At 67.7% G+C, this 49,018-nt stretch carries 55 protein-coding genes and 1 tRNA gene; 30 read left to right on the top strand and 26 right to left on the bottom strand.

Features of this window, described 5'->3' with window-relative positions; translation table 11 throughout:
* Window positions 1-83: 83 nt before the first annotated feature.
* The gene (locus FFS08_RS20805; RefSeq protein ID WP_137864443.1) at window positions 84-1,247 is read right to left on the bottom strand and encodes an HlyD family secretion protein; all 1,164 of its coding nucleotides are present in this window, start codon (window positions 1,245-1,247) and stop codon (window positions 84-86) included.
* Window positions 1,240-2,925, bottom strand: coding sequence for an MFS transporter (locus tag FFS08_RS20810; protein ID WP_137864444.1), 1,686 nt, complete (start codon window positions 2,923-2,925; stop codon window positions 1,240-1,242). Before FFS08_RS20810 ends, FFS08_RS20805 begins: the two co-directional genes overlap by 8 nt.
* Before the next feature lie 565 nt (window positions 2,926-3,490).
* On the opposite strand from FFS08_RS20810, the gene FFS08_RS20815 reads away from it, so the two are divergent.
* A complete protein-coding gene (locus FFS08_RS20815) occupies window positions 3,491-5,422 on the top strand; it encodes a ribonucleoside-diphosphate reductase subunit alpha (RefSeq protein WP_137864445.1) in 1,932 nt (643 codons plus the stop codon).
* A 74-nt stretch (window positions 5,423-5,496) separates the two neighbouring features.
* Window positions 5,497-5,919 carry an SPFH domain-containing protein gene (locus tag FFS08_RS20820; RefSeq protein WP_249341335.1) on the top strand — a complete coding sequence of 141 codons (423 nt, stop codon included), beginning with the start codon at window positions 5,497-5,499 and terminating at the stop codon, window positions 5,917-5,919.
* Between the two features lie 89 nt (window positions 5,920-6,008).
* Here FFS08_RS20820 and FFS08_RS20825 read toward each other — a convergent pair whose 3' ends face one another.
* On the bottom strand, window positions 6,009-6,272 hold the full coding sequence (locus tag FFS08_RS20825; RefSeq protein WP_137864447.1) for a DUF2171 domain-containing protein: 264 nt from the start codon (window positions 6,270-6,272) through the stop codon (window positions 6,009-6,011).
* 101 nt (window positions 6,273-6,373) lie between these two features.
* On the opposite strand from FFS08_RS20825, the gene FFS08_RS20830 reads away from it, so the two are divergent.
* From FFS08_RS20830 to FFS08_RS20845, 4 genes are read left to right on the top strand one after another with little or no spacing between them, the layout of a single operon-like run.
* A complete protein-coding gene (locus FFS08_RS20830) occupies window positions 6,374-6,718 on the top strand; it encodes a hypothetical protein (RefSeq protein ID WP_137864448.1) in 345 nt (114 codons plus the stop codon).
* Window positions 6,715-6,936, top strand: coding sequence for a hypothetical protein (locus FFS08_RS20835; protein WP_137864449.1), 222 nt, complete (start codon window positions 6,715-6,717; stop codon window positions 6,934-6,936). Before FFS08_RS20830 ends, FFS08_RS20835 begins: the two co-directional genes overlap by 4 nt.
* The gene (locus tag FFS08_RS20840) at window positions 6,933-7,145 is read left to right on the top strand and encodes a hypothetical protein (protein WP_137864450.1); all 213 of its coding nucleotides are present in this window, start codon (window positions 6,933-6,935) and stop codon (window positions 7,143-7,145) included. The genes FFS08_RS20835 and FFS08_RS20840 overlap by 4 nt, the downstream gene beginning before the upstream one ends.
* 5 nt (window positions 7,146-7,150) lie before the next feature.
* On the top strand, window positions 7,151-8,209 hold the full coding sequence (locus tag FFS08_RS20845; protein ID WP_137864451.1) for a ribonucleotide-diphosphate reductase subunit beta: 1,059 nt from the start codon (window positions 7,151-7,153) through the stop codon (window positions 8,207-8,209).
* 56 nt (window positions 8,210-8,265) lie between these two features.
* Here the strand turns inward: FFS08_RS20845 and FFS08_RS20850 are convergent, their stop codons facing one another.
* Window positions 8,266-8,937, bottom strand: a complete 672-nt coding sequence (locus FFS08_RS20850; protein WP_137864452.1) for a hypothetical protein — start codon at window positions 8,935-8,937, stop codon at window positions 8,266-8,268.
* Window positions 8,938-9,222: 285 nt separating this feature from the next.
* Here FFS08_RS20850 and FFS08_RS20855 point away from each other — a divergent pair, with 285 nt between their 5' ends.
* A complete protein-coding gene (locus tag FFS08_RS20855; protein WP_137864453.1) occupies window positions 9,223-9,840 on the top strand; it encodes an opacity protein in 618 nt (205 codons plus the stop codon).
* A gap of 178 nt (window positions 9,841-10,018) precedes the next feature.
* Here the strand turns inward: FFS08_RS20855 and FFS08_RS20860 are convergent, their stop codons facing one another.
* Window positions 10,019-10,978, bottom strand: a complete 960-nt coding sequence (locus tag FFS08_RS20860) for a lipase family protein (RefSeq protein WP_212742057.1) — start codon at window positions 10,976-10,978, stop codon at window positions 10,019-10,021.
* Between the two features lie 135 nt (window positions 10,979-11,113).
* Complete coding sequence (locus FFS08_RS20865; protein WP_171012749.1) at window positions 11,114-11,590, bottom strand: c-type cytochrome; 477 nt, start codon at window positions 11,588-11,590, stop codon at window positions 11,114-11,116.
* A 121-nt stretch (window positions 11,591-11,711) separates the two neighbouring features.
* Between FFS08_RS20865 and FFS08_RS20870 the strand changes: the two genes are divergently transcribed.
* Window positions 11,712-11,918 (top strand): hypothetical protein, encoded by a 207-nt coding sequence (locus FFS08_RS20870; RefSeq protein WP_171012748.1) that lies wholly within the window; start codon window positions 11,712-11,714, stop codon window positions 11,916-11,918.
* A 243-nt stretch (window positions 11,919-12,161) separates the two neighbouring features.
* Here the strand turns inward: FFS08_RS20870 and FFS08_RS20875 are convergent, their stop codons facing one another.
* Both FFS08_RS20875 and FFS08_RS20880 read right to left on the bottom strand, forming a co-directional pair.
* Window positions 12,162-14,225, bottom strand: coding sequence for a S9 family peptidase (locus FFS08_RS20875; protein ID WP_137864456.1), 2,064 nt, complete (start codon window positions 14,223-14,225; stop codon window positions 12,162-12,164).
* Window positions 14,226-14,514: 289 nt separating this feature from the next.
* On the bottom strand, window positions 14,515-15,678 hold the full coding sequence (locus FFS08_RS20880) for an MFS transporter (RefSeq protein WP_137864457.1): 1,164 nt from the start codon (window positions 15,676-15,678) through the stop codon (window positions 14,515-14,517).
* Between the two features lie 98 nt (window positions 15,679-15,776).
* Here FFS08_RS20880 and FFS08_RS20885 point away from each other — a divergent pair, with 98 nt between their 5' ends.
* Window positions 15,777-16,682, top strand: a complete 906-nt coding sequence (locus FFS08_RS20885) for a LysR family transcriptional regulator (protein ID WP_137864458.1) — start codon at window positions 15,777-15,779, stop codon at window positions 16,680-16,682.
* A gap of 24 nt (window positions 16,683-16,706) precedes the next feature.
* On the opposite strand, the gene FFS08_RS20890 is transcribed toward FFS08_RS20885, so the two are convergent.
* Window positions 16,707-17,459 carry an energy transducer TonB gene (locus FFS08_RS20890; protein ID WP_137864459.1) on the bottom strand — a complete coding sequence of 251 codons (753 nt, stop codon included), beginning with the start codon at window positions 17,457-17,459 and terminating at the stop codon, window positions 16,707-16,709.
* Between the two features lie 124 nt (window positions 17,460-17,583).
* On the opposite strand from FFS08_RS20890, the gene FFS08_RS20895 reads away from it, so the two are divergent.
* A complete protein-coding gene (locus tag FFS08_RS20895) occupies window positions 17,584-17,901 on the top strand; it encodes a hypothetical protein (RefSeq protein WP_137864460.1) in 318 nt (105 codons plus the stop codon).
* Between the two features lie 3 nt (window positions 17,902-17,904).
* Here FFS08_RS20895 and FFS08_RS20900 read toward each other — a convergent pair whose 3' ends face one another.
* The gene (locus FFS08_RS20900) at window positions 17,905-18,954 is read right to left on the bottom strand and encodes an alanine racemase (RefSeq protein WP_249341246.1); all 1,050 of its coding nucleotides are present in this window, start codon (window positions 18,952-18,954) and stop codon (window positions 17,905-17,907) included.
* Window positions 18,955-19,054: 100 nt separating this feature from the next.
* Between FFS08_RS20900 and FFS08_RS20905 the strand changes: the two genes are divergently transcribed.
* The 3 genes from FFS08_RS20905 (at window position 19,055) to FFS08_RS20910 (ending at window position 21,256) form a co-directional block, all read left to right on the top strand.
* Entirely contained in the window at window positions 19,055-20,851 is a 1,797-nt protein-coding gene (locus FFS08_RS20905; protein ID WP_137864461.1) for an aminopeptidase P family protein, read from the top strand.
* Window positions 20,818-20,967: a hypothetical protein gene (locus FFS08_RS23675; RefSeq protein WP_171012750.1), complete on the top strand. Its 150-nt coding sequence runs from the start codon at window positions 20,818-20,820 to the stop codon at window positions 20,965-20,967. Before FFS08_RS20905 ends, FFS08_RS23675 begins: the two co-directional genes overlap by 34 nt.
* A 214-nt stretch (window positions 20,968-21,181) precedes the next feature.
* Window positions 21,182-21,256 (top strand) — tRNA-Thr (locus tag FFS08_RS20910).
* A gap of 7 nt (window positions 21,257-21,263) precedes the next feature.
* Here the strand turns inward: FFS08_RS20910 and FFS08_RS20915 are convergent.
* The 4 genes from FFS08_RS20915 to FFS08_RS20930 form a co-directional block, all read right to left on the bottom strand.
* On the bottom strand, window positions 21,264-22,538 hold the full coding sequence (locus FFS08_RS20915; protein ID WP_137864462.1) for an adenosylmethionine--8-amino-7-oxononanoate transaminase: 1,275 nt from the start codon (window positions 22,536-22,538) through the stop codon (window positions 21,264-21,266).
* The gene (bioD, locus tag FFS08_RS20920; RefSeq protein WP_137864463.1) at window positions 22,535-23,146 is read right to left on the bottom strand and encodes a dethiobiotin synthase; all 612 of its coding nucleotides are present in this window, start codon (window positions 23,144-23,146) and stop codon (window positions 22,535-22,537) included. Before bioD ends, FFS08_RS20915 begins: the two co-directional genes overlap by 4 nt.
* Window positions 23,143-24,261 (bottom strand): 8-amino-7-oxononanoate synthase, encoded by a 1,119-nt coding sequence (locus FFS08_RS20925; RefSeq protein WP_137864464.1) that lies wholly within the window; start codon window positions 24,259-24,261, stop codon window positions 23,143-23,145. The genes bioD and FFS08_RS20925 overlap by 4 nt, the downstream gene beginning before the upstream one ends.
* Before the next feature lie 61 nt (window positions 24,262-24,322).
* Complete coding sequence (locus FFS08_RS20930; RefSeq protein WP_137864465.1) at window positions 24,323-24,751, bottom strand: hypothetical protein; 429 nt, start codon at window positions 24,749-24,751, stop codon at window positions 24,323-24,325.
* 163 nt (window positions 24,752-24,914) lie between these two features.
* On the opposite strand from FFS08_RS20930, the gene FFS08_RS20935 reads away from it, so the two are divergent.
* The 11 genes from FFS08_RS20935 to FFS08_RS20985 all read left to right on the top strand — a co-directional run bounded on the left by FFS08_RS20935 (window position 24,915) and on the right by FFS08_RS20985 (window position 32,655).
* Window positions 24,915-25,562, top strand: coding sequence for a hypothetical protein (locus FFS08_RS20935; protein ID WP_137864466.1), 648 nt, complete (start codon window positions 24,915-24,917; stop codon window positions 25,560-25,562).
* A 58-nt stretch (window positions 25,563-25,620) separates the two neighbouring features.
* The gene (locus tag FFS08_RS20940; protein WP_137864467.1) at window positions 25,621-26,733 is read left to right on the top strand and encodes an S-(hydroxymethyl)glutathione dehydrogenase/class III alcohol dehydrogenase; all 1,113 of its coding nucleotides are present in this window, start codon (window positions 25,621-25,623) and stop codon (window positions 26,731-26,733) included.
* 16 nt (window positions 26,734-26,749) lie between these two features.
* On the top strand, window positions 26,750-27,133 hold the full coding sequence (locus FFS08_RS20945; RefSeq protein ID WP_137864468.1) for a VOC family protein: 384 nt from the start codon (window positions 26,750-26,752) through the stop codon (window positions 27,131-27,133).
* Window positions 27,130-27,486 carry a cupin domain-containing protein gene (locus tag FFS08_RS20950; RefSeq protein ID WP_137864469.1) on the top strand — a complete coding sequence of 119 codons (357 nt, stop codon included), beginning with the start codon at window positions 27,130-27,132 and terminating at the stop codon, window positions 27,484-27,486. The genes FFS08_RS20945 and FFS08_RS20950 overlap by 4 nt, the downstream gene beginning before the upstream one ends.
* Window positions 27,487-27,511: 25 nt before the next feature.
* Complete coding sequence (gene purU / locus FFS08_RS20955; protein WP_171012751.1) at window positions 27,512-28,360, top strand: formyltetrahydrofolate deformylase; 849 nt, start codon at window positions 27,512-27,514, stop codon at window positions 28,358-28,360.
* 10 nt (window positions 28,361-28,370) lie between these two features.
* A complete protein-coding gene (fghA, locus tag FFS08_RS20960) occupies window positions 28,371-29,204 on the top strand; it encodes an S-formylglutathione hydrolase (protein ID WP_137864471.1) in 834 nt (277 codons plus the stop codon).
* Window positions 29,201-30,418 (top strand): NAD(P)/FAD-dependent oxidoreductase, encoded by a 1,218-nt coding sequence (locus FFS08_RS20965; protein ID WP_137864472.1) that lies wholly within the window; start codon window positions 29,201-29,203, stop codon window positions 30,416-30,418. Before fghA ends, FFS08_RS20965 begins: the two co-directional genes overlap by 4 nt.
* 103 nt (window positions 30,419-30,521) lie before the next feature.
* Window positions 30,522-30,734 carry a helix-turn-helix transcriptional regulator gene (locus tag FFS08_RS20970; protein ID WP_137864473.1) on the top strand — a complete coding sequence of 71 codons (213 nt, stop codon included), beginning with the start codon at window positions 30,522-30,524 and terminating at the stop codon, window positions 30,732-30,734.
* On the top strand, window positions 30,727-31,140 hold the full coding sequence (locus tag FFS08_RS20975) for a hypothetical protein (protein ID WP_137864474.1): 414 nt from the start codon (window positions 30,727-30,729) through the stop codon (window positions 31,138-31,140). Before FFS08_RS20970 ends, FFS08_RS20975 begins: the two co-directional genes overlap by 8 nt.
* Window positions 31,141-31,169: 29 nt before the next feature.
* Window positions 31,170-32,099, top strand: coding sequence for a TraB/GumN family protein (locus FFS08_RS20980; RefSeq protein ID WP_137864475.1), 930 nt, complete (start codon window positions 31,170-31,172; stop codon window positions 32,097-32,099).
* Between the two features lie 76 nt (window positions 32,100-32,175).
* Entirely contained in the window at window positions 32,176-32,655 is a 480-nt protein-coding gene (locus FFS08_RS20985) for a DUF1440 domain-containing protein (RefSeq protein ID WP_137864476.1), read from the top strand.
* Between the two features lies 1 nt (window position 32,656).
* Here FFS08_RS20985 and FFS08_RS20990 read toward each other — a convergent pair whose 3' ends face one another.
* From FFS08_RS20990 to FFS08_RS21010, 5 genes are all read right to left on the bottom strand, one after another.
* A complete protein-coding gene (locus tag FFS08_RS20990) occupies window positions 32,657-33,421 on the bottom strand; it encodes an exonuclease domain-containing protein (protein WP_137864477.1) in 765 nt (254 codons plus the stop codon).
* Window positions 33,422-33,477: 56 nt separating this feature from the next.
* Window positions 33,478-33,858 carry a DUF1801 domain-containing protein gene (locus FFS08_RS20995; protein ID WP_137864478.1) on the bottom strand — a complete coding sequence of 127 codons (381 nt, stop codon included), beginning with the start codon at window positions 33,856-33,858 and terminating at the stop codon, window positions 33,478-33,480.
* Window positions 33,858-35,246 (bottom strand): phosphoglucomutase/phosphomannomutase PgmG, encoded by a 1,389-nt coding sequence (gene pgmG / locus FFS08_RS21000; protein WP_137864479.1) that lies wholly within the window; start codon window positions 35,244-35,246, stop codon window positions 33,858-33,860. The genes FFS08_RS20995 and pgmG overlap by 1 nt, the downstream gene beginning before the upstream one ends.
* A gap of 84 nt (window positions 35,247-35,330) precedes the next feature.
* Window positions 35,331-35,588: a J domain-containing protein gene (locus FFS08_RS21005; protein ID WP_137864480.1), complete on the bottom strand. Its 258-nt coding sequence runs from the start codon at window positions 35,586-35,588 to the stop codon at window positions 35,331-35,333.
* On the bottom strand, window positions 35,588-36,382 hold the full coding sequence (locus FFS08_RS21010) for a division plane positioning ATPase MipZ (RefSeq protein ID WP_137864481.1): 795 nt from the start codon (window positions 36,380-36,382) through the stop codon (window positions 35,588-35,590). The genes FFS08_RS21005 and FFS08_RS21010 overlap by 1 nt, the downstream gene beginning before the upstream one ends.
* A gap of 79 nt (window positions 36,383-36,461) precedes the next feature.
* Between FFS08_RS21010 and panC the strand changes: the two genes are divergently transcribed.
* Both panC and FFS08_RS21020 read left to right on the top strand, forming a co-directional pair.
* Window positions 36,462-37,304: a pantoate--beta-alanine ligase gene (gene panC, locus FFS08_RS21015; RefSeq protein WP_137864482.1), complete on the top strand. Its 843-nt coding sequence runs from the start codon at window positions 36,462-36,464 to the stop codon at window positions 37,302-37,304.
* Window positions 37,305-37,393: 89 nt separating this feature from the next.
* Window positions 37,394-37,690 carry an SEL1-like repeat protein gene (locus FFS08_RS21020; protein ID WP_137864493.1) on the top strand — a complete coding sequence of 99 codons (297 nt, stop codon included), beginning with the start codon at window positions 37,394-37,396 and terminating at the stop codon, window positions 37,688-37,690.
* Here FFS08_RS21020 and FFS08_RS21025 read toward each other — a convergent pair whose 3' ends face one another.
* Window positions 37,691-38,140 carry a GNAT family N-acetyltransferase gene (locus FFS08_RS21025; RefSeq protein WP_171012752.1) on the bottom strand — a complete coding sequence of 150 codons (450 nt, stop codon included), beginning with the start codon at window positions 38,138-38,140 and terminating at the stop codon, window positions 37,691-37,693.
* Window positions 38,140-40,662: a type I DNA topoisomerase gene (topA, locus tag FFS08_RS21030; RefSeq protein WP_137864484.1), complete on the bottom strand. Its 2,523-nt coding sequence runs from the start codon at window positions 40,660-40,662 to the stop codon at window positions 38,140-38,142. Before topA ends, FFS08_RS21025 begins: the two co-directional genes overlap by 1 nt.
* A gap of 130 nt (window positions 40,663-40,792) precedes the next feature.
* On the opposite strand from topA, the gene FFS08_RS21035 reads away from it, so the two are divergent.
* Window positions 40,793-42,325: a DUF4403 family protein gene (locus tag FFS08_RS21035; protein ID WP_249341247.1), complete on the top strand. Its 1,533-nt coding sequence runs from the start codon at window positions 40,793-40,795 to the stop codon at window positions 42,323-42,325.
* A gap of 223 nt (window positions 42,326-42,548) precedes the next feature.
* On the opposite strand, the gene yghU is transcribed toward FFS08_RS21035, so the two are convergent.
* The 4 genes from yghU to plsY form a co-directional block, all read right to left on the bottom strand.
* Entirely contained in the window at window positions 42,549-43,442 is an 894-nt protein-coding gene (yghU, locus tag FFS08_RS21040) for a glutathione-dependent disulfide-bond oxidoreductase (protein WP_137864485.1), read from the bottom strand.
* Window positions 43,443-43,528: 86 nt separating this feature from the next.
* A complete protein-coding gene (locus tag FFS08_RS21045; protein WP_137864486.1) occupies window positions 43,529-44,182 on the bottom strand; it encodes a glycerophosphoryl diester phosphodiesterase membrane domain-containing protein in 654 nt (217 codons plus the stop codon).
* Window positions 44,183-44,191: 9 nt separating this feature from the next.
* A complete protein-coding gene (dprA, locus tag FFS08_RS21050) occupies window positions 44,192-45,274 on the bottom strand; it encodes a DNA-processing protein DprA (RefSeq protein ID WP_137864487.1) in 1,083 nt (360 codons plus the stop codon).
* Entirely contained in the window at window positions 45,267-45,869 is a 603-nt protein-coding gene (plsY, locus tag FFS08_RS21055; RefSeq protein ID WP_502702066.1) for a glycerol-3-phosphate 1-O-acyltransferase PlsY, read from the bottom strand. The genes dprA and plsY overlap by 8 nt, the downstream gene beginning before the upstream one ends.
* A 252-nt stretch (window positions 45,870-46,121) precedes the next feature.
* Between plsY and murI the strand changes: the two genes are divergently transcribed.
* On the top strand, window positions 46,122-46,919 hold the full coding sequence (gene murI, locus FFS08_RS21060) for a glutamate racemase (protein WP_137864488.1): 798 nt from the start codon (window positions 46,122-46,124) through the stop codon (window positions 46,917-46,919).
* A 3-nt stretch (window positions 46,920-46,922) separates the two neighbouring features.
* Here murI and FFS08_RS23680 read toward each other — a convergent pair whose 3' ends face one another.
* A complete protein-coding gene (locus tag FFS08_RS23680) occupies window positions 46,923-47,093 on the bottom strand; it encodes a hypothetical protein (protein ID WP_160289118.1) in 171 nt (56 codons plus the stop codon).
* A 237-nt stretch (window positions 47,094-47,330) separates the two neighbouring features.
* Between FFS08_RS23680 and hemA the strand changes: the two genes are divergently transcribed.
* A complete protein-coding gene (gene hemA, locus FFS08_RS21065; protein WP_137864489.1) occupies window positions 47,331-48,572 on the top strand; it encodes a 5-aminolevulinate synthase in 1,242 nt (413 codons plus the stop codon).
* Window position 48,573: 1 nt separating this feature from the next.
* Window positions 48,574-48,909, top strand: a complete 336-nt coding sequence (locus tag FFS08_RS21070; RefSeq protein WP_137864490.1) for a hypothetical protein — start codon at window positions 48,574-48,576, stop codon at window positions 48,907-48,909.
* The last annotated feature ends 109 nt before the right edge of the window (window positions 48,910-49,018 follow it).

Raw genomic sequence — 49,018 nt, forward strand, 5'->3', positions numbered from 1 at the left:
CGGTGTTGGGACTGGGTGGTGGGGCGGGAGGTGATGGCGGGGCCAGGGCGAGAGGGATGGGGTTCGCCGGATGCGCCTCGACCCTAGTTCCCCACCTCCACGCTCGCCTCCACCGACATGCCCGGCCGCAGCCGCGCCGCCGCGGCCTGGCCCGGATCGATCCGGATCCGCACCGCGATGCGCTGGGGGATCTTCACGAAGTTGCCGGTGGCATTGTCGCTGCGGATCACCGCGAACTCCGATCCCGCCGCCGGCGCCAGTTGCTCGACCACACCGGTGAGCTTCGCGCTGCCCAGCGCGTCCACCCGGAAACTCGCCTTTGCGCCCGGCCGGATCTTCGCCGTCTGCGCCTCCTTGAAATTGGCGGTTACCCAGAGCGTCGTCGGCACCAGCGCCATCAACTGGGTGCCGGCGGTGACATATTGCCCGCGCCGGCCGCCGATCTCGCCCAATTGCCCCGCCACCGGCGCACGGATCACCGTGTTCGCCAAGTCGATCTCGGCAAGGTGCAGCGCCGCCCTGGCGGCATCCACCGCGGCGACCAGCCCGTCCTTGCTCACCGTCACGCTGCGGATGTCCTCGCTCGCCACCGTCCGCGCCGCCTGGGCCTGCGCCACCGCCGACTGGGCGGTGCGCAGCGCGGCGAGCGCGGCGTCGCGATCGCGCCGGGTGATGAAGCCCTGCTTCGCCAGCGCATCGATCCGGTTGAAATCGGCCTGCGCCTTGGCGAGTTGCGCCTGGGCCGAAGCGACGGCCGCTTCCTGCGAGCCATAGGCCGCGGTCTTGGACGCCGCCTGTTGCGGGTTGTTGGCGAGCGCCGCCTGGGCGCTGGCGACGTTCGCCTTCGCCTGGTCGACGCGCTGGCGATAGATGCGGTCGTCGATCGTCGCGAGCATGTCGCCCGCCTTCACGGTCGCGAAGTCCTGCACCGGCACGTCGGTGAGATAGCCGCTCACCTGGGGGCTGATGATCGTCACCTGCCCGCGCACATAGGCGTTCTCGGTCGACTGGACGGTGCCGGCAAAGGGCCAGACCTGCCACGCCATCAGCACCGCGGCTATGCCCGCCGCGACCAGCAGCGCCGCGATCACGATGGCCGTCCAGGACAGCCTGGGCGGAATCCAGCGCCGCGCGGCGACTTCCGGCGTGGGCGGCGGGTCCGCGCCCTCGCTCGGCGCGGGGGCGGGGGCCGGGACCGGCCCGGGCTTCGCTTCCGCTTCGATCGCCGGGATGGTCGGCTCAGCCATTCTTCGCTCCTGCTTGCTGCTCGGCCGCGGCGCGCGCCAGGTTCTGGCGCCGGATCCGCAAGATGGGGATGAAGACCCAGACGATCGTTCCCGCCGCGATCGCCGCGATCAGCAGGAAAGTGTCGTTATAGGCCAGGATGTTCGCTTCGCGCGTCACGGTCTGCGAGAGGATCGTCGCGCCCTCGGCCTGGCGCAGATTGGGATCGATCAGCACGCGGCCATAGGCGGCTGCATTCTGCTGGAGCCGCTGCGCCACCAGCGGATCGCCGCTCGCCAGCTGCGCGACGATGGCATTGCTGTGCGCCCGCTCGCGGATCACCTGGAAGGTGCCGAGCATCGCCGATCCGAACAGGCCGCCCAGATTCTGGGTGATGCCGAACAGCGCCGAGAAGCTGACGAAATGAGTCGGGCCCTCGCGCAGCGCGCGCGTCAGCCCGATCAGCATCGCCGGGCCGATGAACAGCGCGCTGGCGAAGCCGAGCAGGGCCTGGCTGAAATACATGTCGTGCGGGCGGACGAGATTGGTCGAACCCGAATCGAGCCAGGCGCCCAGGCCGATCAACGCCAGCGCGATCAGGATCGGCTTGCCCAGGAACAGCGGATCGAGCGTCAATGCGCCGATCGCCACGCCGGCCAGCGTCGCGATCAGCACCACCAGATAGAGCATCCGCATCTGATCATTGCCCATGCCCAGCACGGTGAGCAGCCCGGAGGCGCCGATCGTCTGCTCCGAAAGCACCACGCGCACCAGGATCGAGACGAGGGCGAAGCGCACGATGTCGCGGCTCGCCAGCCAGCGCGTGTTGAGCAGGGGGCGTTCGCGGTGATGCTCGATCAGCCAGGCGATCGGCAGCAGCACGATCGCGCCGATCAGCGCCGGGGCGATCCACGGCGCCTCGAACCACCACAGCACCCGCCCCATGCCCAGCACTGCGCAGAGCAGGCCGATGCCCGCCGCGAAGATCGGGAAGGTCACGAAGTCGAGCGGCTCGAACACTTTCATCCGCTCGACCGGCGGCAGCACCAGCAAGCGCACCGCGGCCAGGCAGAACAGCGCCAGGCCCAGCTCGAAGAGATACATGGTCTGCCAGCGATCGGGCTCGAAGGCTTCGCTGGGGAAGAGGCGGGCGAGGGGGACGGCGATCTGCGGCAGGCTGATCGCGATCACGATGCCCTTCAGCCGGTGCTCGGGCGTCCAGGCCTGGACCATGTAGAGCAGGCCCACCGTGCTGCATGCGGCGGCCGCGATCCCGCTCAGCGCGCGCACCGCCACCGCCGTCGCGAAGCTGTGCGCGAGCAGGTGGCCCGCCGTGGTGAGCGCGAAGGCGCCGAGGAAGATCTGGGTGAACAGCCGGATGCCGAATTGCTGGCGGAACTTGATCAGCACCATGTTCGCGCAGACATTGGTCATCACATAGACGGTCGGCAGCCACTGGATCTCGGCCGAATAGAGCCCCAGCGACCCCTGCAACGTGGTAAGGTTGGCAGTGACGATCGCATTGCCCAGCGAGCCGGAGAGGATCACCAGCACCGCCACCGAGATATAGGCAGCGCGCCGGAAGGGTGGATGCCAGGGCGTGGGCGGCGATCCGGGGATGGGCGAGCGCTCGTGCGGGGCCGGTTGCCATACCGGCTGCTCCTCGGCCTTTGCCCCGTTCGTTGCCCCGTTCGTTGCCATTGCGACATAATCCCGCGCGCGGCGGAACGATCCGCCAAAGGGGTTGCCTCTAGACCCCGGCATCGTCGCATGAACATCGCGCAATCGGCAACGCCCGGTTGCGCAAACTGCAACTGGGGTGGCCGGCAGGGGGTACCCACAACCGCTTGTGGTCTACCTGAGTCCTCCACGCTAAAAAATTTACCGTTCCGCGTTCGTTCTCTTGCCTTTCGGAAACCCTAGGAAAGTCCGCGCGTCGCGGCATTGCAGCAGATATGCAGGTGCCACGAACCGAGTCATTTTAGCGACGAAACGTTGTGGAAATTAACCATTTCGGGTCTTGTGCGCGGACTCGGATTGGCACAATCTGTTGTGGTTGCACTGAGGGGCAAGCTCAAGCACTGGTGGACTCGCCGCCGCATACCCATATGCGGAGCGGGTCGATTCGTGCCTGGGACGAAGTGCGATGGACATGTTTTGTTCTTCGCACGCGGCCGTGTCGATGCTAGGATCGGCAGCCCCTTGAGTCGGGATTTGATGCCTTCCCCGCGGGAAGGCCGGTGAAGCTTTGTCAGGGGTGAGAGTCATGGAATTCAGGGACACGGAAAACAGCGTGAACGAGACCGTCGCCGAAGCCCCCGCCACTGCCGGCAAGCCGGCTGCGAGCGATGCCACCAAGACGGCGAAGGTGCGCAAGCGGAACGACAGCAAGGCCGTCGCGCCGCGTGCGTTCGACGTCGAGGTCGATCATTCGCGCGACGCGCTGCTCACCGAGTTCGGCAAGGAGACGCTGCGCGACCGCTATCTGCTGCCCGGCGAGAATTTCCAGGACCTGTTCGTGCGCGTCGCCTCGGCCTATGCCGATGACCAGCCGCACGCCCAGCGCATCTATGATTACATCTCGAAGCTGTGGTTCATGCCCGCCACTCCTGTTCTGTCGAACGGCGGCACCGGCCGCGGCCTGCCCATCTCCTGCTTCCTCAATTCGGTGCCGGACAGCCTGAACGGCATCGTCGACACCTGGAACGAGAATGTCTGGCTCGCTTCGCGCGGCGGCGGCATCGGCACCTATTGGGGCAATGTCCGCGGCATCGGCGAGCCGGTCGGTCTCAACGGCAAGACCTCGGGCATCATTCCGTTCGTCCGCGTGATGGATTCGCTGACCCTGGCGATCTCGCAGGGTTCGCTGCGCCGCGGCTCGGCGGCCTGCTATCTCGACATCTCGCACCCGGAGATCGAGGAGTTCCTCGAGATCCGCAAGCCCTCGGGCGACTTCAACCGCAAGGCGCTGAACCTGCACCACGGCGTGCTGATCCCCGACGCGTTCATGGAAGCGGTGCGCAGCGGCGGCGAATGGGAGCTCAAGAGCCCCAAGGACCAGTCGGTCCGCGGCAAGGTCGATGCGCGCGCGCTGTTCCAGAAGCTGGTCGAGACTCGCCTCGCCACCGGCGAGCCATACATCGTGTTCGCCGACCACGTGAACTCGAACATGCCCAAGCATCACCGCGACCTGGGCCTCAAGGTCTCGACGTCGAACCTCTGCTCGGAGATCACCCTGCCGACCGGCAAGGACCATCTCGGCAACGAGCGCACCGCGGTGTGCTGCCTCTCCTCGCTCAACCTCGAGACCTGGGACGAGTGGAAGGGCGAGGCCGGGATGATCGAGGACGTGATGCGTTTCCTCGACAATGTGCTGCAGGATTATATCGACCGTGCCGAGCCGGGCATGGAAAAGGCCGCTTATTCGGCCAGCCGCGAGCGCTCGGTCGGGCTGGGCGTGATGGGCTTCCACTCCTTTCTCCAGGCGCGGGGCATCCCGTTCGAAGGCGCGATGGCCAAGAGCTGGAACCTGCGCATGTTCAAGCATGTGAAGTCGCAGGTCGATCAGGCCTCGATGGCGCTGGCGGTGGAGCGCGGGCCGTGCCCGGATGCGGCCGACATGGGCGTGATGGAGCGCTTCAGCTGCAAGATGGCGATCGCGCCGACCGCGTCGATCTCGATCATCTGCGGCGGCACCAGCGCCTGTATCGAGCCGATCCCGGCGAACATCTACACGCACAAGACGCTGTCGGGCAGCTTCTCGGTCAAGAATCCCTATCTGGAGAAGCTGCTCAGCGAGAAGAGCAAGAACTCGGATGCGGTGTGGAACTCGATCCTCGAGCAGGGGGGCTCGGTCCAGCATCTCGACTTCCTCAGCCAGGAAGAGAAGGACGTCTACAAGACCTCGTTCGAGATCGACCAGCGCTGGATCCTCGAGCTGGCCGGCGATCGCTCGCCCTATATCGACCAGGCCCAGTCGCTGAACCTGTTCATCCCGGCGGACGTCGAGAAGTGGGACCTGCTGATGCTCCACTTCCGCGCCTGGGAGCTTGGCATCAAGTCGCTCTATTATCTCCGCTCCAAGTCGGTGCAGCGCGCCGGCTTCGCGGGCGGCGTGGAGGCCGACAACACGATCGAGAAGCCCCAGTTCAACCTGGGTGAGAGCACCGATTACGACGAGTGCCTGGCCTGCCAGTAATGGCGGGCGGTGGCTCCGGGCGCCGGCATACCGCAAGCGTCTGGCTCGATTCCGGGGCCGGTGAGGGTGGACCGATGAGATTGGATGCCATGAACCAGAATATGGGATGCACGCTGATGGCGGCCGGCGCTGCGGCCGTGCTGCTGCTCGTCCTGCTGATCGGCTGGCCGCAGTATCGCGTCTATTCGCAGCGGTTGGCCGGTGAGGCCGCGCTGGCCGAGGCTCAGTCCTCGCGCCAGGTCGCCATTCTCGAGGCGCGCGCCAAGAAGGAAAGCGCGACGCAGCTCGCCGAAGCCGAAGTGATCCGCGCCCGCGGTGCCGCACAGGCCAATGCCATCCTGCAGAATAGTCTGGGCGGGCCCGAGGGCTATCTTCGCTATCTGCAGATCCAGGCGCTCGAATCGAGCAAGGCCTCGCTAATCTACGTGCCGACCGAGGCGGGGCTGCCGATCACGGAATCGCGCCGGATCAAGCAGCCGGCAGAGGCGGGCGACTGATGCGCGCGCGCGGCCACCGCGTACGCGATCCGCGCCGCGCCGGCCGTGATGCGGCGGCGCGGGCCGGAGCCGCGCACCGCCTGCTGGCATCAGGCCTCTTCCTCGAAGATCTCGACGGCGTTGGCCGCGGTGGCCGACAGGCGCACCTTGTCCCCTTCCACGCCGGCGACCAGGCCGATCGAGACATAATGGTGATGCCCGGCATGGCTGCCGGTCGCGCCTGCGATTTCGGCGCCGGAATCCTTCCTGGTCAGCTTGATCCGGTTGCCCTCGACCTTGTCGACGGTGCCGACATGGACGCCGTCGGCGCCGATCACTTCCATATGTTCCTGGATTGCGCGCACATCGGTCATTCCGGGTCTCCTTGGGGGGATGGTTCACTCGCTCAACGCACGCGGCCGGGAAACGATGCGGCCGTCCGCGCCGCCTGTCGTCCATCCGAAAGGGAGATCGCATGAACCCTGTCCGCACATCCTGGCGCGCCTTGCCTCTCGCTGCTTTCCTGCTGCTCGCCGCGTGCGCCAAGCAGGTGCCGAGCGCCGTCCAGCCCGAGGCGCCGGGCTTTCTGCTCGGCCTGTGGCACGGCTTCATCTTCCCGGTCGCCTGGTTCCTTTCGCTGCTGATGCCCGAAGTCGCCGTCTATGCCGTGCCCAACAATGGCGGCTGGTATGATTTCGGCTATTTCCTCGGCATCTGCGTGTTCGGCGTCGGCGCCAATCGCGGGCACCGGGTGACGCGCATCGTCTATCGCGACCGCATCGTGCGCGAGCGCGGCGGCCGGGTGATCGACCACGAATGACGCGCAGCATCGCCTTGATGGCCGGGCTGGCCAGCGCCGCGGGCGCCGCGGGGCTGACGGTGCTCGTCCGCCCCGGCTGGGCGTGCCGCGCGCTCGGCCTGCCCGAGGCGGAGGCGACGGCCTATGCCCTGCGCATCGCCGGCATGATGCTCTTCGCGCTCGGCCTGTTCCTCGGCGGCTTCGCGGCGGTGTTCACGCTGGCGGGAGGGGTGGCATGAGCAACCCCCTGGTCGGCGCCTTCTCGTTCTTCGGGATTCTGGGCGGGGTCTTCACGCTGGCGCCACGTCTCGTCGCTGCCCGCCTGCTCGGTAATGACGATCCCGGCCCGGAAGGGCTGCGCGGCATCCGGACCGGGGGCGTGATCCTCCAGTTCGCTGCAGCGATCCTCGCTTCGATCTTCCTCTATTCTCAGTTCGTCACGGAGTAACCCCAATGCCGCTTCTCGAAGCCCGCAAGACCTATAAGCCCTTCGAATATCCCTGGGCGTTCGAGTTCTGGAAGCGCCAGCAGCAGATCCACTGGCTGCCGGAGGAAGTGCCGCTGGGCGAGGATTGCCGTGACTGGGCCCAGAAGCTCACCGATCACGAGCGCAACCTGCTCACTCAGATTTTCCGCTTCTTCACCCAGGCGGACGTGGAAGTGCAGGATTGCTACCACGAGAAATATGGCCGCGTGTTCAAGCCGACCGAGATCAAGATGATGCTGACGGCGTTCAGCAACATGGAGACGGTCCACATCGCCGCCTATTCGCACCTGCTCGACACGATCGGCATGCCCGAGACCGAATATGCCGCCTTCCTCCAGTATAAGGAGATGAAGGACAAGCACGACTATCTGAGCACCTTCGGCGTCGACACCGATGAGGATATCGCCAAGACGCTCGCCATGTTCGGCGGCTTTACCGAGGGGCTGCAGCTCTTCGCTTCGTTCGCGATGCTGATGAACTTCCCGCGCTTCAACAAGATGAAGGGCATGGGCCAGATCGTGTCCTGGTCGGTGCGCGACGAGAGCCTGCACTGCGAGGGTATCATCAAGCTGTTCCACGCCTTCTGCAAGGAGCGCAACTGCCTGACTCCGTCGGTGCGCGACGACATTCTCGACATGTGCCAGAAGACGGTGCGCATCGAGGATGCGTTCATCGACCTGGTGTTCGAGATGGGCCCGGTGAACGGGATGACGCCCAAGGAGATCAAGAAATATGTCCGCTACATCGCGGACTGGCGCCTGGGCCAGCTCGGCCTCAAGCCGATCTACATGGTCGAGGAGCACCCGCTCCCCTGGCTCGCCCCGCTGCTGAACGGCGTGGAGCACGCCAATTTCTTCGAGACCCGCGCGACGGAATATTCGAAGGCGGCGACCCGCGGTGCATGGAACGAGGTGTGGGATTCGTTCGACAAGCGCCAGAAGGCGAAGGTGACGCCGGTCGCCAACGAGGATGGCGGCGATGGCGGGCCGGACATGTTCTCCAAGGCGGGGATTGCGGCGGAGTAAAAGAGGTTGGGTGGGGTTTGGCCAAGGCCATTCCTCACCCATTACCCGATTAAAAGTTACAACCCATATTCGGGGCGAAGGTTATCCCATTCGTCCAGAATTTCTCTGTAGCGTTTAGAGAAAAGATACTCTTCGTCGCCCTTCAAAAACAAGCGGGCGCCAGAGAACGCCCGTCCTCGTAGGATATCTAATATTTCCATGTTGGAACGGCTGTGGTCGGGCAGTGCTTCAGACATTGCCCATAGGCCGACTCTCGCCCACTGTTCGTGTAGTATCGGCTTTTCCGTGAAATATGGGTATATTAACCGGTAACGGTCCGGGCCGATTTTCAAGGCAAGCATATTGTCCACCTTGAGAGTAAGGTCGAGCTCTGGGATCGAATGGTGATTATGGACGTTGCCTTCGTGCCAGCCGACTTTCTCGTTTGTGCTTCGTTTCGTCTGCTCTAGCCAGTCGAGAAAGCCATCGGCCAACTGGGGATATAGGCGCTTGCGCTGATCGCTTGCTTCAACGCGTGCCTGGGTTTGTTGAACTAAATCGGCCTTACCAATAACATGCGCCTTCGCATCCGACAAAAAAGGTACGTGGAAGTCACCGCCTTCACCTGGCCCGTTTTCGATTCTCTTTTTTTCGCCGTATAATTCGCGGCGAAGGGCGGATGTTAATTGCCTATCTTTGAGGCCAAATAGCTTTAGCAGCTTGTGAAGATTGATTGTCTTCGAAGTCACTGGGCAGACTCCATCGTCATTTAGAACGATACCAACACCCCCCAATGCAACGCTTTTAGCACTCTGGTGGTCTAAGTGCCAGGTTTCTGTTTCGTTCTATCGGAGGAGGCCGCGCGGATCGATCGCTACCGTGTCCCCAAGGCAACACCCCCGCCCCAATCCCATGCTGCAATGCAACCAGGCGGACTCCTCACGCATTCTCCCCAATGCCCCGCCGCCGGTGCCCAGGGTAACAGGGCCCAGGCGGGGTGCGTCTTGAGTTAGCGTAAGAGGTTATTCCCCCACATGCGTATCCTTCTCGCAGTCGCGGCGATCGCCGCGGCGCCCTTCGCCGTCCCCGTCGCCCAGGCGCAGGACTCCGACACCAGCGTCGCCACCCCCGCCGCAGCCCCGGCAACCGCGCCCGACGGTACCCGCGCCTTCGGGATCGAGCCCTATATCGGCATCCTGGGCGGCTATGAGCGGTTCGATCGCCAGTCCAACGCCGGCATACCGATTCCGGCGGACGGCCGCGCCTTTGACGGCGGCCTGATCCAGGGCGTCGCCGGCATCAACGTGCCGCTCGGGCCGGTCTTCGTCGGTGCCGAGGGCAATGTCGCCAAGGGCATCAAGGGCGATATCGACTGGGAATATGGCGCCGCCGGCCGCTTCGGCCTGCGCGCGGGCGAGAGCGGCCTGATCTATGGCAAGGTCGGCTATCAATGGGTCAATTTCGACGCGCTGGGCAAGGACAGCCGCGACTATCACGCGATGACCTATGGCGCCGGCGTCGAGGTCGGGCCCAAGGACATCGGCCTGGGCGGCGTCACCGGCAACAGCGGCGTGCGCCTGCGCATGGAGATCAACACGTTCAACAACGCGAAGAGCTTCCGCCCGATGGCCGGCCTGATCGCGCACTTCTGATGGAGCAGCAGCGGCGGCGCGGCTCCCCATGGGGCGCGCCGCCGCCTGCTTCGTCAGGCCGGCAAGGGCTCGATCCGGGGCTCCGGCATCCGGCATGCCTGCAGCAGCCGTCCCTGCGCCGCTCCATCGCGGCGAATGCACCCGGGGTGACGGATACGGATCGGGCTCGGGCCCGCGCTCAGGCCCGCTTGCGCTTCGGCGCCTGGCCGTGATCGCACACTGCTTCGCCGTCGCAGATCAGCCGGTCATAGCCGCTGCCGGGGCAGATGGCGTGCGCGCTCAGGATCGCCGGAGTCAGCGCCTCGAGCCCGGCGCCGCGCCGGTCGAGCAGCCTGCGCACCGGGCGGCGCGAGCCGGCCCAGGCCTGGTGGCCGGTCCTGGGCGCGGGCGGCGGCGCGACGAGCAGCCCCACGGGCTGATAATCGGCGATCGCAAGCCGGGGGAACACGCCGCGCGCGATTGCCCGGGCCCAGCCCGGCGTGGCGGGGCTCAGCGGCAGATGTGGCACCACGTCGCCGGGCATCTCGTAGCGCAGGCAGGCGATGCGGGTTTGGTCATAGCTCGCGGCGAAATCGGCATTGCCCGCGCGCGCCGCGGCGATGGTGGCGACGCTCACCGGCAGGTCGGCCCATTCCCTGACCTGTGCCGATCGCATCGCCGCGAGATTGGCGAGCGCGCCGCCCTTGGAATGGCCGGTGACGAACAGATGCGCTCGCGCCTTGCGGTCGAGCAGGCTCTGGTCGAGCATCGCCTGGATCGCGGTGCGCACGCCCGGGCCCGAGCCCGCGTCGTGCCACAGCCGGCGCATCGATTCGGCAAAGCCGAAATGCACGCCGCCGCCATAATGCGAATCCTCGACGCACAGCGAGAAGGCGTCGTTCAGCCAGTCGAGCACCACGTCCCAGCCGTCATGCGCGCCGCCGAAGAAGGGGGGAAGCGAGCCGCGGAACGCCACCACCACGCCCTGGGGCGTGCGGCCGACCAGCGCCTGGTCGATCTGGCGCTGGCCGAGCGCGCTCTCGCGGCGCACGACGAAGGGCGCTTCGATCCAGCCGACATTGCGGCCATGGACCTGCATGGCGGGCTGATAAGCCTGGCTGGACGCGTAGAGCAGGCGGCGTTTCATACAGTCGTGCATCGGCAATACTCCCCGAACCACGCAGGCTTGCCGTGCTTCATGGTGCACGGGCAATTAGGGTTAACCCCGGAGCCTGAAATCGCAAAGCCGCGCTTTCGTTGCGCTGAACCGGAACCGAAGTCGCGGGACGGCGGCTCAATGATGGTCGTCGGGCTTGCGATAGGCGTCGTGGCACGCCTTGCAGGCCTTGCCCACTTCGCCGAACTGCGCGGCGAAGCCGGGCTTGTCGCCGGCCTTGGCGAGCTCGGCGAGCTTGGCGGCCGCTGCGGCATAGCCGGCGGCGCGGGCCTCGAAGCCGGTGCGGTCGCTCCACACCGCGGGCAGCGCCTCGGAAGGGGCGCCGCTGCTGCCGGCGGGGAACATGCCGGGGATCGCCTTGGCCCAATTGGCGAGCGCGCGGGCGGCGAAGCCCAGCGCCTTGGGATCGTCGCCACGATCGATGCCCGCCTTGATCTGGCCGAACAGCGCGCCGGACATCAGGAACGCCGCCCTGCGGCCGGCGATCACGTCCGTTGTCGGATCGGCGGCTACGGCGCGGCTTGCCGGCGCAGTGGCCGCGAGGCCGGTGAACAGCGCCGCCGCGGCGCCGAGTGCGAGCATGGAAGTGCGCATCGAGTCTCTCCCCTGGCCGAAGGAGACCAGGCTAGGCCCGTCGCCCGCGATCCGCAATGGCCGGGCAACCTCCTCCATTATGGATATGGTTGCCCCCGAAACGGACCGGAGATCGCCTATCGTGCCGGGCGTGGCAGAAGGTGAAGCTCCTCGGGTCGAGTATGCATGCGAGCGTTGTGGCGGCATTGCCGTCACCCGCGACGCCTGGTCCGAATGGGACGTCAGTTCCCAGGCCTGGGTGCTCAGCGAGACGTTCGATTTCGCCTTCTGCCACCAATGCCACCGCGAGACCCGGCTGGTGGAGCGGTCGATCGGCGGGCCCCCCTAGGGGGCCGCCCCGATCGCTCGTCGGCCGGGCACGCCCGGGCGTTGGTCGGAGCCGGGGAGGGGCCTCGCCAGTGGCGGGTGCGGAGCCTTTCCCCGGCTTCGCTTGGCGGCCGGGGCCGGGCCAGACGCCGGGACTATCCGGGCCAGACGCCGGGACTATCCGGGCCAGACGCCGGGACTATCCGGGCCAGACGCCGGGACTATCCGGGCCAGACGCCGGGACTATCCGGGCCAGACGCCGGGACTATTCGGTCACACCGAGCTGCCACAGCACGAAGGCCATCTCGTCGGCGGCTTCCTTCAGGCTTTCCCACCGGCCGGACTTGCCGCCATGGCCGGCACCCATATTGGTCTTGAGGACCAGGACATTGTCGTCGGTCTTGGTCGCGCGCAGCCGGGCGGCCCATTTCGCCGGTTCCCAATATGTCACGCGCGGATCGTTGAGCCCGCCCGAGATAAACAGCGGCGGATATCCCTGCGCGGTGACGTTGTCGTATGGGCTGTACGAGCGGATCAGTTCGAACGCGGCCGCGTCTTCCACCGGATTGCCCCATTCGGGCCATTCGCCGGGCGTGAGCGGCAGGCTCTCGTCGAGCATGGTGTTGAGCACGTCGACGAACGGCACGTCGGCGACGACCGCGCCCCACAGCCCGGGATCGGAATTGACCACGGCGCCCATCAGTTCGCCACCCGCCGAGCGGCCCGCGATGGCGATGCCGCCGGCATGGGTGAAGCCCCGGTCGATCAGCCCCCGGGCCACATCGACGAAATCGTTGAACGTGTTGGTGCGCTTCTCGAGCTTGCCGTCGAGATACCATTGCTGGCCAAGATCGTCGCCGCCGCGGATATGGGCGATGGCGAAGGCGATGCCGCGATCGAGGAACGAGATGCGGCTGGTCGAGAAGCCCGGCGGGATCGCATGGCCATAGGCGCCATAGGCATAGAGATAGAGCTTGCCCGTGCCGTCCCTGGGGAAGTCCTTCGGATAGACGATGGAGACGGGCACTTCGGTGCCGTCGCGGGCGGGGATCTTCAGCCGCTCGGTACGGTATTTCGATCCGTCATAGCCCGACGGGATCTCCTGGATCTTCAACGTCTCGAGTGCGCCGGTCGCGACGGTATAGTCCTGGACCGTGCCCGGCGTGACCATCGATTCATAGCCGATGCGCAGCTTGTCCATCGCATATTCGGGATTGTCGCCCAGCCCCGCGACATAGCTCGCCTCGGGGAATTTCAGCCGCACCGGGGCGATGGCCGGATCATAGCGGTGGAGCTCGATCTGATCGAGCCCGTCCTCGCGTCCCTCGACAATGAAATAGTCGGCGAAGCACGTCACGCCGGTCATGTAGAAATGCGCCGAGGGGCCGATCCGCTCGCGCCATTCGCCGGGATTGCGCACCGGCGCGGTCACCAGCCGGAACTGCGGATCCACGTCGTTGGTGTGGATGAACAGCATGCCGTCATGCTCGTCCACGTCATATTCGCGGCCCTCCTTGCGGGGGGCGACGCAAGCCATCGGCAGCGACGGATCCTCCGGAGAGAGAAGATAGACTTCGCTGGTCACATGGTCGCCGGTCGAGATCAGCAGATAGCTGCGCGACTGGGTCTCGCCCACTGCGACCCGGTAGCCTTCATCGGCCTCCCTGAAGAGCTCGACATCGTTCGCGACCGGTTCGCCCAGCCGGTGCCAGCGCGCATTGTCGGTGCGCCAGTTCTCGTTGGCGACGCCGTAGAGAAAGCCCCTGGAGTCCGCGGTCCAGACGATCTCCGAGAGCATGCCGGGGATCAGGTCCGGCAGCAATTCGCCGGTCTCCAGGTCCTTCACGCGAACTTCGAACCGTTCCGAGCCGTTGTCGTCAAAGGCATAGGCGAGCAGCCGCCCGTCCGGGCTCACCGAGAAGGCGCCGAGCCGGAAATATTCCTTGCCCTCCGCCAGCGCGGGCTCGTCGAGGATCAGCACGTCCTCGCCGCCGTCGACATGGCGGCGCCACCAGCGCGGATATTCGCCGCCGGTCTCGTAGTCGGTCCAGTAGAGCCAGTCGCCGTCCTTTTGCGGCACGGTCGATTCGTCTTCCTTGATCCGCCCGCGCATTTCCTGGAACAGCGCTTCGGAGAGGGGCTCGAGCGGCTCCATCACTTTCTCGAAATAGCCGTTCTCTTCCTCGAGATAGGCAAGCACGTCCTTGTCGGTGACGGTGGGATAGGCCGGGTCCTTGAGCCAGGCCCAGGGGTCCTCGATGGTGACGCCGTGGCGAGTGAAGCTGTGCGGACGGATGGCGGCGACGGGCGGCGCGGGAAGATCGGTCATCGGCCTTTCCTAGGGTCCGTACTCGCTATCGGCAACGGTCGTGACGGAGCGGATTTTGGCGCACAGGTAGGAGCGAGGAGGGAGCGATGCCTTTGCATCGTGACCCCAAGGGACTCCGGCTCGCGACGCCGCTGTGCGCCAAAATCCGCCCGCTCCGAAGGGGTCGCCCTGGGAAGGCTCCTGGACTTCGTCGGACGCCGCTACGCGACTGCACGATCCTCCTCGCCAGCAGCCTTCCCAGGGCGATCACGGCCATTGCCGATAGCGAGTACGGACCCTAGCGCGCCCCTCAGCAGACCGCCACTGCCCGCCGCCGCACCAGTCGTGGCGCCAGCACCATCGCCAGCCCCGCCAGCGCCATCGCCGCGCCGGCGAGCGACACGGCCGGATAGCCCAGCCCCTGGCGGATCACTTCGCCGCCCAGCGCGGCGCCGATGGCATTGCCCAGGTTGAACGCGCCGATGTTCATCGCCGAGGCGAGGTTGGGCGCTTCGTGCGCAGCGTCCATCACGCGCATCTGCAATGGCGGCACCAGCGCGAAGCTCGCCGCGCCCCATAGCGGCAGCAGGATCATCCCCACCGGCAGCGAGAACATGCCGAAGGCGAACAGCACCAGCAGCACGGCCAGCGCCGCCGTCATCGTGATCAGCGCGGCCTCGACCGAACGGTCGGCGTAGCGCCCGCCCAGCCAGTTGCCCGCGGTAAGGCCGATGCCGAACAGCACCAGCGCCACCGTCACCTGGAAGGTCGAGGCATGGGCGGCGTCGCGCAGGATCGGCGCGATATAGGTGAACACGGTGAACATCGCGCTGAACCCCACCATGGTCAGCGCCAGCGCGAACAGCACCGGGCCGCGGCCGAGCACGCGCAGCTCCGCGCCCATATCGGCATCCGCCTGGCCGGGCAGCGCCGGCACGAACAGGCGCAGCGCCGCCATGGTCACCACGCCGATCGCCGCGATCGCGGCGAACACCGCGCGCCAGCCGAATGCCTCGCCCGCCCAGGTAGCGAGCGGCACGCCGCCGATCGTCGCGATCGTCAGCCCCATGAACATCGTCGCGATCGCTCCGGCTCGCCGCTCGGGCGGGACCAGGCCGGCCGCCACCACCGATCCCACGCCGAAGAATGCGCCGTGATTGAGTGACGTGACGATCCGTGCGGCCAGCAGCATCGCATAGCTGTCCGCCGCCGCTGCCAGCAGGTTGCCGAGCGTGAAGATGCCGGCGAGCGCGATCAGCAGCGTGCGGCGGGGCACGCGCCCGGTCGTCAGCGTCATCAGCGGCGCGCCGATCAGCACGCCGATCGCATAGGCGCTGACCAGCAGGCCGGCGGCGGGAATCGACACGCCCAGATCGCCCGCGATCACGGGCAGCAGCCCCATCGGCGTGAATTCGGTGACGCCGATGCCGAAGGCACCAATGGAAAGCGCAGTGAGGGCGAGGCGGGGACTCATGGATATGGCTCCGGATTTGTGCGGCAGCGCAAATGGACGGGCGTGCCTCCATTCGGTAGACCTACGAAAGGCGAAACATCTGTGCGCAGGAATCACGAATGACGCGGATCATGGTCGACCGCTCGGGCGAAATGGAGATCTTCGTGGCGGCAGTGCGCGAGGGCAGCCTGTCCGCCGCCGCGCGCCGGCTCGATCGCACCCCTTCGGCGGTGAGCCGCGCGCTCGCCCGGATCGAGGCGCGGCTGGGCGTCCGCCTGATTACGCGCACGACACGCCGGCTGGTGCTGACGCCCGAGGGCGATGCCTATCTCCACGCCGCGCAGCGCATCCTTGCCGACATCGCCGAAATGGAGGGCGAGCTCGCCGATCAGGCCGCGCCGCGCGGGCGCCTGCGGGTCAGTGCGGCACTCGCCCATGGCCGGCTCTCGGTGGTGCCGCTGCTCGGCGAATTCGTTGCGCGCCATCCCGGCATCCTGGTCGATATCAGCCTCAGCGATACGCTGGAAGATGTGGCCGGCGGCCGCGCCGATGTCGCGATCCGCTTCGGTCCGCTGGCGGACAGTCCGCTCACGGCCCGCAAGCTGGGCGAGACGGGCCGCACCATCGTCGCCTCGCCCGAATATCTGGCGCGCATGGGCATGCCGGCGCTGCCCGAGGACCTGCACGCCCATAATTGCCTGAACTTCAACTTCCGCCGCGCCGAACCGGTCTGGCCCTTTCGGCGCGACGGCCGCGACTATGCATTGCCCGTCGGCGGGAACATCGAAGCGAACAATGGCGAGACTTTGGTCCAGCTCGCGCTTGCCGGCGTCGGCGTCGTCCGGGTCGGGAGCTTCCATGTCGAGGACCATGTCGCCGCCGGACGGCTGGTCGCGCTGCTCGAGCCGTTCAATCCCGGCGATCGCGAGGATATCCACGCCCTGTATGTCGGCGGCGCCACCCGTCCGGCGCGCGTGCGCGCGTTCGTCGATTTCCTGGTGGAGCGATTGGTCGCGCGATCCTGACGGCGGATCGGGGCGAGGGATGCGTCAATCCTCACGGTCGCGTCCCGGCCGGTCGTACAGCTCCCACAGCTGTTCTCCGGTCACCACATCCGCATAGGGCCTGCCGTTCGCATCGCGGCTCGGCGCGTAGCGGAACCGCCGCTTGATCAGCTTGCAGGTAGTCTCGTCGAGATCCGCGTTCCCGCTCGATCGCGTCACCCGGCAATCGGTCACCCGCCCGTTCACGCCCACCGTGAAGCGCAGGCCCACCGTGCCGCTGGCGCCGGCCTCCGCCGCTGCCCGGGGATAGTCGCGCCCGGTGATGCTGCCTTCGAGCAGCCGCAATACCGTGCCGCCCCCGCCGCCCGGCCCGTTGCCGTCGCCGCCCGATCCCGAGCCGGTGCCGGATCCGCCCGCGCCGGTCCCCGGCCCGGCGACCGGCGCATTGCCCGAATGCGCATCATTGCCCTGTGCCGGGATCGTCGCGGCGGGGATCGGCTGGGGCAGCGGCGTCCTCACCGGCGCGGCCACTTCGGTGGCACGGGACACGAGGTTGGGCGGTGCGGCCTTGCCGGCTTGCCTGGGCGCGTGCGGCTTCGGCTTCGGGGCGACTTGCGGCTCCGGCGGGGGCGGCGGCGGCAGCGCGAAGGCTACCAGCCGCATCGCCGGTGCGGGGACGAGGTGGAGATTCACGCCCAGGCCGCGCATCAGCATCCAGACGAGCAGCGCCACCAGCGCGAGCGCGCCCAACGCGCTGCCGATCCGTTCGCGCGGGGTCGGGATGCCGGCGCCTGTCATGCCTCGGACAATGCGCCGGGCACTGCGAACGATCCCCATGAACGTCATGTTGTTTTCGGTTCATGCAACCGCCTGCCATCCGGCAAGTTGTTTGCGCATTGGATTCGAGGAAGGGATGGAAATCATGCGCAAGCTCATCGCGGCCACTGCCGCTCTCGCACTGGCGATGCCTGTCGCGATGGTTCCGACGGCGCCTGCCCAGGCTCAGTCGCACTACAAGGGCAAATCGTCCAAGTCGCGCACCTATTACAAGAAGTGCCGCCGCTCGTCGGGCACGGCCGGCCTGGTCGGCGGCGCCGCGGTGGGCGTGCTCGCAGGGCCCGCGATTATCGGCCATGGCCTGCTGGGTGCCGCGGTGGGCGGTGTCGGCGGTGCGCTCGGCGGCCGGGCGGTCGACCGCAGCATCACCGCGAAGAAGCGCTGCTATTATGTCCGTCGCTAGACTTTAGGTGGAGCGGCCGCGCGCGGTCACCGGCCAGGCGCCGGTCACCGTGTCGCCCGCCACCAGATGATAGGCGTCGTACAGATTCACCGTCGGGTCGCAGTGCGGCGGAACCAGCGTGACGCGTTCCGCCAGGCCCGGCAGGTCTCCGCCGATCAGCGCACCCTGCTCGTCGCCCATGAAGGCGTAGCGCGCGGTGCCCGAGGCGGGCACGGGCACCCCGGCATCGGTGGCGAAAGACTTCAATCCCGCATCGATCGTCACCATGCCGGGCGTGTTCGCGCTGACCACGGTGGAATCCACCCAGAGCGCCTGCTCGAAGCGCGGCCCCGCCAGCTCGCAGTCGCGATATTCGCGGTCGAGGAAGATGTAGCTTCCCACCTGCAACTCGGTGAGCACACCCAGTTCGGCGTCGATCGCGAAGGTGCCGGTGCCCGCGCCGGTCACCACGGGAATTGCGAAGCCCGCCGCGGCCAATGCCGCCAGCACGGTGCGCAGATAATCGGTCTTCTCCGTGATCGCCGCTTGCCGGTCCGCGAAACGGGCGATGTGCTGCTCGGATCCGCAATAATATTGCACGCCGCCCAGCGTCAGCCCGGCCTCGGCGATCGCCTGCGCCAGCGCGACCGCGGCCTGGGGCGAAGTCACGCCGGTGCGGTGCTTGCCCGGATCGACGTCGACGAAAACGGTCGCCCCACAGCCTGCCAGCGCGCGCACGATGTCCGGATGATCGGCGACCACCGAGAGCCGGATCTTCGCCGCCAGCGCGGCCAGCCGTGCGATACCGCCCCTGGTCACCACGGGCGAGGTGAGGTGGATGTCGCCCACGCCGTCCGCGGCGAGCGCTTCGGCCTCGCCCAGCTTGGCGCAGCAGATGCCCGCCGCGCCCGCCGCGATCTGCCGCCGCGCGATCTCGCCGCTCTTGTGCGTCTTGGCGTGCGGCCGCAGCGCCAGGCCGCGCGCGCCGGCGAAGGCCGCCATCGCGGCGATGTTGCGGTCCATCGCCGCCACGTCGAGCAGCAGCGCGGGGGTGGGCAGGTCGGCGCGGTGCATGGGGAAGTCGCTCATCGGCCAAGGGAGATAGCGCAAGGTGTGACTTTTGCCGAATAACGGCGCAAAGCAGCCCCATAGAGTCCAGCTAAGAGTAGAACCGATGTCCAGCTATGCCGACCGTCTCAAGGCTCTTCGCGAGCAGCTGAAGCGCGACCGTCTCGACGGTTTCGTGGTGCCGCTCACTGACGAGCACATGTCCGAATATGTCGGCGCCTATGCCCAGCGGCTCGCCTGGCTCACCGGCTTCCAGGGCTCGGCCGGCACGGCGGTGGTCCTGCCCCAGGAAGCGGCGATCTTCACCGACGGGCGCTACACGCTCCAGGTTCGCCAGCAGGTCTCGGCGGCGGATTGGGAATATGTCGGCGTGCCCGCCACCAGCGTGGCGTCGTGGCTCGGCGCGCATGCGCCGGACGGCGGCCGGATCGGCTATGATCCCTGGCTGCACACCCGCGCCTGGGTCGAGGAAGCGCGCAAGGCGCTTGCCGAGAAAGGGGCGGAGCTGGTCGCGGTGGATACCAACCCGATCGACGCCGTGTGGCCGAGCAAGCCTGCGCCCAGCGACGCAACGCTGGCGATCCAGTCCGATGCCGCCGCGGGCAAGTCCTCGCCCGCCAAGCGCGCCGAGATCGCCGACTGGCTGGCCGAGCGCAAGGCGGATGCCGTCGTGCTCTCCGCGCTCGATTCGATCGCCTGGGCGTTCAACATCCGCGGTACCGATGTCAGCCACACGCCGGTCGCGCTCGCCTATGCGATCGTCAATGCCGACGGCACCGCCGATCTGTTCGTCGCGCCGGAAAAGATGAACGACGCGGTCCGCCAGCATCTCGGCAATGCCATCCGCATCCATGACCGCGCCGCCTTCGCTCCTGCGCTCAAGGGCTTTGCCGGCAAGCGCGTTGCCGCCGATCCGGGCAGCGCGGTCGCCGCGGTGTTCGACGCGCTCGATGCCGGCGGCGCGAAGGTGCTGGCGCTGCGCGACCCGGTGATCCTTGCCAAGGCGATCAAGAATCCGGCCGAGATCGCCGGGCAGAAGGCTGCCCAGGCGCGCGACGGCGCCGCGCTCTCGCGCTTCCTGAAGTGGTTCGAGGAAACCGCCCCCCAGGGCGGCCTCACCGAGATGTCGGCCGCCGACAAGCTGCGCGAATTCCGCGAGGCGACCGGCGTGCTCAAGGACCTGAGCTTCGACACCATCTCCGCCACCGGCCCCAATGGCGCGATCCCGCACTACAAGGTCACCGATGAATCGAGCCTGCCGATCGAGCTCGGCCAGCTCTATCTCGTCGATTCGGGCGGGCAATATGCCGACGGCACCACCGATGTGACGCGGGTGATGCCGGTGGGCGAGACCGGCGACGAGATGAAGGACCGCTTCACGCGCGTGCTGAAGGGCCATATCGCCATCGCCACCGCGATCTTCCCTGACGGCACCACCGGCGCCCAGCTCGACAGCTTCGCGCGGCGCCCCTTGTGGGAAGTCGGCCTCGATTACGGCCACGGGACCGGCCATGGCGTCGGCTCGTACCTGTCGGTCCATGAAGGGCCGCAGCGCATCGCGCAGCCCTTCTATCCGGGCGGCCAGAGCCTGGAGCCGCTGCGCGAGGGCATGTTCCTGTCGAACGAGCCCGGTTACTATAAAGCGCAGGAATTCGGCATCCGGATCGAGAACCTGGTGCTGGTGGTCAAGCATTTGATTTCGGGTGCGGAACAACAAATGCTCGGCTTCGAGACGCTGACCTTCGCGCCGATTGAGCGAACGCTGATTTTACCATCTCTGCTAACCGCCCGGGAACTGGCCTGGCTCAATGCCTATCATGCTGAAGTATTGCGGGTCCTGGGCCCGCAGCTGGGCGGGGACGAGTTGGCATGGCTAGAAGCGAAGTGCGCACCTATCGGGTGATGTGGTTCCTGGCGGGTGCCGTCACGATGGCGATGTATCTCCTCGGGCCGCACGCGATCGCGCGCAACGCCTATGATGCCGCCGGCCGCGTCTCGCTCTGGGTGGCGTCGCTCTGAGAATCGGGCGCGTCGCCGGCTGCGGCCTGCGCGCGCGCCTGCGTCTTGCGTTTCCTCAGATTGGCCCGCAGCGCCTCGGCCAGGCGGGCCTTCTTTTCCGCTTCGCTCATCTTCCTGCGATAAACCGTCCCCGGGCGGGTTGACAATCGGTACTGCCCAAGCACATAGGCGCCTCCCGCTTGGGACCCGGCGCCGCCGGGCTGTTCGAGCGAGTGCTGCCGTAGCTCAGTGGTAGAGCGCATCCTTGGTAAGGCTGAGGTCGTGAGTTCAATCCTCACCGGCAGCACCACTCGTCCCTAGAAAGCGAACAGATCCCCCATGCGGGGCTCCTGCTCCAGGAATTCGGTCACAGCGGCATAGATCGCGCCGAGATCGGCATCGTCGATGCAATAGGGCGGCATCACATAGACGGTGTTGCCCAGCGGCCGGATCAGCACGCCGCGCTCCAGCGCGAAGGACCTGAGGCGCGGGCCCGCCGAATCGAGATAGGCCGATTCGCCCGTGCCGATCTCGGCCGCGACGATCGTGCCCAGCCGGCGCGGATTGCGGACCAGCGGATGCCGGGAAAGCGTGTCGAGATGGTCCTGCTGGCGGTCGCCCAGATCGGCGATGCGGGCGCGCACCGGCTCGTCGCGCCAGATCGCCAGATTGGCGTTGGCGGCCGCGCAGGCGATCGGATTGGCAGTGTAGCTCGACGAGTGGAAGAACATGCGGGCGCGGTCCTGCGAGCGATGTGCCTCGAAGATCGGCGGAGTCGCCAGCGTCACCGCGAGCGGGATCGCCCCGCCGGTCAGCCCCTTGGACAGGCAGAGGATGTCGGGCACCACCTGGGCCTGCTCGCATGCCAGCAGCGTGCCGGTGCGTCCCCAGCCGGTCATCACTTCGTCGGCGATGAACAGCACGTCGTGCGCCGCGCAGATCCGGCGCATCTCGGCCAACAGGCTGGCGGGATAGAATTTCATGCCGCCCGCGCCCAGCACCAGCGGCTCGACCAGCAGCGCGGCGGGCCGGCCACGGCACTGCGTTTCCAGCGCGTCGAGCGTCGCCCGGCTCCGGCCGGGCTCGGGGAAGGGGATGGTCGCCACGTCGAACAGCAAGGGCTGATAGGGCCGGTTGAACACGCCGCGCGCGCCGACCGACATGCCGCCGATCGTGTCACCATGATAGCCATGCTCGAGCACCACGATACGGTTCCTGGGTTCGCCGCGATTGTCCCAGAAGCCCAGCGCCATCTTCAGCGCCACTTCGACACTGGTCGAGCCGCTGTCGGAGAAGAACACGTGGCGGAGCGGATCGGGCAGGATCCGCACCAGTTCGCGGGCGAGCGCCTCGGCGGGCTCGTGCGTCCAGCCGGCAAAGATGACCTGGTCCATGCTGCCGGCCTGTTCGGCGATCGCGGCCATGATCCGCGGATGGCAATGGCCGTGCGTCGTCACCCACCAGGACGAGATCGCATCGACGAAGCGCCGCCCATCCCGCGTGTGCAGCGCCGCGCCTTCGGTGCGCACCACTTCCGGGATCGGCTCGCCGAGCCCATGCTGGGTGAAGGGGTGCCAGACGGGGGAAGTCATGCCGCGAAATCCGTGAGCGTGAACGCGCGTGCGAAGGCAGCGGCGAGGGAAGGGCGGTCGAGCGGATCGAGGATCGGCAGCCGTCCCAGCCGGCGAACCCCGCCGATCGCGGCGATGGTGGCTTCGCTGTCCTCGTTCGCCTCGCCGACGAACGCCACGCCGAGGATCGGCACGCTGCGCGCGCGGAGCGCCTCGATCGAGAGCAGGCTGTGGTTGATCGTGCCGAGCGCGGTGCGGGCGACCAGGACCGTGGGCAGCCCCCAGCGCGCGAACAGATCGGCATAGAGCAGCCGGCGCGTCACCGGCACCAGCACGCCGCCCGCCCCCTCGATCACCAGCGGATCCATCATGGGCGGATCGAGCCGGCCTGGATCGATCGTCACGCCGTCGATCTCGGCTGCCAGGTGCGGCGAGCAGGGCGTGTTGAGCCGATAGGCCTCGGGCGCTGCCGGCACCCCCGCCAGTGCGGCGACCCGCTCGGAATCGCCGCCGCCCTCGAGTCCGCTCTGCACTGGCTTCCAATAGGTTGCGCCCAGTGCCCCGGCGAGGCCGGCGGCGAACACGCTCTTGCCGATATCGGTATCGGTGCCGGTGACGACGATTCTCACGCGAGGCTCCCCAGCGCGCCGGCAAGGGCGGCGACATCGTCCTCGCCGATGTTCAGCGTCAGCGAAACGCGCAGTCGCGACGTGCCCGCCGGCACCGTGGGCGGCCTGATTCCGCGCACGTCGAAACCGAGCCGCTGCAATGCCGCCGCCATCGCCATGGTCCGCGCATCCTCCCCGATCACCAGCGGCAATATCTGCGAGCCGGTCGCCCGCACGCCCACCGGGGCCAGCAGCGCCTCCGCCCGCCGGATCAGCGCGTGCAGCCGTGCGCGCCGTCCCGGCTCGGCGATCAGCCCCAGCGCGGCGCGCACCGCCTCCGCCATCAGCGGCGAAGGCGCGGTCGAGAAGATGAAGGCCCGCCCGCGATTGACCAGGAAGTCGCGCACCACCGGCGGCCCGCACAGCAATGCGCCTTCGCAGCCGAGCGCCTTGCCGCAGGTGTGCAGCGTGATCAGGTTCTCGCGCCCTGCCAGCCCTGCTGCCAGCCCGCGCCCCTGCGGCCCGAACACGCCGGTGGCGTGCGCTTCGTCGACCAGCAGCACGGCCTCATGCCGGTCCGCCAGCGCGGCGAGCTCGTCGAGCGGCGCCTGGTCGCCGTCCATGGAATAGAGGCTCTCCACGGCGATCCAGATGCGCCCGGTGCCGCCCGCGTGCCGCCACGCCGCAATGGCGTGCTCGAACGCGGAGACATCGTTGTGCGCAGCCTCGCGCGCCTCCGCCCGGCCCAGCCGCATGCCTTCGTACGCGCTGGCATGGATCAGTGCGTCATGGACGATCAGGTCGCCGCGCTGCGGCAGCGTGGCGAGCAGCGCCGCATTGGCGGCATAGCCGGTCGAGAAATAAAGCGCGCTCCCGGCGCCGAAGAACCGTGCGGCTTCCGCTTCCAGCGCTTCATGCGCCGCATGATTGCCTCGCAGCAGCCGCGATCCGCCCGACCCGATCGGAATGCCCGCATCGATCGCCGCGCGCACTGCCGTCGCCAGCGCGGGATCGCCGGCCAGCGCCAGATAGTCGTTCGAGGAGAAATCCCGCCCCGCCCGCTGGGCCAGCCGTCGCGCACGGCTGCGTTCGGCGAGGTCGGCAAGGTCACGGTGCTGCGCTTCGAAATGGGGCATCCCCGCGCCCATAGGCGCAGCGGACGCGATCGGCCAAGCGCGGAAGCCCGCGTCCCCCGGCTCAGCCGTCCCGCGGCTCCGTCATGTCGAGCGCGTCGCGGAGCATGGACATCGGATTCACGTCGCCACTGGCGACCAGCACCGCATATTGATTGACGAGCTGCCACTTGTTGCGCTCGACCACCAGGATCAGGTCCTGGTTGAGCGGAATCTGGCTGCCGTCGATCCGGACCGCCGCGAAGAACAGGCCGTCGATCCAGAAGAGCGCGAGGCTGTTATTGCCGTTGAAGAACTTGCCCGGGCCGTCGCTCGCGTTGAGCGTCCGCGGCACGGCCTGCATGCCCGGCTGATATCGGTTGCCGCCGGATTGGCCCCAGCCCGGGATCGTGCCGCCCGAGGTTCCCAGGCCGTTGATGCTCAGGTTGAGATCCTGGCTGGTCAGGTTCATCACATAGACGTTGCCCGTCGCTGCGTTCGGAGCCTCGACCATCCTTCTCTCCCGCGATCCTGTGCGGCCGGGAAAATATCACGGGCCCCGCACGGCGTCGCCGCGGATTGCCGCCGTTTCGGCGATATCGGCCGCGCGCGACCAGCGGCTTGCGTCGCTCGCGGCGCTAGTGTATTATATAAATAATACACATGGGAGATGCGGGGTGCAGCGGTCCTTTGTCGGCGATCATGGCAGGCCCTTCGGCACGGTGGCGGCGCTGCTCTGCCTGTTGTTCACCATCGCGCTGATCGTGCTTGGCGACCTCTCGCACGATCTGGCCGGCGCCTCGGAGCCGTTCGCGGCGATCGCCCGGGGCAGTTTCGATGCTGCCCGCGCCCATTGGGGCCTGTTGCTGGCGGGCGAGATCGTCCGCTGCGTGTTCGCGGGCGCGATCCTGCTCGCGATGCTGACGCTGGCCGGGCCGATCGGGCCGCGCACGCCCGCGCGCGACCTGGCGCTGCTCGCCGGTGGCGCGGGAATCCTGTGCCTGGCCGCCGCCGCGCATTTCAACATCGAGGCGGCGGCGCTGCTCGGCATCGGCCGGGTCTCGCCCCGGGGCGATCTCGTCGCGGCGCTGACGGCGCTCGGCCATGCCGGAATCGCGCTCTGGACGGCGCTGAGCGTGCGCGAGGCGGGGGCTGCGCGCAGCCTTCCCGGCTGGGTGTTGCTCGCCGGCCTCGCCTTTGCCGGCCTTGTCCTCGCCTCCGGGTTCGCGCGCGTCCTGCTGGGAGGCGCCGCGTTTGCCGGAATCCTTTGGTGGGGTGGCATTTTCCTCACCCTGCACCGGCCGGAAGACCGCATCCGGCGCTGACTCCCATTGCAACCGGGCCGGGTTTCCCCGATCAGGCCGGCGAGCAAGGAGAAAGCCCATGAAGACCCGCGCCGCCGTCGCTTTCGCAGCGAAGCAGCCGCTCGAGATCGTCGAGCTCGATCTCGAGGGCCCCCAGGCGGGCGAAGTGCTGGTCGAGATCATGGCGACGGGCATCTGCCACACCGATGCCTATACGCTCGACGGGTTCGATTCCGAGGGCATCTTCCCCAGCGTGCTCGGCCATGAGGGGGCGGGCATCGTCCGCGAAGTGGGGGCGGGCGTCACCAGCGTGAAGCCGGGCGACCATGTGATCCCGCTCTACACCCCCGAATGCCGCCAGTGTAAGTCGTGCCTGTCCGGCAAGACCAATCTGTGCACCGCGATCCGCGCCACTCAGGGCAAGGGCCTGATGCCCGACGGCACGACCCGATTCTCGTACAAGGGCCAGCCGATCTACCATTATATGGGCTGCTCTACCTTCTCGAACTTCACCGTGCTGCCCGAGATCGCCGTGGCGAAGATCCGCGAGGACGCGCCGTTCCAGACCAGCTGCTATATCGGCTGCGGCGTCACCACCGGCGTCGGCGCGGTGGTCAACACCGCCAAGGTCCAGGTCGGCGAGAAGGTGGTGGTGTTCGGCCTGGGCGGGATCGGCCTCAACGTGATCCAGGGCGCCAGGATGGTCGGCGCGGACGTGATCGTCGGGGTCGACATCAATCCGGACCGCGAGGAATGGGGCCGCCGGTTCGGCATGACCCACTTCATCGACGGCAAGGGCAAGTCGCGCGAGGACGTGATCGCCGAGGTGCTCGCGCTCACCGACGGCGGCGCCGATTATTCGTTCGACGCCACCGGCAATACCGAAGTGATGCGTACCGCGCTCGAATGCTGCCATCGCGGCTGGGGCGAATCGATCATCATCGGCGTGGCCGAGGCGGGCAGGGAAATCGCGACGCGCCCGTTCCAGCTGGTCACCGGCCGGGTCTGGAAGGGTACGGCGTTCGGCGGTGCCAAGGGCCGGACCGACGTGCCGAAGATCGTCGACTGGTATATGAACGGCAAGATCGCGATCGATCCGATGATCACCCATGTCCTGACGCTGGACGAGATCAACAAGGGCTTCGATCTGATGCATGCGGGCGAGAGCATCCGCAGCGTCGTGGTATATTGACGGAGGAGATGCGGCGATGTTCAGCCATGTGATGGTCGGCAGCAACGACCTGGCGCGTTCCCGGAGCTTTTACGACGCGCTGTTCGGCGCGATCGGCGGCAGGCCGGCGATGGCCGATGACAAGGGCCGGCTGATCTACCTGCACAATGGCGGCCTCTTCATGGTCTCCGCGCCGCTCGACGGCGATCCTGCCTGCCATGCCAATGGCGGCACGATCGGCTTCGCGATGGACAGCGCCGAGCAGGTCGTCACCTGGCACGATGCCGGCGTCGCGGCGGGAGGCAAGTCGATCGAGGATCCGCCCGGCCTGCGCGACTTGCCCTTCGGCAAGATGCACCTTGCCTATCTCCGCGATCCCGACGGCAACAAGCTGTGCGGGGTCTGGCGCGTGCCGGCGTGAGCGGGGTCGTCAACCTGGCGGAGAAGTTCGCCGGCTTCTCGGAGCATTGGGCGCCGCGCATCGTCGCGCGCTACAACGACAATGACATCCGCATCGTGAAGGTGGAGGGCGAGTTCGTCTGGCACAGCCATCCCGAGACCGACGATTTCTTCCTCGTGCTCGAAGGCGTGCTCGACATCGAGCTGCGCGATCGCACGGTGACGCTCCAGCCGGGTGAGATCTTCGTCGTCCCGCGCGGCGTCGAGCATCGGCCGGTCGCGCGCCGGGGGGAAGTGAAGCTGATCGTCATCGAGCCGTCCGGCACGCCCAATACCGGCGACGCCGCGACGGCGACTCAGGTGGAGGCGCTTTGATGCCGCGGCGCCCGGCCTGCCGCGCATGACCGTGCCGGCCTGGATCCTGACTCTCGATTGCGAGGACCGGCCGGGCATCGTCGCGGCGGTAAGCGGATTCCTCGCCGCGCGCGACGGCTTCATCCTCGACAGCCAGCAATATGCCGATCTCGATTCGGGCCGCTTCTTCATGCGAGTCGAGTTCAAGGCGGCAGGTGCGCCGTTCGAGACCATGGCGCTGCGCGAGGCGTTCGCGCCGGTGGCCGAGCGCTTCGGCTTCGACTGGGCGATGACGGAGAGCGACAGGCTCCCGCGCATCCTGATCGCGGTGTCGAAGGGTTCGCACTGCCTCAACGACCTGCTCCATCGCTGGAAGACCGGCAGCCTGGGCGTCGAGATCGCGGGCGTGGTCTCCAACCACGGCACGCTGCGCGACCTCACCGAATGGCATGGCCTGCCCTTTGTCCTGCTGCCTGAAGGCAGGGACCTGCAGGAAGCGGCGCTGCTCGCCGAGTTCGATCGGGTCGGCGCGGACTATCTGATCCTCGCGCGCTACATGCAGATCCTGTCGCCCGCGCTCGCCGATCGACTGGCCGGGCGCTGCATCAACATCCATCACAGCTTCCTGCCGGGGTTCAAGGGCGCCAGGCCCTATCACCGGGCGCATGCGCGCGGCGTGAAGCTGATCGGCGCCACTGCGCATTTCGTCACCAGCGACCTCGACGAGGGGCCGATCATCGAGCAGGCGGTCGACCGCGTAGATCATCGTGCCTCGGTCGACGACCTGATCCGCATCGGCCGCGACATCGAGGCGCAGGTGCTCGCCCGCGCCGTGCAGTGGATCGGGGCGCGCCGCGTCTTCCGCAACGGCAACCGCACCATCGTCTTCCGCTGAAGGGCCGCCCATGGAACTGCTTTCCTCCAACAAGTCCCGGGGCGGCGTGCAGGGCGTCTATCGCCATGCCTCCGCCGCCACCGGCACCGACATGACCTTCTCTGCCTTCGTGCCAGAGCATGCCCCGGGCGCGAAGCTGCCGGTGCTGTGGTTCCTCTCCGGCCTCACCTGCACCCATGCCAATGTCACCGAGAAGGGTGAGTATCGCGCGGCCTGCGCCCGGCACGGCGTGATCCTGGTCGCGCCGGACACTTCGCCGCGCGGGCCGGGCGTGCCCGACGACGAAGCCTATGATTTCGGCCAGGGCGCCGGCTTCTATCTCGACGCGACCGAGGCGCCCTGGGCGGCGCAGTTCCGGATGCGCAGCTATGTCGAGCTGGAACTGCCCGGGTTGATCGAGGCGGAGTTCCCGGCCGACATGGCCCGCCAGGGCATCACCGGCCATTCGATGGGCGGGCACGGCGCGCTGACCATCGGCTTGCGCAATCCGGATCGCTTCCGCTCGGTTTCGGCCTTCTCGCCGATCGCGGCGCCGAGCCGGGTGCCCTGGGGCGAGAAGGCGCTTGGCGGATATCTGGGCCCGGATCGTGCGGCATGGCGCGCGCATGACGCCGTCGCGCTGATCGAGGACGGCGCACGCCTGCCCGCGCTGCTGGTCGACACCGGCGCCGACGATCCCTTCCTCGACACCCAGCTCAAGCCCGAACTGCTGGAGGCCGCCTGCGCCGAGGCGGGCATCGCGCTCACCCAGCGGCTCCAGCCGGGCTATGACCACAGCTATTATTTCGTCTCCACTTTCCTCGGCGACCATGTCGCCTGGCATGCGGAGCGGCTGAAGGCATGAGATACGACGTCCTCATCGTCGGCGCCGGCCATGGCGGAGCCCAGGCGGCGATCGCGCTTCGCCAGAACAAGTTCGAAGGCAGCATCGCGCTGCTCGGCGACGAGCCCGAGCTGCCCTATGAGCGGCCGCCGCTCTCCAAGGAATATCTCTCGGGCGAGAAGGCATTCGAGCGGCTGCTGATCCGCAACGCGGCATTCTGGGAGGAGCGCCGGGTGGTGCTGCTGCCCGGCCGCACCGTTACCGCGGTGGATCCCGTCGCGCATGCCGTCACCGCGGACGGCGAGGCGATCGGCTATGGCCAGCTGATCTGGGCGACCGGCGGCAAGCCGCGCCGGCTGGCCTGTGACGGGCATGACCTTGCCGGCATCCACACCGTGCGCACCCGCGCCGATGTCGACCGGATGATGGCCGAGCTGGACGGCGTCGCCCGCGTCGCGGTGGTCGGCGGCGGCTATATCGGGCTGGAGGCGGCCGCCGTCCTGGCCAAGCTCGGCAAGCAGGTCACCGTGATCGAGGCGCTGGATCGCGTCCTCGCCCGCGTCGCCGGCGCGCCGCTGTCGCGCTTCTTCGAAGCCGAGCACCGCGCGCACGGCGTCGAGATCCGTCTTGGCGCGCAGGTCGAGGCAATCGAAGGGGAGAGGCGAGTCACCGGCGTGCGGCTGGCGGGCGGCGAAGTGATCGCAGCCGACATGGCAATCGTCGGCATCGGCATTCTTCCCGCCGTGGAGCCGCTGCTCGCCGCCGGCGCGACCGGCGGAAACGGCGTGCTCGTCGACGAACAGTCGCGCACCAGCCTGCCGGACGTCTTCGCGATCGGCGATTGCGCGCTGCACGTGAACCATTATGCCGCCGACACTGCGATTCGCCTGGAATCGGTCCAGAACGCCAACGACCAGGGCACCGTCGCCGCGAAGACGATCTGCGGCATCGAAGCGCGTTACGACGCCGTGCCCTGGTTCTGGTCCAACCAGTACGACCTCAAGCTCCAGACCGTCGGCATCTCGGCCGGGCACGACACGCTGGTGGTCCGGGGCGATCCCGCCGCTCGCAGCTTCTCGCTGGTCTATTATCGCCAGGGCCGGGTGATCGCCCTCGACTGCGTCAACGCAGTCAAGGACTATGTCCAGGGCCGCAGGCTGGTGGTGGAGGGGATCGCCGCGGATCCCGCGCTGGTCGCCGACGCCGCGGTTCCGCTCAAGGAAATCGCAAGCTAGCCGAGCCTGACATAATGTCAGGTCTTATTGACAATCCCGTGCGACTCGCTATGTAAGGTGAACCTGACAGGATGTCAGCTAGTGGGGACATGCCGAACAAGGGATGCGGAACCGGCTGAAAGTGCTGCGCGCCGAGCGTGACTGGAGCCAGGCGGAGCTTGGCGGCCGGCTCGGCGTGTCGCGCCAGGCGGTGAACGCGATCGAAACGGGCAAGCACGATCCGTCGCTGCCGCTCGCGTTCAAGATTGCGCGCCTGTTCGGCATGCCCATCGAGGAGATATTTTTCGATGCCGAGTCGGGAAACGGGAATGACTGAGCCGATGGGCCCCGGTGAACGTGCCGAGCGCACGCGCGCGCGCCATCTCGCGATTGTCGCTGCCGGCCTGATGCTGCTGGGCGGCGGGATCGGCGCGGTGCTGTCCTATCTCCAGCATAGCGGCGCGCGCACGCTGCCGCCGAGCTGGGCGATCACGGTGGCGGCGCTCTATCTTGTCGGCACCACGATCGGCAGCTGGTATTTCTTCCGCCGCGTCGACGAGGTCGAGCGGCGCGACCATCTGCTCGTCAGCGCGGTGGGCATCTATTTCTATGCACTCGTCTACCCCGTCTGGTTCTTCCTATGGAAGGGCGGGTTGGTCGGAATGCCCGATCACGAGATTCTGTTCATCGGCACCATGGGGGTGCTGACTGTCGCCTATTACGGGAAGAAACTCCGGCCCTGACCGGCCGTGCAACATGGAGTGATTTCGAGATGTTGTTGAAGAAGAAGAAACTGCTCGCTGCCCTGGCGGGGTTTACTGCGCTTGCCTCGCTGCCGGCGGTCGCTCATGCCCAGGCGGCGCCCGCTGCCCAGGCCGCGCCCGCCGCCAAGCAGGCCGATCCGGCGCTCTGGGTGGTCAAGGATGCCGATACCACCATCTATCTGTTCGGCACGGTCCATGTGCTGAAGCCGGGCCTCAGCTGGTTCGACAAGGCAGTGAAGGCCGCGTTCGACAAGAGCGACGAAGTGGTGCTCGAAATGGTCATGCCCGATCCCGCCACGATGCAGGGCGTAGTGATGCAGGCTGCGGTCGCGCCGCAGGCCGATCCGGCGCTCACCGTCAAGCTGCCCGAGGCCACGCGCCCCGCCTATGCCGCCGCGCTCACCAGCCTCGGCATGCCCGCCACTGCGCTCGATCGCTTCGAGCCCTGGTTCGCCGCGATGACGCTCAGCATGGCCCCGCTCCCGAAGCTCGGCTATGATCCCAATAGTGGCGCCGAGATGACGATCACCGCCGCCGCGAAGGCGGCCAACAAGCCGGTGGCCGGTCTCGAGACCTTCGAGCAGCAGATCGGCTTCTTCGATACGCTGCCGGCGGATCAGCAGGTCAAGTATCTGGTCAGCACGGTCAACGAGTTCGCCAATATCGGCCCGCTGCTCGACAAGATGGTCGCGCAGTGGAGCGCCGGGGATCCCGATGGGCTGGGCAAGACGATGAACGAGGAGATGCGCAAGACGCCGGAGCTCGCCAAGGTGCTCCTCTCCGATCGCAATGCCCGCTGGGCGGAGTGGATCGGCGCGCGCATGGCCAAGCCGGGCACGGTGTTCGTCGCGGTCGGCGCGGGGCATCTCGCGGGCGGCGACAGCGTCCAGGCCTATCTCGCCAAGCACAATCTCAAGGCGGAACGCATCCAATATTGATGCCCCGATATTGATGTGACGCCGGGAGCCGGGCAGGGATGCGTGCGTTGCGCCCATCCCTGCTCCGGAGTTCCCGATGGCAAAGCCCCGCCCGTTTCTCGGTCTTCTCGCCGGTGTCGCCGCGGGGCTGGTCGCTTCCGCGGCGATGGCCGCGTTCCAGCACCGGGCAGGGAAATTGCTGCCCGAGGACGGCAAGGGCGAGGATCCGGCCACGGTGAAGGCCGCCGACCGGGCAAGCGAGGCGCTGATCGACATGCCGGTGCCCGAGCCCCTGCGTGAGCGGGCCGGGATGGCAGTCCACTATGTCACCGGCGCGGTGCTCGGCGGCATCTATGGCGTGATTACCGAATACAAGCCGGAGGCGAGCGCCGGTTTCGGCGGCGCCTATGGCATTGCCACCAGCGCGCTGCTCGACGAAGCCGCCGTGCCGGCCGCCGGCCTGGCGCCCGGGCCGGAGGACACTCCGCTCGTCCAGCATGCCTATGGCGCGGCTTCGCACCTGGTCTACGGCATCGTGCTCGAAGGAGTGCGCTGGCTGATCGCCGGGCGGCGCTAGATCAGAACAACAGCCGTTGCGGCGGAACGTCGCGCTCCACCGGCACGCCGCCGCGACGGCGCGCCAGCTCTGTCTGGGCGGTGAAGCGCACGTCCTCATCGCGATCGTTCAGGAAGACGGCGAGCGAATCGTCGTCGATCTCGCCCCATTCCTTGCCGCGATCCGGCCCGAAGCGCACGCGCGGCAGCAGGCCCGGCGATTTCGACCATTGGATCAGTTGCTCGACGCTCGCCGCGTTCAGCATGTCGCGCAGATGGTGCGCGGTCACATAGGCATCGGGAAAGGCGCGATGGGCGGGCAGGCCGCGCTCGTGCTCCAGCCCCTCGGGCTTGCGGAAATAGCGGAGGAACTGGTTCGAGAAGCCGCCGCTGTCGGGCCAGAGTCGCAGCGCACATTTCCAGGTGCAGATCCAGTCGGCGCCGCGCGTGAGGGCCGGGGTGCAATATTGCTCCTCGAAGCTCGCCCGGTGCGCCGCCAGCGCGACTCGGCGCGGCCAGGGATCGAGGATCGGGCGGGCGACGTCATGCCACCAGGGCGCATCGGCGACATCCTCGTCGCGGATATGGTGGATCGCCATGGTCAGCGGCGGGATCGGCCGGCCGGGATTGACCAGCCGGCTGCCGCCTTCGCCGTACAGCGCCCAGCGCCCGTCCTTGCCCATGGCGACGTCCTGCCAGCCGACCTCGCACACGGCATGGGCCGGCGGCTTGTCGCCCGTGGTTTCGAGATCGATGACGCGGATGATGGGCGGATGGGATGACGCCATGACCCCCAAATGGGGGGAGGGGCGCGGAATTGCGAGTCAAATCGCCCGACGGGGCATCAGGCGGTGGCGGCGATCCAGCGGCGGACGATGTCGCGCAGCGCCTCGGCATGCGCGGCGACGTCGTCCGCGTCGCGCAGCTGGATCACGCCGCGATCAGGCGCCGGCCAGGTCGCGAGACCCGCGGGATCCTCGAACCGGAAGCCGGTCGCCGTCTTCGCCGTGGCGCCGCGATGCAAGACGATCCGGACACCGCCCTTGCGGTCGATGCCCAGCGTCACCTTGTGATCCTGCGCGTCGCGAAAGCTCGGCGCGTTCCACTTCAATTCCTCGACCAGCCCGGGTGCGGCTTCGACCACCAGCTCCCGCAGCGCATCGACGGCGGCGCGGTGGCCGGAGTCGAGCGCGTCGAGGAACGCGGGGATCGATCCGGCTGCCATCAATGCGCCACCGTCTCTCCGCGCACCAGGCCGCTCTTCGCCAGCTGATCGTCGATCTGGGCGAGCAGCCGGTCGAGCCCGGCCTGGTCCTTCGCCTCGGCGCGGGCGACGAGCACGTCCTGCGTGTTCGACGCGCGCAGCAGCCACCAGCCGTCGGCGGTGTTCACCCGGGCGCCGTCGGTGCGGTCGACATCGGCGCCTTCGGCTTCCAGCCGGTCGAGCACTTCGTCGACCACCGCGAACTTGCGGCTCTCGTCCACTTGGAAGCGCATCTCGGGCGTGTTGACCAGCCGGGGCATCGCGTCCCTGAGCTCGGTCAGCGACTTGCCGATCACATGCACTGCCTGGATTAGCCGGATCGCGGCATATTGTGCGTCGTCGAAGCCGTAATAATCCTGGGCGAAGAAGATGTGGCCGCTCATCTCGCCGGCGAGCGGCGCATGGGTTTCCTTCATCTTGGTCTTCACCAGGCTGTGCCCGGTCTTCCACATCAGCGGCTTGCCGCCCAGCTCCGCGATTCGGTCGAACAGCATCTGCGACGCCTTCACATCGGCGATGATCGTCGCGCCGGGCTCCACGCGGAGCACAGGTTCGGCCAGAATGGACAGAAGCTGATCGCCCCAGATCACGCGGCCTTGCCCGTCGATCGCGCCCAGCCGGTCGCCATCGCCGTCAAAGGCAAGTCCGAAATCGAGCTGCTTCTCCGCGACGAGCCTCTTCAGATCGGCGAGGTTCTTCTCGTCGGTGGGATCGGGATGATGATTGGGGAAATTGCCGTCCACATCGGTGAACAACGTGTGATGCTCACCCGGGAGCAGCTTCACCAGCTTCTCGATCACCGGGCCGGCGGCGCCATTGCCCGTATCCCATCCGACGCGATAGGCGCCGCCGGCATAGCCCGCGATCAGCCGGCCGACATACAGGTCCTCGACATCGGCGTCGGTCACCGTCTCGGTGCCGTCGCCTTCGTCCCAATCGCCTTCCGCCGCCATCTTGCCGAGCAGCTGGATCTTCTCGCCGAAGAAGCTGGCGTGCTGAAACACCATCTTGAAGCCGTTATAGTGGCCGGGATTGTGGCTGCCGGTTATCTGGATGCCGCCATCCACCTCCAGCGTTGCCTCGGCATAATATAGCATCGGGGTGGGCCCCATGCCGGTGCGCACCACCGAGCAGCCCGATTTGGTGAGCCCGTCGATCAGCGCTTCCTCCAGCGCGGGCGAGGAAAGACGGCCGTCGCGCCCCACGGCCACGCGGGTGCCGCCGGCGCGGCGCAGCAGCGTGGCGAAGCCACGGCCGATCGCGCGCGCATCATCGGGGCCGAGGGTCTGCCCCACGATCCCGCGAATGTCGTACTCGCGCAGCGAAGTGGGGTCGAAACGATGGGTCATGATGCCTCCCGGGGGAATCTCTGGCGGCCTAATTCGCGAATATCGGGGAAAGTGCAATCCGGCATCGCAAGCGCGGGCAACGGTTCAGCGGCCCTGCCGCAGCAGCGTGTCGCGGGCCGCGTTTATCCGGCGCGTGAGCTCGGCGGATCCCCCCTTGTCGGGGTGCACCGCCGAGACGAGCCGGCGATGCGCCGAGCGGATCGCCTCGTCATCGTCATCTGCCGTCACGCCCAGGATCGCGCGCGCTTCCTCCTCCGGCATGCGCGGCCCCTTGGAGCGCGGCTTCAGCACGAGCAGGTACAGCGCATAGAGGACCAGCGCCGCGAGGATAAGCTTCGCCATCAGGCGAACAGCGGCATGGTGACTTCGGGCAACGCGAGCCCGGCCATCATCTCGCGCAGTTCCTGGCGCGCGGCGACATGGGCGAGGCCCATCTCGCCGAACTCGCGGCTGTCGAGCATGGTCAGCCCCTGGGGGAAGAGCTCGCGATAGATCACGCGCTCGGAAAGCCCCGAGATCACGCGGAAGCCGACGCGTTTGGAAAGCTGGTCGATCGCTTCCGACACGCGCTTCATGTTGCGCGCCTCGATATGCTGCATGCGGTTGCGCAGCACCACCCAGTCGATCGTCTCGCCGTCCGCCTTGGCGCGGCGCTTGCGCGATTCCCAGATAAGCTCCGAATAGAAGCTGGGGCGGACGACCTTGAACGTGTCGGGGTCGACCTGGCCGATCAGGTCGAAATCGACGAAGCTGTCGTTCATCGGCGTGACCAGCGTGTCGGCATTGGTGACGGCGATGCGGGCGAACTTGTCGTCGCGGCCCGGCGTGTCGATCACCAGGAAGTCCGCGCCTTCGCCCAGCCGGTCGAGCGCTTCCGAGAAATAGGCCATGCTCTCGCCGTCATGCGTGTCGTAGACGGGCATCGGCAGCTCGCGGCCCATCCGCTTCGTCGTGGCGGCGCGATTGTCGAGATAGCGCCCCATGGTGCGCTGCCGATGATCGAGATCGAAGCACGCGACGCGCGCGCCCTTCGAAGCGAGCGCGATTGCGGTGTGGACCGCGGTGGTGGATTTTCCGGTGCCGCCCTTCTCGTTCGCGAATACGAGAACGTGCAGCCGCTTCGACCCTTCGCTCAACGTCTCAACATCCTTTATTGATCGATCGGCCCGCCCCCCATAGAAGGCCGCGCTTCCGTCTTATCGAAAGTGTTAACGCGTGCAAACAGTCCGTCAGCTCGAAGTCCTTCGCGAGGCGATTGCCGCCTGGCGCCAGGCAGGCGAGCGCATCGCCCTTGTTCCCACCATGGGGGCGCTGCATGACGGGCACATGGCGCTGGTCGATGCGGCCAGGCGCGCGGCGAACCGCGTGGTCGTCTCGATCTTCGTGAACCCGAAGCAGTTCGGCGCCGGCGAGGACCTTGCCAAATATCCCCGCAAGGAAGCTGCGGATTCGCGCATGCTCTCGGGTGCCGGCGTGGACCTGCTGTGGATGCCCCCGGTGGAAATGGTCTATCCCGACGGTTTCGCGACCAACGTCTCGGTCTCGGGCGTGAGCGAAGTGCTCGAAGGCGCGCACCGGCCCGGCCATTTCGACGGCGTGGCGACGGTGGTCGCCAAGCTGTTCAACCAGGTTCAGCCCGACATCGCGTTCTTCGGGGAGAAGGACTGGCAGCAGCTCGCGGTGATCCGCCGCATGACCCTGGACCTCAACCTGCCGGTCGAGATCCAGTCGGTGCTGACCCAGCGCGACGATGACGGCCTCGCTTTGTCGTCGCGCAACGCCTATCTGATGCCCGAGGAGCGCGCCAAGGCCGTCGCGCTGCCCCGCGCGCTCGGCGCGGCGGGCAAGGCGATCGCGGAGGGCAGCGATGTCGAGGCGGCGCTCGCCCAGGCGCGCGAGACGCTCGGCGCGGCGGGCTTCGAGATCGATTATGTCGCGCTCGCCGATGCCGGCACGCTGGAGCCGGTCACGGCCCCCGCGCCGGACCGGCCGCTCCGCCTGCTCGCCGCCGCCAGGATCGGCGCGACCCGGCTGATCGACAACATCGCGATACCCTGAACAAATACAGTTAACGTCGTTAACCATTTGTTTTGAATTCGAGTGCCAAACCCCATTCACCACGAAAGGGTGGAAAAGGGGTGAGCGACATGGGCAGCAGCCTGAAGAGTGCGCGTTTCCTCATCGAGAGCCGGCTGCGCGACGCGGCCCGCGGCGATGCCAACGCGTGTTACGATCTGGGGATGGTCTATTCGAGCGGCGCGGACGGCGTCGGCGTCGACCTCATCGAAGCGCACAAATGGTTCAACATCGCCGCCGTCACCGGGGACAGCCGCGCGCAGGAATGCCGCGCGGAGATCGCCGAGGACATGACCGCGCGCGAGATCATCGAGGCGCAGAAGGCCGCGCGTGCGTGGCTTCGCGGCTTCGAGGTGCGGGCGGCCTGATCAATCCGCGGGGCTGACGTCCAGCTCCATCTCGACTCGGTGCATGCCGGGCCCCCAGCCATTCTCGGTCCGCGCCAGCGCGCGAGCGCCGAAACGGGCAAAGAAAGGGGCCGAATGCTGGCTCGCCGCGATGTCGATCGTGGAGGCGCCCGCCATGCGGGCCGCCTCCAGCGTCGCCGCCATCATCGCGCGGCCCAGGCCGGCTCCCTGCGCATCGGGATCGACCAGGATCCAGTTGAGATGGATCCGGCCCGCGCGCCCCGGCGCGATGCCGAAGGCGGCGCGGACTGCGCCGTCCACCTCGCCGACGCGATAGTCTCGCGCCCGCGCCAGATAGTCCGCATAGTCCGCGCGCTCACCCGGCGCGAAGAAGCGCGGGCAATTGGCATCGAACAGCCCCAGGCACGCCGCCGCGTCGGACGCGGCATAGGGCCGGAAGGCCGGGCTCACTATTTCGCCGCAGCCTTCTTGGCCGGGGCCTTCTTCTTCGCAGGCGCCTTTTTCTTCCCCTTGCCCTTGGCCGGCGCGGCCGCCGCGCGCGCGTCGATCAGCTGGGCGGCTTCCTCCAGGGTCAGCTGGTCCTTGTCGATCGACTTGGGCAGCGTCGCGTTGGTCTCGCCGTCGGTCACGTACGCGCCGTAGCGGCCGTCCATCAGCTTGATCTCGGCCTCGGTGCGCGGATGCTTGCCGAGCAGCTTCAGGGGCTCGCGCGCGGCGCCCCGGGCCGGGCGGCCCGAATTCGCCGCCGCCTCGGCCAGCTTGACCACCGCGGCGTTCATGCCCGTCTCGAACACCTCCATCGTTCCCTGGAGCCGTGCGTATTTGCCGTCATGCGCCAGATAGGGCCCGTAGCGTCCGATCGAGGCAGTGATCGGGTTGCCCGTCTCGGGGTGATTGCCGATCACGCGCGGCAGCCTGAGCAGCTTGAGCGCCAGCTCCAGGTCCAGCTCGACGTCCTTGGGGATCGAGGCGCGTGCCGCTTCCTTGCCTTCGCCGAGCTGGATGTACGGCCCGAACCGGCCCGACTTGCGCTCGACGTTCAGGCCCGTCTCCGGATCCTGGCCGAGCACTTCCGGCCCGTTGTCCTCGCCATTCTCGCCGCCCGGCTGGGCGAAGCGGCGAGTATATTTGCACTCGGGATAGTTGGAGCAGGCGATGAACGCCCCGAACTTGCCGCCGCGCAGCGCAAGTCGGCCGTTGCCGCAATTCGGGCACAGCCGCGGATCGCTGCCGTCCGCCTTTTCCGGGAACAGATAGGGCGCGAGAAACTCGTCCAGCGCCGCGGTGATGTCCGATGGCTTCTGCTCCATCACGTCGGCCGTGCGCGGCTTGAAATCCTTCCAGAACGCCTCGAGCACCGCCTGCCACTGGGCGCGGCCGCCGGACACGTCGTCCAGCTCCTCCTCCAGCTCGGCGGTGAAGTCGTACGACACGTATTTCTGGAAGAAGCGCTCGAGGAACGCAGTCAGCAGCCGCCCGCTCTCCTCGGCGAAGAAGCGGTTCTTCTCGACGCGGACATAGGCGCGGTCCTTCAGCACCTGGATGATCGAGGCATAGGTGGAGGGCCGGCCGATGCCGAGCTCCTCCAGCCGCTTGACCAGCGAGGCTTCCGAGAAGCGCGGCGGCGGCTGGGTGAAGTGCTGCTCGGCATGGACCGCCTTCTTGGCCGGGGTCGCGCCCTCGCTCATCCGCGGCAGGCGGCGCGAATCTTCATCCTCGGAATCATCCCGGCCTTCCTCGTAGAGCGCAAGATAGCCGGGGAAGAGCACCACCTGGCCGGTGGCGCGCAGCCCGTGCTGGCCGGTCGCGTCCTCCAGGTCGATCGTGGTGCGCTCCAGCCGGGCGCTCGCCATCTGGCTGGCCAGCGCGCGCTTCCAGATCAGCTCGTAGAGCCGGCCATGATCCCCCGAGCCCGCCTTGTCCCTGGAGAAGTCGGTTGGGCGGATCGCCTCGTGCGCTTCCTGGGCGTTCTTCGCCTTGGTCTGATACTGGCGCGGCTTGTCGGGCACGTAGCTGCCGTCATAGCGCGTCGCCACGGCCTTGCGGGCCTCCTGGATCGCGCCGGGGTCCATCTGCACGCCGTCGGTACGCATGTAGGTGATCGCGCCGTCTTCGTACAAACCTTGGGCGATCCGCATGGTGTGGCTGGCCGAGAAGCCGAGCTTGCGCGCGGCTTCCTGCTGCAGGGTCGAAGTGGTGAAGGGCGGCGGCGGGTTGCGCATCGCCGGCTTGGTCTCGACCGAGACCACGGTGAAGCGTCCTTCCTCGACCGATTTCTTCGCCGCCTCGGCGGTCTTGCCGTCGCCGATCGACAGCCGGTCGAGCTTGTCGCCCTTCCACTTGACCAGGCGGCTGGTGAACGGCGTGCCGTCCTGCTCCATGTCGGCGGTTACCGACCAGTATTCCTGGGCGCTGAACCCCTCGATCTCGCGCTCGCGCTCGACGATCAGCCGTAGCGCGACCGACTGGACGCGGCCGGCCGACTTGGCGCCGGGCAGCTTGCGCCACAGCACTGGCGACAGCGTGAAGCCCACCAGATAATCGAGCGCGCGCCGCGCGCGATAGGCGTCGATCAGATCGGTATCCAGCTCGCGCGGCTGCTCCATCGCGGTCAGGATCGCCGGCTTGGTGATCGCGTTGAACGTGACGCGCTCGACTTCCTTGGGCAGCGCCTTCTTGTTCCGGAGCACTTCCTGCACGTGCCAGGAAATCGCCTCGCCTTCGCGATCGGGGTCGGTGGCGAGGATCAGTCGGTCGGCCTTCTTCGCTTCGTCGGCAATTGCCTTCAGCTGCTTCGACTTGTCGGCATAGGTTTCCCACTCCATCGCGAACCCTTCCTCGGGATCGACGGAGCCGTCGCGCGCCGGCAAGTCGCGGACGTGGCCGTAGGAGGCGAGGACCCGATAGTCCTTGCCGAGATATTTCTCGATGGTCTTCGCCTTGGCCGGCGATTCTACGATGACGAGCTGCATGGGGGGTAAGCGTTCCTCACGTGTACGCGTGTAAGGTGGGGAGGGGAGACGGGAGCCGTCAACCCGGTTGATCTGGAACCTCGAGCGGTTTTGCGGGTATCACTCGTCGAGGCCGAGGGGGAGCAGGATATTGCCCGAAGAGACAGTGCCGCCGCTTCGCCGCTCGCATCGGCGCCTGTGGATATTGGCAAGCGTCCTCGCCCTGCTCGCCGCGGCCGGTGGCGCCGGCTTCTTCTGGCTCCGCGCGATGCTCGACGTGAAGGCCGAGCCGCCGCCGCGCGCCGGCGACGCCATCGAGGTGCCTCGTCAGGTCTCGGCGATCGACGTACCGCTCGATGTCCATGTCTCCGTCCTCAGCCGCGCGCTCGAAAGGGCAGTGCCGCGCACGCTCTGGTCGATCAACCAGCAGATCGACAATTGCGTGCCGGCGCAGCGTGTGAAGCTGTTCAGCAGGAAGCTCAAGGTCACGCCCGATCTCGGCTGCACCGTGACCGGCACCGTCACGCGCTCCGCGATCCGGCTGCGCGGGGTGGGCGACGAGATCGTCGCCGACGTGCCGATCCGCGCGACCATCGCCGCGCGCCATGTCGGCGGCTTCCTCAAGGGGAAGACCGCGACCGGATCGGCGATGGTCCATGCCCGGGTCCGCCTGTCGATGACCGAGAACTGGCAGCCGCGCGCCACCGTCCGCCTTGCCTATGACTGGACCGCGCCGCCCGGCATCGATTTCCTCGGCCGCCGTATCACCTTCACCGACAAGGCCGACGAGAAGCTCCGCCCGGTGGTCCGCGATCTCGAACAGTCGCTGCCCCGCGAGATCGCGAAGCTCAACATCCGCGCCCGCGTCGCCGATGCCTGGCGGCAGAGCTTCACTTCGCTCCAGCTCAATGCCGAGAATCCGCCGGTCTGGATGCGGATCACGCCGCAGAAGCTCAACTATGGCGGCTATGGCCTGGCGGGCAGCCGGTTGCGTCTGCGCCTCGGCCTGTCCGCGCTCACCGAGACCTTCGTGGGGCCCCGGCCCGCGGATCCCGCGCCCACGCCGCTGCCGCCGCTCGGCCGGGATGCGCATGGCGCGAAGCTCGCCTTCTTCATCCCGGTGATCGCTGACTATGCCCAGTTGGAGCCGGTGCTCCAGAAGGCGCTCGACAAGCGCGCGAAGCGGCCCTTCGTGCTGCCGGGCATCGGCCCGGTGGTCGCGCGGTTCGACAAGGTGACCGGCTATGGCACCACCGGCGGGCGCATCGCCGTGGGACTCACCATCGCCGCTCGCCCGCAGAACGGCAAGGCCGAGACGCACGGCCTGGTCTGGCTCACCGCGAAGCCGGTCAACGCCCCCGGCTCGCAGCGCGTGTATTTCGAGCAGCTGGCCGTCTCGGGCGAGACCGATCGGATCGAGGGAGACCTGCTCGTCCGCCTCGTCCAGAGCCCCGGCGTGGCCGAGACGCTCGCCGAATCGCTCACCCAGAACTTCACGCAGGATTTCGACAAGCTGCTCGGCAAGGTCCGGCGCGCCATCGTCCAGAAGCGCGCCGGCGACTTCGTGATCCGCGCCGACATCGCCGATGTGCGCACCGGCGAGCTCAAGGCCGCGGGGCAGGGCGTGTACCTGCCCGTCTGGGCGTCCGGCACGGCGCGGGTGGAGTATCTGCCGGGCAAATAGAGCCGCCTCCTCCATTCCCTCGTCATCCTGACTTGTCCGAGGGAAATTACCCCTGTTGCGTCATCCCCGCGAAGGCGGGGACCCAGAGTCCCGGGCGACACGGCAGAGAAACCCTGGATCCCCGCCTGCGCGGGGATGACGGTCATTGGACCATCCTCGCCCAAGGGGGCCCCGGATCAAGTCCGGGGCCAGCATGACGAAGGGCATTTGGAGGGGAGGAGGCTCAGCCCTGCATCCGCGCTCGCACCGCGTCGATGTCCGCCGCCGCATGCCGTTCCGGCACGCGCTGGTCTTCCGGCCCCGTGCCGCGATTGACCAGCCGGCCGCGCTGGACGGGCTCGCGCGCGGCCACTTCGGCGGCCCAGCGGTTGAAGTGGGTATATTCGGCGGCGTTCAGGAACTCGGCCGCACCGGCATAGGCGTCGCCGCGCGCCACGCCGCCATACCAGGGCCAGATCGCCATGTCCGCGATCGTATAGTCGTCGCCCGCCATGTAGCGGTTGCGTGCCAGATGCGTGTCGAGCACGTGGAGCTGGCGCTTCACTTCCATCGCATAGCGGTTGATCGCATATTCGATCTTGTAGGGCGCATAGACGAAGAAATGGCCGAAGCCGCCGCCCAGGAAGGGCGCCGACCCCATCTGCCACATCAGCCAGCTCATCGTCGCCGCGCGCTTCGCCGGATCGGTCGGCAGGAAGGCGCCGAACTTCTCGGCGAGATAGACCAGGATCGCGCCGCTCTCGAACACGCGGATCGCCGGATCGGCCGAATGGTCGACCATCGCCGGGATCTTCGAGTTCGGGTTGATCTCGACGAAGCCGCTGCCGAACTGATCGCCTTCGCCGATGTTGATCTTCCACGCGTCATACTCGGCTCCGGCATGGCCGGCGGCGAGCAGCTCCTCGAGCAGGATCGTCACCTTCTGCCCGTTGGGGGTGCCGAGCGAATAGAGCTGGATCGGATGCCTGCCGACCGGCAGCGCCTTTTCGTGCGTCGCGCCCGAGACCGGCCGGTTGATGTTGGCGAACTGGCCGCCGCTCGGCTGCTCCCAGGTCCATATCCGGGGCGGGACATAGCCGGCGGGCAGGTTGTTCGCGGGGTCTTGGGCATCGGCCATATCGGAAGTCTCCCTGGGGAAGGCGGTTGCCGCGGCGATGTAGGAACGGCCGGAGAACTTGCCAGCCCCCCGGCGACGGCCCGCGCTCAGGCGAAGACCTCCTCAAGCTCCTGCGGCTCTTCGCGGGTCACCAGCGTGTAGATTGCAAGCGCGAGGAACCAGGTGAGCAGCATCGAGGCAAAGGCGGCCAGGTTGCTGACGAGGGATGGCATCAGCGGCGCCGGGCCGAAAGCGGTCGCGGCAATGCCATCCAGGATGAGCGAGACGATCAGTCCCGATCCCACCAGCACGAGCGCGGCGCAGGTCGGCGGGACGATATCGCGTGTCTGCTGCCAGCTCCGCCGCATCGCCTCCCGCATCGTCGCGCCCCGGACGATCACGTGCGGCACTGCGATCGACCAGCGCGCAAGCAGGTACAGGCCCGGCAGGACGAGCAGGACGAAGCCGATCGCGATGGCGAGGCCCGAGACGATGCCGAGCAGCACATAGCTGGCTGCGCGGCCGGGAACCCCCTCCGCGCGCATCACGCCGGCTCGGCGCGCCGCCCTGGACGTGACGATGAACTGGGCGAAGGTACTGATGATGCTGCCGACGAAGGCGAAATTGCCGCCGCCGGGTGCGGTGCTCAGCATGGTCATCGGCAGCGCCATGCCCAGCCAGGCGATGAGGGCCGTGACCGGCGTCAGCCGCAGCATCTCGCCCGTCCGGCGCAGGATCATGGCCGTATCGATGCGTTCCATCTTTCCCCCTCAGCTGCGCAGCGAAATCCGGCCCCCCGCGTGCCGCTCCAGCCGCCCGGCCAGTTCGAGTTCGAGCAGCGCCGTCTGCACCACCGCCGGAACCAGGCCCGATTGCCGGAGCAGCTCGTCCACGCTCACGGGTGTCGGGCCGAGCAGCCCGGCCACTGCGCGGCGATCGGCATCGCTCGCATCCTCGGGCGGCGGCGCTTGCCAGCCGCGCGCCGGCGTCCGGACCGTGCGCGGGTCGATCGGGCGGATCGATTCCAATATGTCGTCCACGCCTTGCACCAATGTCGCGCCCTCGCGGATCAGCAGGTTGCAGCCCTGCGCGCGCGGATCGAGCGGCGAGCCGGGTACCGCCATCACGTCGCGCCCCGCTTCATTGGCGATGCGCGCGGTGATCAGCGATCCCGATCGCGGTGCCGCCTCCACCACCACCGTGCCGAGCGCGAGGCCCGCGATGATCCGGTTGCGCGAGGGGAAGAAGCGAGCGAGGGGCTCGGTGCCCGGCGGCTGCTCCGCGAGCAACAGGCCTTCGCGGGCCACGCGTTCCTGCAACTCGGCATTTTCGGGCGGGAAGGCGATGTCGATCCCGCTCGCGATCACGCCCACCGTGCCCTGGCCGATCGATCCGATATGCGCGGCGGTGTCGATCCCGCGCGCCAGCCCGGAGACCACGGTCACGCCCGCCTCGCCCAGCCCGAGCGCGATCTGCCGGGCGAAACGGCAGGCCGCGGCCGAAGCATTGCGCGCGCCGACGATGGCGACGGTCGCGCGCTGCAGCAGCTCCGTTCGCCCGCGCAGGATCAGTGCCGGCGGAGCGGTTTCCAGCTCGGCGAGCAGCGGGGGATAGGCTGGCTCGCCCAGGAACAGGTAATGTGCGCCCAGCCGCTCGACGGCGGCGATCTCGCGCCGCACCGCCGCCGGATCGGCGACCACCGGCGCCCGCCCGCCGCCGCGCGCGGCCAGCATCGGCAAGGCGTCGAGCGCCGCCTCGGCGCTGCCGAAGCGGGCGATGAGCTGGGCATAGGTGACCGGGCCGATATTGGCGGAGCGCAGCAGCCTTAGCCGTGCCTCGCGCGTGTCAGTCACGTTTCTTCCCGATGCGGGGTTCGGTGCCGTTCAGCAGGCGATCGATGTTGGCGCGGTGCTTCCACAGCACGATCATCGCCAGTGCGAGCAGCATCAGCACCAGGTCGATCCGCCCGAAAAAGGCGGCGCTCACCGGCGCGCTGATCGCCGCGCTCATCCCCGCGAGCGAGGAGATGCGCAGCACCGCCAGCAGCCCGAGCCAGACGACCGCGAACACGATCGCCGAGGGCCAGTGCAGCGCGAGCACCACGCCCATCATCGTCGCCACGCCCTTGCCGCCGTTGAAGCGCAGCCACACCGGGTAGCAATGGCCGATGAACGCGGCGAGCCCGCCCAGCACGCCGCCGCCCGGCAGCAGTCGGCCGGCGATCCATACCGCGGCGGCGCCCTTGGCGAGGTCGAGCAGCAGCGTCGCCGCCGCCAGCCCCTTGCGTCCGGTGCGCAGCACGTTGGTCGCGCCGATATTGCCCGAGCCGATCTGGCGCAGGTCGCCGGCGCCGAAGAAGCGGGTGAGCAGCAGCCCGAACGGAATCGAGCCCAGCAGATAGCCGAGCAGCAGGACGCCAATCGGGGCGATGGCAGTATCGAAAGTCAAGACGGCTCCCCCATTCGGCCGCCAACATAATGGCTGGCTCCGGCCGTGCAATGTGGATGGGGTACCAATCGCTCCGACTTGGGCGAAACTTGGCCTTGGTCCAGCGTCGCGCACCGGAGCGCGGGTGGGTAGTGTGCAGGTGCCGGACGAAAGGGTGCGGGCGGCGATCGCCGCACAGCCGATCCCCCTTGGGGGCGTTTCCGAAACTCGAGCGGTTGACGCTCACCCGCCGCGGAGCCATGCCCCGCCGCGATGACCGACGATCGCCCCATCTTGTTCTTCGATTCCGGCATGGGCGGCCTTTCGGTGCTGGCGCCCACTGCCGCGCTGCTGCCGCATGCCCCGCTCGTCTATGTCGCGGATTCGGCGGGCTTTCCCTATGGCACTCGCAGCGAGGGCGAGATCGCCGCGCGCGTGCCCGCGCTGCTCGGCCGCCTCGCCGAGCGCTATGATCCGCGCCTGATCGTCATTGCCTGCAACACTGCCTCCACGATCGCGCTCCAGCATGTCCGTGCCGCGCTCGACGTGCCGATCGTCGGCACCGTGCCTGCGATCAAGCCCGCCGCCCTGCTCAGCGAGACGCGAGTGATCGGCGTGCTCGGGACCGAGGCGACCGTGCGCCAGCCTTATGTCGACGATCTTGCGGCACGCTTCGCCGGCGATTGTACCGTGCTGCGCCACGGCTCGGCCGAACTCGTCGAGATCGCGGAAGCCGCGCTGGAAGGCGTGCCCCCGATCCCGGCGCGGATGCGCGCGGTGCTCGCCGGGCTGTTCGGCCAGCCGAGTGGCGAGCGGATCGACGTGATCGTCAATGCCTGCACCCATTTCCCGCTGGTCGAGGCCGAGCTTGCCGCGGCCGCGCCGCATCCGGTGCGCTTCGTCGATGGCGGGCCCGGCATCGCCCGGCGAGTCGCGCACCTGACCCAGGGGCAGGCCTGGCCGGGGGCACCGGTGCCGGGGAGGGCGGTGTTCACGGCGCGCAGCGCGCGAACCGACATGCTGGCGCCCGCGCTGGCGCGGTACGGCCTGGTCGAGATCGAGTCGCTCTAGGCCTCAGGCCGGGATGCAGGGCGTAGCGACGACAGCGATGTCGCGCAGCCGTGCCGAATAGCGATCGGCCATTTCCAGATGGACGCGCCGCGCGGTCATGTCGTCGCTGCGTTCGGCATGCGCGCGCTCCTCGCGCTCGCGTCTGGCGAAATATTCCATGTCTCTGACGGTCATAGCCCTATGCTCCGTATTCAGGCGGGGAGCGCGCTGGGTCTCTACAGCCGCGGGCCTGCTCGACAGCCGAGTCGCCCGCGGTGATTCCTGCTTACCACAAGTCGCGCCGTTCCGGCAGCAATCCCTATCGATTCCGGACCAAATGCGTCTTGTTCCCGGTCAAACGATCGATGCGCCGTTCCGGTTAGGCAATATGTCCAACTGGAAATCGCCGGATTATGGCGATAGGAACGCAGGATGCACAGCGCAGAGAGCCACGCGCCCGTCGACTATTCCCGGGTCTTCTCGTCCGCGATCGACCGGCTGCACGCCGAGGGCCGCTACCGCGTCTTCATCGATATCCTGCGCAACAAGGGCATGTTCCCCAACGCGCGCTGCTTCGCCGGGCACAACGGCCCCAAGCCGATCACGGTCTGGTGTTCGAACGACTATCTCGCGATGGGTCAGCATCCCAAGGTGATCGCGGCGATGGAGGAGGCCCTCCATGATGTCGGCGCCGGCTCCGGCGGCACGCGCAACATCGGCGGCAACACCCATTATCATATCGAGCTGGAGCACGAGCTCGCCGATCTCCACGGCAAGCAGGGCGCGCTGCTCTTCACTTCGGGCTATGTCTCGAACGAAGCGACGCTCTCCACGCTCGCCAAGATCCTGCCGGGCTGTATCGTCTATTCGGACGAGCTCAACCACGCCTCGATGATCGCGGGCATCCGCAATTCGGGCTGCGAGAAGCGTGTCTTCCGGCACAACGACCTGGCCCATCTCGAGGAACTGCTGGCGGCTGACGATCCCGCGGTGCCGAAGCTGATCGCGTTCGAGAGCGTCTATTCGATGGACGCCGACATTGCGCCGATCGCCGCGATCTGCGACCTGGCCGACAAGTATAACGCCCTGACCTATCTCGACGAGGTCCATGCCGTCGGCATGTACGGCCTGCGCGGCGGCGGCATTTCGGAGCGCGACGGCGTGGCCGGGCGGCTGACAATCATCGAAGGCACGCTGGGCAAGGCGTTCGGCGTGATGGGCGGCTATATCGCGGCCGATCAGATGATCATCGACGTGATCCGCAGCTATGCGCCGGGCTTCATCTTCACCACCTCGCTCTCGCCCGTGCTCGTCGCCGGCGCGCTTGCCAGCGTGAAGCATCTCAAGGGCTCCACCGAGGAGCGCGAGGGCCAGCAGGCGGCAGCGGCGAAGCTCAAGGCGATGATGGCCGATGCGGGCCTGCCGGTGATGCCGTCGACAACGCATATCGTGCCGCTGATGGTCGGCGATCCGGTCAAGGCCAAGAAGATCAGCGACGTCCTGCTCGCCGAGTACGGCGTCTATGTCCAGCCGATCAACTACCCCACCGTGCCCCGCGGCACCGAGCGGCTGCGTTTCACGCCCGGCCCGGCGCATGACGAGGCCATGATGCGCGAGCTGGTCGCGGCGCTGTTCGAGATCTGGGGCCGGCTGGAACTGCGGCGCGCGGCCTGAGGTGGCGGGAGCCCGCCGCCCGCGCTGGCTCTTCGTTCTGTGCTTCGTCGCGTGGATCGCCGTCTCGATCCTCTACTACGGCTCTGCCGCCCGAGCGCTTCTCGGCGCGGCCGGGTTGCTGTGCGTCCTGACCTTCAGTGAAGATTTCGCGCCCGACATGCGTCCGGCCTGGCGAGGCTATCTCCAGGTGGCAGCGGGATCGGCGTTTCTGGGATTGCTCCTGTTCAGCCTGGCGTTCAATCTCCTCTTCCTGATTCTCTGGGCGGCCGTGACCGGCTTCGGCTTCTTCTGGTTCTGGTATTGGGGGCGGACCGAGCCGCTGCCTCCTGAGCTCTAGGGTCAGGACCCATTGATGTGAGAGGTGCGATCTGATTCAGGCTCCGCAAGGAGACTGACTGTGAGCAACCTGTACTGGCTGACGGACGAGCAAATGGCGCGGCTCGCGC

It is taken from the genome of Sphingomonas sp. 1F27F7B (assembly GCF_005503355.1).
Lineage (GTDB): Bacteria > Pseudomonadota > Alphaproteobacteria > Sphingomonadales > Sphingomonadaceae > Sphingomonas.

Coding starts and splice junctions, on each gene's coding strand:
- FFS08_RS20805 (WP_137864443.1), bottom strand. CDS start 1,247: ATGGCTGAGCCGACCATCCCGGCGATCGAAGCGGAAGCGAAGCCCGGG.
- FFS08_RS20810 (WP_137864444.1), bottom strand. CDS start 2,925: ATGGCAACGAACGGGGCAACGAACGGGGCAAAGGCCGAGGAGCAGCCG.
- FFS08_RS20815 (WP_137864445.1), top strand. CDS start 3,491: ATGGAATTCAGGGACACGGAAAACAGCGTGAACGAGACCGTCGCCGAA.
- FFS08_RS20820 (WP_249341335.1), top strand. CDS start 5,497: ATGAGATTGGATGCCATGAACCAGAATATGGGATGCACGCTGATGGCG.
- FFS08_RS20825 (WP_137864447.1), bottom strand. CDS start 6,272: ATGACCGATGTGCGCGCAATCCAGGAACATATGGAAGTGATCGGCGCC.
- FFS08_RS20830 (WP_137864448.1), top strand. CDS start 6,374: ATGAACCCTGTCCGCACATCCTGGCGCGCCTTGCCTCTCGCTGCTTTC.
- FFS08_RS20835 (WP_137864449.1), top strand. CDS start 6,715: ATGACGCGCAGCATCGCCTTGATGGCCGGGCTGGCCAGCGCCGCGGGC.
- FFS08_RS20840 (WP_137864450.1), top strand. CDS start 6,933: ATGAGCAACCCCCTGGTCGGCGCCTTCTCGTTCTTCGGGATTCTGGGC.
- FFS08_RS20845 (WP_137864451.1), top strand. CDS start 7,151: ATGCCGCTTCTCGAAGCCCGCAAGACCTATAAGCCCTTCGAATATCCC.
- FFS08_RS20855 (WP_137864453.1), top strand. CDS start 9,223: ATGCGTATCCTTCTCGCAGTCGCGGCGATCGCCGCGGCGCCCTTCGCC.
- FFS08_RS20860 (WP_212742057.1), bottom strand. CDS start 10,978: ATGCACGACTGTATGAAACGCCGCCTGCTCTACGCGTCCAGCCAGGCT.
- FFS08_RS20865 (WP_171012749.1), bottom strand. CDS start 11,590: ATGCGCACTTCCATGCTCGCACTCGGCGCCGCGGCGGCGCTGTTCACC.
- FFS08_RS20875 (WP_137864456.1), bottom strand. CDS start 14,225: ATGACCGATCTTCCCGCGCCGCCCGTCGCCGCCATCCGTCCGCACAGC.
- FFS08_RS20880 (WP_137864457.1), bottom strand. CDS start 15,678: ATGAGTCCCCGCCTCGCCCTCACTGCGCTTTCCATTGGTGCCTTCGGC.
- FFS08_RS20885 (WP_137864458.1), top strand. CDS start 15,777: ATGACGCGGATCATGGTCGACCGCTCGGGCGAAATGGAGATCTTCGTG.
- FFS08_RS20890 (WP_137864459.1), bottom strand. CDS start 17,459: ATGACAGGCGCCGGCATCCCGACCCCGCGCGAACGGATCGGCAGCGCG.
- FFS08_RS20895 (WP_137864460.1), top strand. CDS start 17,584: ATGCGCAAGCTCATCGCGGCCACTGCCGCTCTCGCACTGGCGATGCCT.
- FFS08_RS20900 (WP_249341246.1), bottom strand. CDS start 18,954: ATGCACCGCGCCGACCTGCCCACCCCCGCGCTGCTGCTCGACGTGGCG.
- FFS08_RS20905 (WP_137864461.1), top strand. CDS start 19,055: ATGTCCAGCTATGCCGACCGTCTCAAGGCTCTTCGCGAGCAGCTGAAG.
- FFS08_RS23675 (WP_171012750.1), top strand. CDS start 20,818: ATGGCTAGAAGCGAAGTGCGCACCTATCGGGTGATGTGGTTCCTGGCG.
- FFS08_RS20915 (WP_137864462.1), bottom strand. CDS start 22,538: ATGACTTCCCCCGTCTGGCACCCCTTCACCCAGCATGGGCTCGGCGAG.
- FFS08_RS20925 (WP_137864464.1), bottom strand. CDS start 24,261: ATGCCCCATTTCGAAGCGCAGCACCGTGACCTTGCCGACCTCGCCGAA.
- FFS08_RS20930 (WP_137864465.1), bottom strand. CDS start 24,751: ATGGTCGAGGCTCCGAACGCAGCGACGGGCAACGTCTATGTGATGAAC.
- FFS08_RS20940 (WP_137864467.1), top strand. CDS start 25,621: ATGAAGACCCGCGCCGCCGTCGCTTTCGCAGCGAAGCAGCCGCTCGAG.
- FFS08_RS20945 (WP_137864468.1), top strand. CDS start 26,750: ATGTTCAGCCATGTGATGGTCGGCAGCAACGACCTGGCGCGTTCCCGG.
- purU (WP_171012751.1), top strand. CDS start 27,512: ATGACCGTGCCGGCCTGGATCCTGACTCTCGATTGCGAGGACCGGCCG.
- fghA (WP_137864471.1), top strand. CDS start 28,371: ATGGAACTGCTTTCCTCCAACAAGTCCCGGGGCGGCGTGCAGGGCGTC.
- FFS08_RS20965 (WP_137864472.1), top strand. CDS start 29,201: ATGAGATACGACGTCCTCATCGTCGGCGCCGGCCATGGCGGAGCCCAG.
- FFS08_RS20970 (WP_137864473.1), top strand. CDS start 30,522: ATGCGGAACCGGCTGAAAGTGCTGCGCGCCGAGCGTGACTGGAGCCAG.
- FFS08_RS20975 (WP_137864474.1), top strand. CDS start 30,727: ATGACTGAGCCGATGGGCCCCGGTGAACGTGCCGAGCGCACGCGCGCG.
- FFS08_RS20980 (WP_137864475.1), top strand. CDS start 31,170: ATGTTGTTGAAGAAGAAGAAACTGCTCGCTGCCCTGGCGGGGTTTACT.
- FFS08_RS20985 (WP_137864476.1), top strand. CDS start 32,176: ATGGCAAAGCCCCGCCCGTTTCTCGGTCTTCTCGCCGGTGTCGCCGCG.
- FFS08_RS20990 (WP_137864477.1), bottom strand. CDS start 33,421: ATGGCGTCATCCCATCCGCCCATCATCCGCGTCATCGATCTCGAAACC.
- FFS08_RS20995 (WP_137864478.1), bottom strand. CDS start 33,858: ATGGCAGCCGGATCGATCCCCGCGTTCCTCGACGCGCTCGACTCCGGC.
- pgmG (WP_137864479.1), bottom strand. CDS start 35,246: ATGACCCATCGTTTCGACCCCACTTCGCTGCGCGAGTACGACATTCGC.
- FFS08_RS21005 (WP_137864480.1), bottom strand. CDS start 35,588: ATGGCGAAGCTTATCCTCGCGGCGCTGGTCCTCTATGCGCTGTACCTG.
- FFS08_RS21020 (WP_137864493.1), top strand. CDS start 37,394: ATGGGCAGCAGCCTGAAGAGTGCGCGTTTCCTCATCGAGAGCCGGCTG.
- topA (WP_137864484.1), bottom strand. CDS start 40,662: ATGCAGCTCGTCATCGTAGAATCGCCGGCCAAGGCGAAGACCATCGAG.
- yghU (WP_137864485.1), bottom strand. CDS start 43,442: ATGGCCGATGCCCAAGACCCCGCGAACAACCTGCCCGCCGGCTATGTC.
- FFS08_RS21045 (WP_137864486.1), bottom strand. CDS start 44,182: ATGGAACGCATCGATACGGCCATGATCCTGCGCCGGACGGGCGAGATG.
- murI (WP_137864488.1), top strand. CDS start 46,122: ATGACCGACGATCGCCCCATCTTGTTCTTCGATTCCGGCATGGGCGGC.
- FFS08_RS23680 (WP_160289118.1), bottom strand. CDS start 47,093: ATGACCGTCAGAGACATGGAATATTTCGCCAGACGCGAGCGCGAGGAG.
- hemA (WP_137864489.1), top strand. CDS start 47,331: ATGCACAGCGCAGAGAGCCACGCGCCCGTCGACTATTCCCGGGTCTTC.